Raw genomic sequence first — 57,671 nt, forward strand, 5'->3', positions numbered from 1 at the left:
CGGGGCATGCCTGATGACTAACCGAACTCTGCTAGCCTTCGATTTTGGCACCAAAAGCATTGGCGTTGCCATCGGCCAGGAGGTCACCGGCACCGCGCGAGCCCTTACCGCGTTCAAGGCGCAGGACGGCGTGCCTGACTGGAACCAGGTAGAAAAAATGCTCAACGAGTGGCAGCCTGATTTACTGGTGGTGGGATTGCCGCTGAACATGGATGGCACAGAGCAGGAATTGACCGCAAGAGCGCGTAAATTCGCCAACCGCTTACACGGGCGTTTCGGTAAACCGGTAGAACTACAGGATGAACGTCTGAGCACCGTAGAAGCACGGGCAGATCTGTTTGAACGCGGTGGGTTTCGCGCATTGAATAAAGGCCAAGTGGATGCCACCTCGGCCGTCATTATTCTGGAAAGCTGGCTTAGTCGTCAAACGCCGGGGCAGTAATTTGCCAGCGGCGTTCGTGCAAACCGTCGCTATTCGTCCGGGAACTCAGCAATGAAACGTTCCACGTCGTTCACCATGGATTCGGTGCCGACAAAGAATGGGCAGCGCTGGTGCAATTTCTCTGGCTCAATATCAAGAATACGGCGTGCGCCATCGCTGGCTTTACCGCCTGCCTGTTCAGCCAGGAATGCCATCGGGTTGCATTCGTACAGCAAGCGCAGTTTTCCTTTCGGATAGCTTGCGGTGCTCGGATACAAGTAGATGCCGCCTTTTAGCAGGTTACGGTGAAAATCCGCCACCAGTGAGCCGATATAGCGCGAGGTATAAGGACGCTGCGTTGCTTCATCCTGTTCCTGACAATACTTGATGTATTTCTTCACGCCCTGCGGGAATTTGATGTAGTTCCCTTCGTTAATCGAGTACATGTTCCCTTTTTCCGGGAAATGCACACGCTCGTGCGACAGACAGAAAACGCCCAGAGAAGGATCGTAGGTAAAGGCATGCACGCCGTGACCGGTGGTGTACACCAGCATGGTCGAGGAGCCGTACACGATATACCCTGCCGCAACCTGCTTGTTACCCGGTTGCAGGAAATCGGCTTCCGTGACCGGCGTACCCAACGGGGTAATACGACGGTAAATGGAGAAGATGGTACCAACAGATACGTTAACATCAATGTTGGAAGACCCATCCAGCGGATCCATTAACACCACATATTTGGCGTTTAGACCGCGGTCGCCTTCAAAAACGACGATCTCATCTTCTTCTTCGGAGGCAATCCCCGCCACTTCACCACGCGCTTTCAGTGCCGCTTTCAGTTTTTCATTGGCATACAGATCCAGCTTCATCTGCACTTCGCCCTGAACGTTCGACACGCCGCTGGTTCCCAGGATATCAACCAAACCAGCTTTGTTGATATCACGGTGAATAATTTTGGCGCCCAGTTTGAGTGCGGACAACAGCGCGGTCAGTTCACCGGTTGCGTGAGAGAAATCGTGCTGTTTTTCGACGATAAATTCGCCTAACGTTTTCATAACACTATTCCAGAATCTACGAATGAAAAGCGGTTTCAGTTTTCACCGCTCATGTTTGCGCATGCAGTGTAGCCCAAACAGAAAGCCGCACCTAGTCAAATCCATTTCTTATGCGTAATCCAGGCGCTAGAATACGCGAAGACTTTCAGGAACTGATGGAAAATATATGCGTATTCATATTTTGGGCATCTGCGGCACCTTTATGGGCGGTTTAGCACTGCTCGCGCGTTCACTGGGACATGAGGTCACCGGTTCGGATGCCAACGTTTATCCTCCGATGAGCACGTTGCTGGAAGAACAAGGCATCAGCCTTATTCAGGGATATGACCCGGCACAGTTAGACCCCGCGCCAGACCTGGTGATTATTGGCAACGCCATGAGTCGCGGTAACCCTTGCGTTGAGGCAGTACTGGAAAAAAGCATTCCCTACGTCTCCGGACCACAGTGGCTGCATGACGCCGTTCTGCGTGAACGCTGGGTGATTGCCGTTGCGGGCACACACGGTAAAACCACCACCGCCGGGATGGTAACCTGGATTCTTGAAGCCTGCGGCTACCAGCCCGGCTTCGTCATCGGCGGGGTTCCCGGCAATTTCACCGTTTCAGCCCGCTTGGGCGGTGGCACCTTTATGGTAGTGGAAGCCGACGAATATGACTGTGCGTTCTTCGACAAACGTTCAAAATTCGTGCACTACGCACCGCGCACGCTGATCCTGAACAACCTCGAATTCGATCATGCCGATATTTTTGACGATCTGAAAGCCATTCAGAAACAGTTCCATCATCTGGTTCGCCTGGTGCCGGGAACCGGTAAAATCATCCTTCCAGGCAGTGACTTACACCTTAAACAGGTGATGGGTATGGGCTGTTGGAGCGAGCAGGAACTGGTGGGCGATGACGGTGTCTGGAAAGCGAAAAAAGTCACGACCGATGCCAGCGAATTTCAGGTTTATCTGAACGATGAGTTGGTCGGGGAAGTACGCTGGAAGCTGGTGGGCGAGCACAACATGCATAACGCCCTGATGGCCATCGCGGCGGCGCGCCATGTCGGCGTACCCGCTGCCGAAGCCTGCCGTGCGCTGGGCGGATTTATCAACGCCCGCCGCCGCCTTGAACTGCGCGGCACCGTCAATAATATCAGCGTCTACGACGATTTTGCGCACCATCCGACGGCAATTCTTGCCACGCTGGCGGCCTTACGCAGCAAAGTGGGTGGAACGGCACGCATTCTGGCCGTGCTGGAACCGCGCTCAAACACCATGAAAATGGGCGTTATCAAGAATGAGCTGGCCCCGTCATTAGGCCGCGCAGATGAGGTGTTTCTGTTCCAACCGCAGCACATTCCGTGGCAGGTGGTGGAAGTAGCTGATGCCTGTGTACAGCCAGCACACTGGAGCGCGGACATCGACACGTTGGTCGAGATGATCGCCAAAACCGCTCAGCCGGGTGACCATATTCTGGTGATGAGTAACGGTGGGTTCGGGAATATTCACAACGCCTTATTGACGGCGTTGGAGAAGAAAGCAGCATCTGCGCAGGATGAAAGCACTACGTTGTAAAGCAAAACGAAAAGACAAAAAAGGACGGTTTCCCGTCCTTTTTTCGTTTATGCGCTTAGTGCGGTTTACGCATTACGCATCAAACGGATCGCGCAGGATCATGGTTTCGCTACGGTCAGGACCGGTGGAGATAATATCCACCGGCACGCCGGTGACTTCTTCCACGCGCTTGATGTAGTCCAGCGCAGCCTGCGGCAGTTTGCTGTGATCTTGCACACCGAAGGTGCTTTCCGTCCAGCCTGGCAGGGTTTCATAGATAGGCTCGATGCCTTCCCAACCTTCAGCCGCCAGCGGCGTCACATCCACTTCGTCGCCGTTCGGCATACGATAGCCAATGCAGATCTTCACTTCTTTCAGTCCGTCCAGCACGTCCAGTTTGGTCATGCAGAAACCGGACAGGGAGTTGATCTGTACGGCACGGCGCACGGCAACCGCATCCAGCCAACCAGTACGGCGACGACGGCCTGTGGTTGCACCAAACTCGTTACCTTTCTGCGACAGGTGTTCGCCAACATCATCAAACAGTTCGGTAGGGAACGGACCAGCGCCCACGCGGGTAGAGTAAGCTTTGACGATACCCAGCACGTAATCCACGTAACGCGGCCCCAGACCAGAACCGGTAGCAACGCCACCCGCCGTGGTGTTAGAGGAGGTCACGTACGGATAGGTACCGTGGTCGATATCCAGCAGCGTGCCTTGCGCGCCCTCGAACATCACCAGATCGCCGCGCTGATGCGCTTTGAACAGCAGATCGGAAACATCAACCACCATGGCGGTGAGAATGTCGGCAATCGCCAGCACATCATCCAGCACTTTCTGGTAGTCCACGGCTTCCACTTTGTAATAGTTAACCAATTGGAAGTTGTGGTACTCGACGATCTCTTTCAGTTTGGCGGCAAACGTCTGCTTATCGAACAGATCGCCCACACGCAAACCACGACGTGCCACTTTATCTTCATACGCCGGGCCGATACCACGACCGGTGGTGCCGATAGCTTTCTCGCCACGTGCTTTTTCGCGCGCGTTATCCAACGCGACGTGATAAGGAAGAATCAGCGGACACGCTTCAGAAAGCAGCAGACGTTCGCGTACCGGAACACCGCGCGCTTCCAATGCGGTCATCTCTTTCATCAACGCATCAGGTGCCAGCACAACACCGTTGCCGATGATGCTAACCACGTTTTCACGCAGGATGCCAGAGGGGATTAAGTGGAGGACGGTTTTTTCACCGTTGATAACCAGAGTGTGACCAGCATTGTGACCACCCTGGTAGCGCACAACATACTTAGCCCGTTCAGTCAGCAGGTCAACGACCTTGCCTTTACCTTCGTCACCCCATTGGGTGCCCAGTACGACGACGTTCTTACCCATTTCAAGAATCACCAGGTTGCTTAAAAATGGATTCTATCATCCTACTTGGATGCTTTCAGTACTTTTAGCACACGTTTGCGCACATTTTTTGATGCCATTCAGCTTCCCGCGCGATGACGCAACATGTAGTAGATCACGATGCCGGCAACCACTAATCCACCGCCAAAACGGCGTAAAATTGTGTCAGGCTGCTGCGCCATCGCCAGGATCATGCGCCGCCAAATCCGGGGAAACAGCAGCGGCCCCAACCCTTCAACAATCAAGACCAGGCCCAGTGCCAGCCAAATGGTGATACTCATACTCACTCCAATGGAAAATTTTGCCATTAAAAAAGCCCGTATAACCATACGGGCTTTTGGTGAAAACGGTGAGACTACTTAGCGTGCGAGCGACGTCGCTGGCGAACGCATATAGCGGAAGAAATCGCTATCCGGGCTCAACACCATCACGTCCTGATTGTCGTTGAAGCTGGCTTCATAGGCACGCAGACTACGGATAAAGGCATAGAAGTTCGGATCTTCGCTAAACGCGTTGGCAAACAGCTTGGCGGCTTCCGCATCCCCTTCACCACGCATGATCAGTGCTTCACGTTCCGCTTCAGCCAAGGTGCGCGTCACCAAATAATCTGCCGCCGCTTTCAGTTTTTCCGCCTGCTCCTGACCTTGAGAACGGTGACGACGAGCAACCGCTTCACGTTCTGCACGCATACGGGCGAAGATCGCATCCGACACTTCCGTCGGCAGGTTGATCTGCTTGATACGCACATCGATCACTTCGATACCGAGCGCCGCCATACTGTTCGGGTTAATGTGCGGCTGCGCACCCTTGGTCTCTTGCTCCACGCGTGCGGCAGCAGAGGCAATGGCGCTATCCGCTTCGGTGGTTTCACCGGTACCGGTGTTCAGCGCATCACGCACGTCCAACATCAATCGGCCGCGGGAATCGGTAACAATACCGCGCACGTCCAAACGGCCAATTTCAGAACGCAAGCGGTCACTGAACTTACGTTTGAGCAGCACTTCTGCCTGAGAAATATCACCACCCCCCGTTGCCAGGTAGTAACGGCTAAAATCACTGATACGCCACTTGATGTAAGAGTCCACGATCAGGTCTTTCTGCTCCGAGGTGATGAAGCGATCGGCCTGGTTTTCCATGGTCTGAATGCGCGCATCCAGCATCTTCACGGTATCAATAAACGGTACTTTAAACTGCAAACCTGGTACGTAGATAACAGGCTTGTTCTCATCATCGCGCAATACTTTGCCGAAGCGCATCACAATGCCGCGCTGGCCTTCCTGCACCACAAACACTGAGGCATACAACGCCATCAGCACCAGGACGAGGATAAAAACGATAGGCTTACGCATTATTATTCTCTCCCAAAATCACGCTGCGCGTTTGCACGGCGCTGGTCCATGACGGTTCCACCCGTGCTGGTACGGGTTTGTCCGGTGGTTGCTCCGGTGTTGTTCGGTGCAGAGGGCAAACGCATCGGTGCAGCCGTGGTGTTACTGGTCGCGTTACCGCTGGTATTGCCTGTCTGACCGCGCATCAGTTGATCCAACGGCAGCACCATCAGGCTATTGCCTTTGTCATTAACCAACACTTTCCGGGTATGTCCCAGTACACGCTCCATGCTTTCGATATAGAGACGTTCGCGGGTAATTTCTGGCGCGGCTTTGTATTCCGGCAGAATCTTAGCGAAACGCGCCACTTCACCTTGCGCTTCCAGCGTGATACGAGCGCGATAAGCGCGCGCCTCTTCCAGCACACGCTGTGCCTGACCGTTTGCACGCGGCTGCACTTCGTTGGCATAGGCTTCGGCTTCACGAATGTATTGCTGTTCGTTCTCACGTGCCGCGATAGCGTCATCAAACGCCGCTTTCACTTCCTCTGGCGGACGCGCCGCCTGGAAGTTAACGTCCAACAGGGTTAACCCCATGTTGTACGGACGAATGGTCTCTTCCAATACACGTTGCGTGTCAGTACGCACGATGGAACGTCCCTCAGTGAGGATTTTGTCCATGGTGTATTTACCGATAACACCGCGCAGGGCACTGTCGGTCGCCTGACGCAGGCTGTCGTCGGCATTGGTCACGCTAAACAGATAGCGCTCAGGCTCCGTAACACGGTACTGAACGTTCATCTCCACGCGCACCACGTTTTCATCCGACGTCAACATCACGCCTGAGGTCGCCAATTCACGCACAGATTCCACGTTTACCGCACGAACCGAGTCGATAAATGTCGGTTTCCAGTTCAGGCCCGGCCCTACCAGGTGACTGAACTTGCCAAAGCGAGTCACGACGCCGCGCTCGGCTTCTCGGATGGTGTAAAAGCCGCTCGCGGCCCAAATCACCACAGCCGCTACCGCGACGATGCCCACGACCCGACCACCCAGGCCGCTGCCAGAGGTGCCGCCGCCGTTGCCTGAATTCTTGCTTCCGCCCAGTTCGCCCAGCTTTTTGCTCAGCTTGCGGAAGATATCATCCAGATCGGGAGGACCTTGATCCCGGCCGCCTTTATTATTGTTTCCGCCAGAGTTGCCGCCTTGATTATTGCTGCTCCCCCACGGGTCGCGGTCCTGTCCGTTATTACCGGGCTGATTCCACGCCATGTTTTAGCTCCATTCTTTTATGATTGGTGTTCTTCAGGTTCAATATCCCAGAGTCCGCAGAGCAATGCCGAGATCGACCGACATATCAGTCTAAAACCACATAATCCGCGAGTTCTTGCTCTTGTTTGCAAAGACGACGCCAGTCCACCATCGGCATACGCACGATAAGTCCTATGCGACCGTCTTCCTCAATCCATTCTTTTTCTATTGCCTGAAGCTGGTAAAAACGACTACGAAGGCGTCCTGCCTGCGGAGGAAGGCTCAGAGAATAATGTGCGATGTCCCCTGATAGCCGCTCCGTCAATGCCTGAAATAACAACGAAATCCCGTCACCCGTCTGGGCAGAAAGCCATACCCTGACCGGCACATTCTCTTCGTTGCGATCGATACGCGGAACGAAACCGTCCAGCATGTCGATTTTGTTCATCACGAGCAGCACAGGAATCTCATCAGCCTCGATTTCCGCCAGCACCTCGTTTACCGCTGCGATATTCTCATCAATACGAGGATCGGCAGCGTCCACTAAGTGCAATAGCAACGATGCCTGACGCGTTTCCTGTAATGTCGCTTTAAACGCCGCCACTAAATCGTGCGGCAAGTGACGAATAAACCCTACCGTGTCGGCCAACACCGTATCCCCGACATCCACAACATTAATGCGTCGCAGCGTCGGGTCCAGTGTGGCAAACAGCTGATCGGCAGCATAAACGCCTGCCGCTGTCATTTCGTTAAACAGGGTGGATTTTCCGGCGTTGGTGTAGCCCACCAGCGCAACCGTAGGTACATCCGCACGCGTTCTGGCACGGCGCCCTTGTTCACGCTGCTTCTCCACACGCTCAAGGCGAGAGAGGATCTGGCTGATACGGTTACGCAACAAGCGACGGTCGGTTTCGAGCTGGGTTTCACCCGGCCCACGCAGGCCAATCCCCCCTTTCTGACGCTCAAGGTGCGTCCATCCCCTTACCAGACGTGTGGCAAGGTGACGCAACTGCGCCAGTTCAACCTGCAATTTCCCCTCGTGAGTACGCGCACGCTGGGCAAAAATATCCAGAATCAATCCGGTTCTGTCGATAACACGGCATTCGCACAAACGCTCAAGGTTACGCTCCTGAGCTGGCGTCAGCGCATGATTGAACAGCACAACAAAGGCATCGGTGGCTTTCACCGCCTGTGCAATTTCTTCTGCCTTTCCTTCACCCACAAAATATTTGGAGTGCGGTGCCTTGCGGCTACCGGTGATCACCTGCAATGACTCGATACCGGCGGAGGAAACCAGAGATTCAAACTCCAGCAAATCGTCCGTATCTCGGTCTTGCGAAAAATAAATATGAACCAATACGGCCCGTTCACCGGCTTCATAACGGTCAAACAAACGTGCGACCTCTCAAACAAACGAAAAACACCCTGGTGGAAAGCGTTAGCGATGTGTACAAGCTCCCCACCGGGGTGAAAGCGCAATACGCGTTATTCCGCGTCATCACTTTCCTGCGCCGACGACTGCTGATTTGCAGACGAACCACCATGGTAGTTGCTGGTGCCAGGGTTATTGCTGTGATGAGAAACCGGACGTGACGGCACCACGGTGGAGATAGCGTGCTTATACACCATCTGGCTAACCGTGTTTTTCAACAAGATAACGAACTGATCGAAAGACTCGATCTGGCCCTGCAACTTGATACCATTCACCAAATAAATAGAAACCGGAACACGTTCGCGACGCAGCGCGTTCAGGAACGGGTCTTGCAAAGATTGCCCCTTAGCCATTCTATATTTTCCTTATTTGCTTGTTGTTTGTAACAAAGAACCCCAAGGCTCTAAAATAATGATGTAAAAAAATTGTGCGCTGAGACTCGCCAATTGTACACAATCGGCCACCCTATGCACTAACTATGCGCGTATAATAAACCCGCACATCAAGGTGCCTGTACCACCGCCATCACACGTTCAAACGCATCCTGCGGTTTTTCACTGTCCAACCAATGAACGCCGTCCCAACCGCGCAGCCAGGTCATTTGACGTTTCGCCAACTGACGTGTCGCACAAATACCTCGGAACACCATCTCATCGTAATCACACTCGCCGGATAAATATGACCACATCTGGCGATAACCAACGCAACGAACAGACGGCAAATCCTGATGTAAATCGCCCCGGGCAAAGAGCGAACGGACTTCCATCTCAAATCCTGCCGTCAGCATCTGCTGAAAACGCAGCGCAATGCGCTCGTGCAACAGTTCGCGCGTCACCGGTGCAATGGCAAACTGATGCACACGGTAAGGCAGCGCCTCACCCGCTGTTTTTGTCAGCTCTGTTAAAGTGTTACCTGAAACGAAAAAAACTTCCAGTGCCCGGCACAGTCTCTGCGGATCATTTGGATGAATCCGAGCCGCTGCAACGGGATCAATCTCACACAATTGGCGGTGAAGCGCTTCCCACCCTTGCTCACGCGCCTGCGCTTCGATGCGCTGACGCACGGCCATGTCGGCTGACGGCAACGGTGACAACCCCTCCAGCAGCGCCTTGAAGTACAGCATGGTTCCCCCGACTAACAGGGGAATACGCCCGGCGGCGGTAATGTCCGCCATCTCCCGCAACGCATCGCGGCGGAAATCCGCGGCGGAATACGCCTGCGTCGGATCGAGAATATCAATCAGACGGTGTGGGGCCTGAGCCAACTCTTCAGCGCTGGGTTTGGCGCTGCCAATATCCATGCCTTTATAGATAAGGGCGGAGTCCACACTAATCAACTCAACGGGCAACGATTGTCGCAACGCCATCGCCAGCGCGGTTTTTCCTGACGCTGTCGGCCCCATGATAAAAATCGCGGGGGGAAGGGTTGCGCTCGATAATTCAGTCATACTTTCAAAGCCTTAATGGCATCTTCCACGCTAACCCGCTGCAACAGCGACGCGGGCGGCTGTTTCGGCAGTTCCGGACAAAGCCGCTCTATTTCCGTCAACAGTTGTATCGCCTGCGCCTGGCTCCAACGCTCGTGGTCACTGTGCAGTTGTTCCGACAACCAGGTCGCCAGTTGCTCAGGCGTGCACGCAGGTTGCAGCGCAAGATAGCCTAACAGTTCAGAGATCAAGTTTTGTAAATTTTGTTGGCGTAATGGTAAAGGTACAGCGCGCAGTAGCGCTCTCTGGGACTCCAGCGCGATATCAATGCCAAACTGCGCCAATAGTGCCTGATGATGAAGCAGCGCTTCGCGTTCATTTTTTTCCACGGTCAAACGTTGTGGAATCAATAATGGCTGAGGACGTAACCCTTGTTCCGGCGGCAACAGCTGCGCGCGCTTAAGGTAACGCTCAGCGTACGTCAGTGACACTATCGCCAACCCGTGCTGATACTCTACCAACGCAAAACTGGGCGGAAACACGGTTAACAGGCGGCCAAAACCTTGCGTCACGCTGACCGGTTCAACATCCGGCACAGACACGGGCACGGCGGTGCCGCTGGGTTCTTGAACCGCCTCCACTGCAGATGCAGGTTTCAATAAAGTCTGGTAAAGCTCACCCTGTTTTTTCTGGTAGGGTGCGCCAGCGAGGGGCATAGGGCCCCGTCCTTGCGGTTGAGAAGCGCGTGGCTGATAGGCAGGGGCACGCTCCTGCATCTGGCGTGCCGGAACCTCTGCCGCTTTCGGGGGCGCATGCTCCACCAGACGTGCGGGCTGCGCAAACTGGTTTTCCCCTGCGGCGACGCGATTTTCCGGCTGCCACGCGATGGCTTCGCCTGCCACATCGGAGGCCACGGCCGTCAACGGCAGTTCAGACGCCTGCTGTAATACGCTCACCACCGCTTGATAGATAAAATCGTGCACCAAGCGCGACTCATGGAAACGCACTTCGTGCTTCGCCGGGTGCACGTTGACATCAACCTGATGCGGATCCACGTCAAGAAACAGCAGGTAGGCAGGCTGCTGCTCACCGTGCAAACTGTCTTGGTAAGCCTGACGGATAGCGTGATTAATCAGTCGATCGCGCATCATGCGTTGATTGACGTAGCAATACTGCATGTCGGTTAGTTGCTTTGCACCCTCAGGATCGACCACCCAGCCGTGGATGGACAAATCGCCGTGCTGCCACGAAATACGCAGCGCATGTTGCAAAAACAGCGGCCCGCAAATGCTGCCAACGCGACGTTCATGCTGTGAGGCATCCGGCGCGGCGCGGTATTGGCGGATGGTTTTACCATTATGGTTAAGGGTTATCGCCACATCGAAGCGCGCCAGCGCGATGCGGCGTACTACTTCATCTATATGCGCGAATTCTGTCTTTTCTGTGCGCATGAATTTGCGCCGCGCGGGAGTGTTGTAAAACAGATCGAGCACTTCCAGCGTGGTGCCGACAGGATGCGCCGCCGGTTTTACCGTCACCGCCATATCACGGCCTTCCGCATAGGCCTGCCACGCTTCATTCTGCTCCGCCGTGCGGGACGTCAGCATTAAGCGTGAAACGGAACTGATACTCGCCAGCGCCTCGCCGCGAAAACCCAGGCTGATGATCGCTTCGAGATCGTCCAGCGTGGCAATTTTGCTGGTTGCATGGCGCGCCAGCGCTAAGGCCAGATCGTCTTTTCCGATGCCTGTACCGTTATCACGAATCCGAATACGTTTTGCTCCGCCGCGATCGATATCGATATCAATTCGGGTCGCCCCGGCATCGAGACTGTTCTCCACCAGTTCCTTCACCACGGAAGCGGGGCGTTCCACCACTTCTCCGGCGGCAATCTGGTTAGCCAGTTGGGGAGGCAAAACCTGAATCGGCATGCGAGTTCCTCTGTTATTGACGCACGCGCGTCGCGAACGGCATCAGGCTGACGGGATAATCAGCGTCTGCCCAAGTTGTACCGTGCCGGACGTCATGTCATTGGCACGTTGGATCTCCTTCATACTTACACCATATCGCATGGCAATGGCACTCAGGCTATCTCCTTTTACCACTTTATGTTTGACCGGAACGGCGGTACGCGGTACCGGGGCCGAGGCTGTCGATGTGCGGGCCCCCGCAGGAATACGCAATTTCTGCCCCACCCAGACGCTGTCTTTTTTCAGATTATTCTCACTGCGCAACGCCGCCATACTGACGCCATAACGCGCCGCAATACCGGAAAGCGACTCACCGCGCGCCACCGTATGGTGCGTGGTCGCTGCACTACTGGATGCCGAAGTTATGGGCGTTGCAGCCTTACGGTTGACCGGCTGTACGACCGGTCGGTTTTCCTGCTTTGGGACGGATTGTACTGGATGCGCCTGGAAATAGCTGCGCAACCCCCGGTAGATCGCCGTGGCGATTTTATCCTGATAATCGCTGCTTCCCAGCAGACGCTCTTCGGTCAGGTTGCTGATAAAACCCGTTTCCACCAGCAACGAGGGAATATCCGGCGATCGCAGCACGCCCAGACTGGCGTGTTCCGGGCGGCGTTTGTGCAACGACCCGACGCGCTGCATTTCCTGCAACACTTTGACCGCCACGTCATAACCGACGCGCTGAGAGTGACCAAACTGCAAATCCAGCACCGCCTGGCTCAGGTAAGGATCGGCACTGTTGTTTGCCAGCAGATCCCCTGCGCCACCCAACAGTTCCGACTGCTTCTCGTGCTGTTCCAGCCAGTTGGCCATTTCACTGTTGGCACGCCGATTTGACAGCACCCATACGGAAGCACCAGAAGCCCCGCGGTTTGGTGCGGCATCCGCATGAATGGAAACCAGCAGGTTGGCACCTTGCTTACGTGCCACATCGGAGCGCCCCATGACAGAGATAAAGTAATCACCGTCACGCGTCATCACGCCTTTAAAATTAGGATCGCTATTGAGCAAAGTGTGCAATTTACGCCCAATCGCCAGCGTCACGTTTTTCTCACGCAAGCCAGAAGGTCCAATCGCACCGGGATCCTGCCCACCGTGTCCGGCATCAATGGCAACGACCACCGGTTCGCTGGCACCACCAGAGCGCGGCGTTGCTGCGCGCGCTGAGGCATTGCTGTTCACCACCACGGTAGATTTGTTGTTAAACGGATTGCCACCCGATTCAACCGGTGCCGTGTTACGGGTTTCGCGCGTAACGGGAGCCGCTGAGGGCGCTTTTGTTAGCTTCGCTTTCTGCTGCCCGGCAACGGTAAACACCACGTTAAACCCCGCGCCGGCCTTCTGTGTCGAGGCGCGCGTTTTGGCCGGTTGGGTCAAATCCAGTACCAGTCGCAGGCTCTGTGCATCCTTCGCCTGACTGGTACGAATACGTTTGATAATGTTTTGCCCGCTGAACTCCAGCGGCAGCCCTTGAACCACCCCCGTCTGCCGGATGTCGATCACCACCCGATCCGGGTTGTTTAGCGGGAAAAAAGCATAGATCGGCTGTCCGCTGAAATTCAGGCTGACCGTCGCCTGATTATCGCCGTTTTCCACCTTGATATCAGAGAGGTTGGCGGCCCAACCCGTACTGGCCAGCAGCAGCCCAGCCCACATCACCAGAGCGAGCACGCGTTTCATCATGGCGTTTCACTCTCCGGCAGAGGAGATATCTGCGCCAGAATACGTTCACCCAGCGCCGATAGGGCAATCAACTGCGCATGCCGCCCTTGCGTTTCATAGTTCAGATGCACTTCAAGATCGGCACTGGGGAGAATACCTTCTCCCTGCTGTGGCCACTCAATCAGGCAGATAGCATCCTGCGTCACGTAGTCGCGGATCCCCATAAACTCCAGCTCTTCAGGATCGGCCAGACGGTACAGGTCAAAATGATACACCGCCAGCGGTGACAGCGCGTAGGGTTCCACCAGCGTATACGTGGGGCTTTTCACGTTACCCTGATGACCACGCGCCTGAAGGAAGCCGCGGCTGAACGTGGTTTTACCGGCACCCAGATCGCCAAAAAGATAAATACTGCATGCGCTGTCGCAGGCCTGCGCCAACGATGCCCCTAATGCGATGGTAGCTGCCTCATCGGGCAGCGGAAAATCTACTTTTTTCATTCTGTCTTTTCTAAGGGTATCCACTCAGGATTAACATAGCGGGACAATACTGGCATCAGGTCGGTTGCCAACATCCCTCGCGTGCCGCGCTGTTCGGCCAACGCGTCGGCCGCCGCACCGTGCACCACACAGCCTGCGCAAGCCGCCGCATAGCGTGACAATTTTTGGCCAAGCAATGCGCCAATAATACCAGACAACACGTCGCCCATACCGCCACTCGCCATGCCAGGATTGCCGACATCAACCAGCGCCAGTGCATCAGACTCATCGGCAATCACGGTACCCGCCCCTTTTAGCACGACCGTGCCGCCATAGCGTTGTACCAGTTTCTGGGCAGCAAGTAAGCGATCACTTTCAATCTCAGCCACTCGGCAATTCAGCAGGCGGGCTGCTTCCCCCGGATGTGGGGTTAAAATACGATTTTGACGTTTAAAAGGGCTCATTGCCAGCAGGTTTAGCGCATCCGCATCCCACAGCATGGGTTTGTTACAATTTTCCACGGCGCGCAGTGCGCTTTTCGCCCAACCATCCTGCCCCAGTCCCGGACCAATCACCACCACGTCAGCCCAGTCAAGCCCTTCACGAAGGGTGGCATCACTCAGCGCTTGCACCATCAATTCCGGGCGCACCATCAGTAACGCCGCTGAGTATTGGGTGTGAGTGAGTACTCGCACCAACCCTGCACCACTGCGCAATGCGGCTTCTCCCGCCATCGCGATAGCGCCCCCCATGCCGGCATTGCCCCCCACCAGCAGCAATCGGCCATGATCGCCTTTGTGCGCCAGTGGCGAACGCGGCGTCAGCCAGCCCGGTAAATGCTCACGGGATAAACGCCGCATCGGCGCCGGATGCTGCTGCAACCAGCCTGAAAGCGCCAAATCCGCATAATGTAACGCGCCGACACAAGCGCGCGCCCTACCCGTCAGCAGTCCCGGTTTGAGCGCAATAAAGGTGACGGTACAGGCAGCGACGATCGCTTCTCCTGCACAGGCACCGGTTTGCGCATTCAGCCCTGAGGGAATATCCAGCGCCAGCACCGGCGCAGCGTGGGCATTAGCGCGTGCGATCAGCGCCTCATACGGGGCACGTGGCGCGGAGGATAACCCAGTCCCCAGCAGGCCGTCGATAATCAAATCGATTCCGTCAGGCCAGGGGGAATCAGGAGCCAATGCCACATCCCCCAGCGCCTGCCATGCCGCGTAAGCGCACTGCGCCTCCTCTGGCAGAGGGTGCGCAGCCTTACATGCGACCACGGTGGTTTCAACCCCTGCGGCGCGCGCAAGCGTAGCCACCACATAGCCATCGCCGCCGTTGTTACCCTGTCCGCACAATACCAGCCAACGGCGCGCATTCGGGTAGCAGCGACGGGCATGTTGGTAAGCCGCCTCTCCGGCACGTTGCATCAACGCATAGAGCGTGGTTCCCGTTTGCTGCGCGGCGTCAGGCTCTGCACGACGCAGCCAGTCGGGTGAATAAACGCGGTCTGGTAGCCTTCGCTGATAAGCAGGTAGGGTATGGGGCATGGGTTCCTCCCGGGCAATATAAGCGCTTGTAGATAAAACGGATAACGCATGGTTATCTTTATGTCTCAACTTAGCAAGGTCTGAAACCGGCTGCCAGAAACCTCTCGGGTAAATGTTGCATGGCACAGATGTCCTCCGCGCGCAGACGTCCGTCAGACGATGTGATAAAATAAGGACGTTTATCTCTCCCAAATGGTTCCTCATGACTTATCCCTACGACCTTAACCAACTCGCCCAACACATCAAACGGTGGGGACTCGAGTTGGGCTTTCAGCAGGTAGGGATCTGCGATACCGATCTTTCCCATGAAGAACCACGGCTCCAGGCGTGGCTGGATAAGCAATATCACGGTGAAATGGCGTGGATGGCGCGTCACGGTATGCTGCGCGCGCGCCCGCATGAACTGTTGCCCGGCACGCTGCGCGTTATTAGCGTACGCATGAACTATCTGCCCGCTAAAGCGGCTTTCGCAAAAACCCTGAATAACCCGACGCTCGGTTACGTCAGCCGTTACGCGCTGGGGCGTGATTACCACAAACTGTTGCGCCAGCGGCTGAAAAAGTTGGGTGACCGGATACAGGAACATTGCGGCAGCCTGCAATTCCGCCCTTTCGTCGATTCCGCACCGATTATGGAGCGCCCGCTGGCGGCCAAGGCTGGGTTAGGTTGGGTGGGCAAACACTCGCTGATCCTCAATCGGGAAGCGGGCTCCTGGTTTTTCCTCGGGGAACTGCTTATCGACCTGCCGTTACCGGTCGATCAACCGCTGGAAGAACAGTGCGGGCGCTGTGTCGCCTGCATGACAACCTGTCCGACCGGGGCCATCGTTGCACCTTACACTGTGGATGCCAGGCGCTGCATCTCCTACCTGACCATTGAGCTGGAAGGGGTCATTCCCGAAGCTTTTCGTCCGTTGATGGGCAACCGTATTTACGGCTGTGATGATTGCCAACTGATCTGCCCCTGGAACCGTTTTTCTCAGCTCACCGATGAAGATGATTTCAGCCCGCGCGCCGCGCTGCATACGCCTGCGCTGCTGGACCTGTTTCAGTGGGATGAAGCAAAATTTCTGCGTATCACGGAAGGTTCAGCCATCCGCCGCATCGGCCACGAGCGCTGGTTGCGCAACATCGCCGTGGCGCTGGGGAATGCCCCCTATGAGGAAAATGTTGTGTTAGCCTTACAAGCGCGACTCGGGCAGAGCGCGTTGATCGATGAGCATATTCACTGGGCCATTGAGCAGCAATTGGCACGCCGTGCCGCTCAGGCTATCGACGTGCAGTTGCCGCAGAAAAAACGGCTTATTCGTGCTATTGAAAAAGGATTACCGCGCGATGCCTGAGGTGTTTTCCACCGGTCATATCATCCTGGCCCGCCCTGTGCATAAAAATAAAATTCCTTGCCAATCAATCCGTGAAGAAAGTGCAAGTGATCGCCTTAACATTTTAATAAGTTATTTTTATCAATAAATATCAGTAAGATATAAATATAATTTTGACAATCTTGTCAGGGATCATTTTACGCAAGCAATGCGAAGCCTGTGGATAAGTCTGTTAAGAAAATTATGAGATTTTATATTACATGAAACGCAAAAGAGAGGAGTAAACACGTTGACGCTCGAAAATACACTGCACAAAAAATAACCTACTACGCGAGCGGGACGCAATTGTGGACTGGTTAGTCTCGGAGCACAAGCAATTTATCTTTCATCTGCGATCGAACGCCTAAAATATAATCACAGAATCGATCTTTCGCCACACTAACGATCGGATCATCGTCGATGAGCCAACGCACGAACCAGCCGATCGCCGACCGATTGTACGCCCTGAACTAAAATCACCAGAACCACCACCGTGCCCGCCATCACTTGATCGTTAAAACGCTGATAGCCGTAGCGGATCGCCAGATCGCCCAACCCACCGCCACCGATCACGCCCGCCATGGAAGAGAATCCGATCAACAACACCACCGTTAACGTCACGCCGGCCAGGATCGTTGGCAACGCTTCTGGCAGCAACACTTTGCCGATCACGTGCCAGAGCGATCCGCCCATTGACTGGATCGCCTCGATACGCCCGCGCTCAACCTCATCCAACGCATTCTCCACTACGCGGGCAAAAAAGGGAAAAGCCCCGATGGTGATCGGTACGATCGCCGCCGTACTTCCCAGCGTGGTGCCCACGATCAGGCGGGTCAACGGAATCAGCGCAATCAACAACACCACAAATGGTAACGATCGGCCAACGTTGATCACCGCGCCCAGCGCCCGGTTTAGCCAGGGCAAGGGCGCAACCCCGTCAGATCGCGTGATAAACAACACCACGCCCAACGGCAGGCCAATCAGCACGGTAAACAACGCTGCCAGCCCCACCATATACCCCGTCTCTAACGTGGCATTCCACATCAGCGCAATAAACTCATCCCAGCTCAGGCGACCTTGCATAAAGTACTCCCCTCAATGACGCCGTGACGGCGAAGGAACGCCTGCTCTGCCGCATAATCGGGCAACAACGCTCTGCGCAGTTGGGAATCAGGCGTTGCAAGCAGCGTCGACAGCGCCCCGCTTTCCACGATCTGGCCTTGCTCCATCAGCGCCGCATGATCGCAAATGGCTTTTACCACCGCCAGTTCGTGCGTGATCAACACGATCGTCACACCCAACTGACGGTTGATATCTGCCAGCAGCGCCAACACCGATGCCGTGGTTTCTGGATCGAGCGCGCTGGTCGCCTCATCGCACAGCAAATAGCTCGGCTTTGCCGCCAACGCACGCGCAATACCGACACGCTGTTGCTGCCCACCGGATAACTGCGAGGGAAAGGCGCGCGCTTTGTCACTGAGCCCTACCCATTCCAGCAACGCGCTGACTCGCGCTTCGCGCTCGTGACGCGCAACCCCGGCTATCTCAAGCGGAACAGCGACATTGTCCTGCACATTACGCGCATGCAGTAAGTTGAAGTGCTGAAAAATCATGCTGGTGCGCAGTCGGTGCTGGCGCAGCGCCCGTGAAGAGAGTGACGTAATCTCTTTGCCATCTACCACAATCCGGCCCGATGAGGGCCGTTCCAGCAGGTTAAGACAGCGCAGTAGCGAGCTTTTGCCCGCACCGCTGCGCCCCAAAATGCCATAAACAGAACCCTCGGGGATCGTCAGCGAGACGTCATCCAATGCCGGACGATCGCACCCTGGGTAACGTTTTCCCACGTGTTCAATGGCGATCATGGCTGCTGGCTCGCCACCGGGATCACCGAACCGTTATAGCGCTGCGTAATAAAATCAGCGACCGCCTTGGATTCCAGATCGGCGGCCAGCTTTTTAATGCGCGGATCGTTTTGCAGGGCGGGCGTTGTCACCAATATGTTGGCATACGGGTTATGCTCTGCGCGTTCTAACCCCAGCGCATCTTTGGCCGGAACCAACCCCGCTTCCAACGCATAATTGCCGTTGATCACCGCCAGATCGACATCATCCAACGAGCGCGGGATCTGCGCTGCCTCCACTTCTTTGATCTTCAGTTTCTTCGGGTTTTCCGCGATATCTTTGGGCGTTGCCTGATCTTTGGCTGGATCGCTGTAGCCCGGTTTCAGTTTCACCAGCCCCTGGCTCTGTAATAAGTACAGCGCGCGACTGAGGTTGGTGACATTGTTTGGCACAGCCACCGTGCCGCCTTCCGGCACCTCGCTAAAGCTTTTGTGCTTACGTGAGTAGATGCCCAGCGGCTCCACGTGCACGGTCGCGGCGACCACAAACTGTTTCCCCAACGCTTTTTCCTGATCGCGCAGGTAGGGCACGTGTTGGAAATAGTTGGCATCCACATCACCATGCGCCAGCAGCTCGTTGGCGTTTACACCGCTGGTCAGTTCGATCACTTTCAAGGCGTTCTGTGGATCAATTTTCTGCACCTGCGCCAGGATCTCACTGTGGGGCACGGGGTCGGCAGCCACGCGCAGCGCTTGCGATGCGGAGGCAGAGAAGGTCACGCTAACGGCCAATGCAACACTGCTGACAAAAAATACGACACGCTTATTCATATTGGCTTCCTTTTATCGTTTCGTTTTAAGTATTTGGATTGATGCCTGCCGCAAGGACAGAGACAGAAAAGCGTCAGTAAGCGGCGTGTTCCGCTTTCGCTACCACATCGGCGTAATAACGCTGGGCAACATCAGGGTGCGAGCGCAGTCGCCCTTTCAGGTAGTTCCAGCCCACATCACGCAACAAGGGATTGTGCGGATCGCTGGTAGGCCCCTGCGCCAGACGCGCCACCTGTGCAGGCAGTTGATAGACGGGCACCACTGCATCCAACTGTGCACCGAGGAAAAAGGCGATGGAGAGTCGCTCCTGCCCGGCAGGCGGTGAGACCACACGGTGCACCGTGGCACGCAAATAGCCATTAGTCGCCAATTCCAGCAGTTCACCGATATTCACGACAAAGGAGCCCGGCAGCGGCGGCGCATCAATCCAGCGATCGGGTGCCACCTCAACCTGTAAACCAGCCTGTTCATCCTGCAACAGGAAGCTCAGGAAACCTGAATCCTTGTGCGCGCCCACGCCTTGTTGATTGCCCTGCGCCGATTGCCCCGGATAACGAATCAGCTTGATATGTTCGTTAGGCTTTTCACCGTACAGCGCATCAAAGGTGTGTGGCGCTAACGCCAGCGCCTCAGCAAAAGCACGCAGCAGTTGCTGGGCCATGGCGGTCATCGCTTGTTGCCAGGCCAGCAGCGTGGTTTTCAGTGCAGGCTGCGCTTCCGGCCACAAATTGGGGCCTTGTAACTGCCACCAGCGCGGATCCTGTGGTGTCAATTGCAGAGCGGCACGTTCAGCGCCAATGTCAAACTGCTCACGCCAGTCGGGCTGGTTGCGCGTCAATTCAGCCCCGGCACGGTTGTAACCGCGAAAATGGGGAGAATGGATCATGGCTACGCGCTGTTTTTCAGCATCAGGCAAGGCAAAGAAAGCGTGCGCCTGCTGCTGCAACTGCTGCTGTAGCGTTTCGGGAATACCGTGGTGAGTAAGATAAAAGAAACCGACATCGCGGGCGGCTTCATTGAGCGAGGTTAAAAACGCCCGCCGCTGCTCGGGGTTGCCGTGCAGATGTGATAAATCAAGGAGAGGTAGTCTGTTTATGGTACTCATTGCGTACTCCATCAATTATTCCATGCTCAACCGGAAAATAAATGCAGGAGTCGCAACAACAACGATAGCCCGTCATGGTTCACCTCATCAGGAAGCGGAGTGATTTCAGAGCGTTCACCTTTATCAGCGCAAACCCCCTACCGGCACAAAGTAAAGAAACCGATGTTTTTCGACATCTGGTGCTATTAACCCTGAATTACCGCGACGGGTAAAATACAAAGAGTGGCAAAGTTAAGCAGCGCTTTAGCTATGCGACCAACCTTGCCATGGTGGAGAGTGTGATAACCACATGTCACCAGGCATTATCGGGAGACAACGCCCGGTCTCGTACAGGGCTACACCTGTTCCGACGGCGTAGCTAGCGCCGTCAACAATCGCTGGATATCCTGCGGCGTAGGCGTCTCACAGGTGAATAAAATGCGGTACATTAGGGGGGCAATAATGCGCTCAATGATCTGTTGCGCACTGGCAGGCGCTTCCTGTCGCGCCAGTGCACGCTCACGAATCACCTCCAACTGCTGTGCGGTGAAACCGGCACATTTGCCCGAGCTTTCATGCCCCGGCGTGCCCAACACATCGCGCAGCATTGCACGGCCCGGCGCTGAGGCCATCTCTTCGATATAGGTATTCAGCCAGATCTCAAGATCGCCGGTGAAAGAGCCGGTGTCCTGCGGCTCGGCATCTGGACGCAACTTTTCCACCGCCACATCGGCCAGCAACTGGGGTAGATCTCCCCAACGCCGATAGAGCGTAGACGGCGTTACCCCCGCGCGTGCCGCAATGGCGGGAATGGTGAGCGCCTGGCGCCCCATTTCCTGTTCCAATTCGCGTACCGCCCGGTGAATCGCCGCCTGTACTCGCGCACTGCGCCCCCCCGGCCGCACACCTTGTGTGATCGCCATCTGATACTCCCTGGTCGAACAAAAACGTTTACCGACGCCACTAAAGCAGAATATTTGCTTTAGTGGCGAAATCGCTGTAGCGTTGTTAACGCATAATCTTAGCTTTTATACCACAGGACACACCATGACGGTTATCAGCAATACCGTGATACGCACCACACCCCGGCGCGATGCACTCACACTCGCATTACATAGCCTCACGCTGATAGCCTTTATGGCAGCCTCCAGCGTGCCGACGCCGCTCTATCGGCTGTATCAGCACGATTGGGGATTTTCCGCGACGCTGCTTACTGTCATCTTCGCCGCCTATGCCTTTGCCCTGCTGTGTGCCCTGTTGGTCGCTGGCCGGCTTTCCGACCACGTGGGACGACGTCCAGTGATTGCCGCAGCGCTACTGCTTAATATCGCCGCCATGCTCTGTTTTCTCTTTGCATCGCATCCTTATGGGCTTGTCGTTGCACGCATCGTGCAGGGTTTTGCAACCGGACTGGCAACCGCTGCGGTGGGTGCCGCTCTGCTGGATGTGCATCCCGAACGCGGATCGCTGGTCAACAGCATTGCGCCATTGACCGGTATGGCCGCCGGTGCGATGTTGAGCTGCGCCCTGCTGGCGTATCAACTCGCACCGCTCCACAGCGGCTATCTGCTGCTGCTCGGCGTCTTTGTGCTGCTGTTGGCAGGTCTGGCGTGTACGCCGGAAACCGGCCTGCGCCGCAACGGAGCCTGGGCCAGCCTGCGTCCTAGTGTTGCCGTACCACCGCAGGCCAGAACGGCTTTTTGGCGTGTGATGCCGGGCAACGTTGCGGTGTGGATGGTGGGCGGTTTCTATCTCTCGCTGATGCCCTCGTTGCTGGCGCAAAATACGCCGACGGTTTCCCCCTGGCTAAGCGGCATATCCGTCGCAGCCCTGACGCTAAGCGGTGCCGTGGCGATTCTGCTGGCACGCCGCACTGCCGCAACACCAACGCTGCGCGCGGGCGCACTCAGCCTGATCATCGGCATGACGCTGATGCTGTTCGCGGTCCATCGCACCAGCACCGGTTGGTTGCTGGCAGGGGCATGTATTACCGGGCTGGGGTTTGGCATGGCATTCCTCGGTGCGTTACGCAGCGTACTTCCGCTGGCAAAACCACATGAACGCGCGGGCCTCACCGCCGTGTTCTACATCGAAAGCTATTTGGCCAACAGCGTGCCCGCCATCATCGCTGGCTATCTGACGCAGCAGTTGGGGTTGATCGACACCACGTATGTATACGGTAGCGTAATCCTTACGCTGGCGACGTTGTCCATCGTGCTGACGTTCATCCCACGGTTAACCAAAGCGAAATAAAATTAACAAAATCATAATACTAAACAACCTGTCAGCATAAGATATAAAGAATTCGTCTTGCGGTTTATCCCTGTAAAGCGAATGGTTATGGTCTACCTCTTTTGCGGAGAACATCCATGACCACATTATCCATATTCCAAGTACCGCACACGGCACAACCCGCAGAGCAACTGGCCGCCTTTGGCGATATCGCCACGCTGCTGGCGGGTGCCGGAATCCAGCTCGAACGCTGGGAGATTGGCTCGCTGCCCGCAACGGCGGACAGCGACACGCTGCTCGGTCATTTTCAGCAGAATATCGAGCGCCTTAAACAGCAAGAGGGTTACACCGCCGCCGATGTGATTCGCATTACACCGGATCACCCCGACAAACAGGCGCTGCGTGAGAAGTTTTTACAAGAACACACTCACAGCGAAGATGAGGTCCGCTTTTTTGTCACGGGTAGCGGCACGTTCTTCGTTCCGCTGGGCGATAAGGTGTTCCGTTTAACCTGCGAAGCGGGTGACCTGCTGCGTGTTCCGGCCAACACCCGCCACTGGTTTGACTGCGGCGCACAGCCGGATTTCACCGCCATCCGTATTTTCACCAATCCGGCAGGGTGGGTGGGGCATTTTACTGGGCGGGAAACTTTTTATTAAGACACGCACCTATACTCGCAAAAAAGCATTCTCATGATTAAGACTAGCGCCACGCCTCTCTCTCGTGGCGTTACCCGATAGCCGGACCCTGCCATTCCACCTGTTACCCAGCAAAACCCACGCAATGAATTTGCTAAGCGCTTCACAATAATCGCTCAGTTGTTTTAGCACCGTTGATATTACTTGCTTGAGCACATTCTATACTGATTCAAGATTCGTCAAGTGGGTTAGCTATAATGAAATGTACTGTGGTGGGTACCGGTTACGTAGGCCTGTCGAATGCTGTGCTATTGGCCCAACACAATCAGGTTATTGCTTTCGATATCGTTGAACAGAGAGTGGCGCTTTTGAATCAGAAAGTGTCGCCGATTGCGGATAAGGATATTGACCTATTTCTTAAAGAAAAACCGCTCCGTCTGGTAGCCACTACGGACAAGCAATTAGCCTATCAGGGTGCGGATATTGTCATTATAGCCACCCCCACTGACTACGATCTCGTCACCAATGCATTCGATACCCAGTCGATTGAATCCGTCGTGCAGGATATATTGTCCATTAACCCCGGTGTGCTTATCGTGATTAAATCCACCGTCCCCGTAGGCTATACCCTAGAGATACGACGCAGATTTGCCACGAAAAACATTATCTTTTCGCCTGAGTTTCTGCGCGAAGGAAAAGCGCTACATGACAATCTCTATCCTTCACGTATTGTGATTGGGGAACGCTCGCCGCGCGCTGAGCGTTTTGCCGCCTTGCTGCTACAAGGGGCAATAAAAAAGACGGTGCCTGTACTTTACACCGATGCCACGGAAGCTGAGGCCATTAAGCTATTCGCCAATACCTATCTCGCGATGCGCGTCGCCTATTTTAACGAGCTGGACAGCTATGCGCTGATGAACGGGTTAGATAGCAGACAAATTATTGAGGGCGTTGGGCTGGATCCGCGTATCGGCTCACATTACAACAACCCGTCATTTGGTTATGGCGGCTACTGTTTGCCCAAAGATACCAAGCAGCTGTTAGCCAATTATGCCAGCGTTCCTAACCGGCTGATTTGTGCCATCGTGGAGGCTAACCGCACGCGTAAAGATTTTATTGCCGATGACATTCTCAAACATAATCCCAGTGTGGTAGGGGTTTATCGTCTGGTGATGAAAACAGGCTCCGATAACTACCGCGCTTCAGCAATTCAAGGCATCATGAAACGAATCAAGGCCAAAGGCATTGAGGTGGTGGTCTATGAGCCAGTGCTGACCGAAGCCACTTTTTTCCGCTCACCGGTAATAAACGATCTGGCGGCGTTCAAAAACAAAGCCGATTTGATCATTTCAAACCGCATGGCACCAGAGTTAGAAGATGTCGCGGATAAAGTCTATACCCGCGACCTGTTTGGCTTGGATTAAACCGGTTGATCAGCCTGCTGCGCCCGGCGGCTACGCGCGTAATATCGGCCCCAGAGTAAGCCCAGCGTGGCAGCAATCACCGAGCCCAGCAGCACCCCTAGCTTGGCAGCGCCCAGCAGTTGCGCATCGTCGAAGGCCAACATGGCGATAAAGATGGACATGGTAAAACCGATACCGGCGAGCAGCCCAATCAAAAACACACCACGCCAGGAAACATCGGGCGGCAATTGGCAACCGCCAAAACGCACCATCAGCCAGCTGACACTGACCACACCCAGCAATTTTCCAGCCACCAGCGCCAGAGTAACGCCCATTATCACGCCGAGTGGCCCCGCGCCCGACAAATCGATACCATTCACGCTCACTCCCGCGTTCGCCAGGGCGAACAGCGGCATCACGCCATAAGCCACCCAGGGATGCAACGCCATCTGCACGCGAGTGACAGGCGGCAGCACTTCACGCTGAGCATGGCGTAACTGCTTAAGCGGCGCAGCCAACTGTTCCGCCGCGTGCGTATCCTGCTTGTGCATCAGATCGCGCACAATGTGGGAAAGGCGTTCCAAGGGACGCTCCTTCATCACCCGCACAGAGGCCACGGGGGTGATCAGTCCCAAAACCACGCCAGCCAGTGTCGGATGCGCTCCCGTGAGCAGAAAACCCAACCAGACGATGATGCCGGGAATGACGTAGGCCCACGCCGATCCGATGCCAATCTTCTGTAGCCCAAACACCAGCAACACGCCCACTAGCACGGGAATCAAGCCATTGTATTCAAGCCCACCGGAGTAGAAGAACGCGATAATCAAAACGGCGATAATGTCATCAATAATGGCTAACGCCAGCAAAAACACCCGCACATTGCCGGGAATGCCTTTGCCCAACAGTGCCAGCACCCCCACGGCAAATGCGATATCCGTTGCCGTCGGCACCGCCCAGCCTTGTTGCTGCAACGGCGCGCTGTTCACGCTCAGATAAATCAACGCAGGTACTATCACGCCGCCCACGGCGGCAGCGATCGGAAGAATAGCTTGCCGCAGGCTGCTCAACGCACCTTCGTGAATTTCACGACGGATCTCCATACCGACCACTAAGAAGAACAGTGTCATAAAGGCGTCGTTGATCCAAAAGTGCAGTGAGTACTCGATTTCCGTGTCGCCAATGCTAAACGAGAGCGGTAGGTGCCACAGCGCATGGTAGCTTTCCGCCCACGGCGAATTGGCCCATATCAATGCCACAGCCGCAGCCACAAGCAGCACAATGCCGCTTACCGCTTCAATATGAAGAAAACGTTCAAGGGTGGCGAAAGCGCGTTCCGCCAAACGCTGAGCACGAGGAATGCCCTGCGGGGACAGGTGTCGATTCATGGTTGTTATCACTCCGCGTGGCGGCCCGACCAACGCACAAACCTGTCTCACCACAACATGTGGCTAACACCCGCCACCTTTTTACCGACAATGTTGGATGAGTTCAAGTATTTTACATTGATTTACAAGCGATTTATTAGGAAGATTCCACTATTTCCGGCACTGGCGACAGCGGGAGCTGTACCGTAAAACAGGCTCCCCCTTCTGGCCGATTGGCGGCACTGATCTCCCCGTGGTGAAGCCTCACGATCGCACGACAAATCGCTAATCCCATCCCAACACCCGGAATCGAAGACTCCTCATTACCACGGGTGAATTTCTCAAAAATATGCTGTTCGCTGCCCAAGGTAATTCCGGGGCCGTCGTCCCATACCTCGATCCTGATTTTCTCCGGCAACGCACGAGCCCGAATGCCTATCGCCCGCGCTCTGCCCGCGTATTTCAATGCGTTTTCCAGCAAGTTGGCAAATACACGTTCCAGTAGCGCGCCATCGGCCTGAAGCAGCACCATCTCCTGCGGTAGATCCACCTGCACCGCCTCGGCGGGCAACAGCGCCTCGAGGGATTTCAGCGCGCCGCCAATCACCTCATCCAGCGCGACCCAGTCGGTATGCAGGCGGAAGCCTTCTCCTTCAATACGCGCCATATCCAGCATGTTGTTCACCAGGCGAATGGTACTCAACGTTTGCAGGCGAAGCGCACTGGCTTGCGACGCGTGCGGCGATCCTTCCGTGGAAAGATCGAGCAGCAGAATCTCCGCCTGACCAAACAGCACCGTCAGCGGTGTGCGCAGATCGTGAGACAGCGCAGCCAGCAAGGAATTACGCAGCTCTTCCCGCTCCGCCGCCAAACGTGACTGTTGCTCACGCCGCGTCAGCGCCAAACGCAGCAACGCACCGGAAATCAGCATGACAAACGTCTCCAGCAGCCGCTGCTGTTCGGGTATCAGCAGGTGGCGCAGGTTGCTTGGCTCAATAATCAGTAATCCTAACGTGTCCTCGGAAGAGATTAACGGCAGCACTTTATAAGGCACGCCGGGCAGCGTATCCGTTCCTGCACCCGCCACATGCCCTTTCTCAAAGCTCCATTTGACAATCGCAGGGTCGGGAATGGTATGCAACAAACGCTCGGCGGGCGCAATCAGCTTTCCCTGCGCGTCTGGCAGCCAGATTTCACAGCGGGCAAACAGTGCACTGCCCATCACCCGCTGGCAAATCGGCGCAATGTCATTCGGGGCTCGCACCCGGCTCAGCCCATCGGCCATTTCGTACAGGTAACGCGCGCGCTGCTCACGATGTCGGGCAACCCGCGCCTGATAGCGTACCCCCGCCGTCAGGTTGCCGGTGATCGCGCCGACGGTTAGCATCACCGCAAAGGTCACCAGATACTGCGCATCGCTGACGGCAAAGGTGCCTTCCGGCGCGACAAAAAACAGGTCGAACGCCACGATATTGAGGATTGCCGCCACCACCGAGGGCAAACGGCCAAAACCAATGGCAATCAGCACCACGCCCAATAAATAGACCATCACCAGATTGATCGGTGAAAAGTCGGGCAAAATCCACTTGCTCACCAGCGTAATCAACGCGCACAGCGCCGTCGCAGCCAGACAGCCGCGCGCTTTCTGGCGCAACTTTTCCGGGCTGAGGTGTGTGTCTATACGCGGTGCCGCATGCACGTCAGGCGCATCATCCAGAGCGACAATCATCAGGTCGAGATCCGGCCCCAGGCGGCTTAGCCGCCGCGCAAAGCGATTAGGCAACGCCCAACGCCGCTGCGGCGGTCTTCCCACAATGATCTTACCGAGGTTATGCTCACGCGCGTAGCGCAGTACCGCTTTTGCTTCATCCGGCTCCGACAGCGTGGCGGTAACCGCACCCAGCTTTTGCGCCAACTGCAAGGTGCGCAGAATTCCACGTCGACGCGCTTCTCCCTGCCGATGCAGCGTAGGCGTCTCGACCGTCACTGCATGCCATTCGCTCCCAAGCTTGGCGGCCAGCCGTGCGGCAATGCGCACCAGCTTTTCACTGCCAGTATTAGCGCCAATGCACAGCAGGATCGCATCGCGGGTGTGCCAGACACGCTCCTCTTGCCCGCTGGCATCGCGCCAGGCGCGCATCTGATCGTCAACGCGATCCGCCGTGCGGCGCAGCGCCAGTTCCCGCAACGCAAACAGATTTCCTTTACGAAAAAAGTTCTCAATGGCGCGCTCTGCCCGGTCGCCCACGTACACCTTGCCTTCTTTCAACCGCTGCCGCAGGTCATCCGGCGGCAAATCCACCAGAACCACTTCGGTGGCCGAGTCAAAAAAAGGATCGGGGACGGTTTCCTGCACCCGAATCCCCGTGACGCCGCTGACCACATCATTGAGGCTTTCCAGATGCTGCACGTTCACCGTGGTCAGCACATCAATGCCCGCATCCAACAGTTCATCGATGTCTTGCCAGCGCTTGGGATGGCGTGAACCCGGTGCGTTGGAATGCGCCAGCTCATCCATCAGAATCACGGCAGGGCGCCGCGCCAAGGCGGCATCCAGATCGAACTCCAGATGACGGCGTCGTCCCGTTGCGCGTCGAGCAAGGGTTTCCAACCCTTCCAGCAGCGCAGCGGTCTCCTGTCGGCCATGGGTTTCCACCACGCCCACCAGCACATCCAACCCCTGCGCGCGCAATCGTCGCGCTTCTTGCAGCATGGCCCAGGTTTTCCCGACGCCCGCACAGGCGCCAAAGTAGATTTTCAGTTTGCCGCGCCCTTCGCGGTCAGACTGAGCCAGCAGCGCATCCGGATCGGGACGCAGGGGTTCTTCCGTCATCACATTACCTTTCAAGTCATCCTCAGTTCAGGATAGCGAAGCCTCACTGTTTCGGCACGGCATCCAGCGCCATGTTTAACGCCAGTACATTCACCACCGGTTCTCCGATAAAGGGCAACAGCGGACGGCGCGTGTTCGAAAGCACCAGTTGACGCACCGTGGTTTCTGGCAGATGGCGCGCTTGTGCCACACGCGGAATTTGCCACGCCGCCGCAGCAGGAGAAATGTGCGGATCCAATCCGCTGGCGGAGGCCGTCACCAATTCTACCGGGACGAACGCATTGGCCTGGGGATTGGCCTTACGCCATTCGCCAACGCGCTGCGTGATGGCTTCATCCAATGCCGGATTGCTGGGTGCCAGGTTACTGCCAGAGGAGGCCAACGCATTATAGGGTGAGTCAGCCGTTGCCGAGGGCCGTCCCTGAAAATAATCAGGGCGGGAAAAAGACTGACCGATCAGAGCCGAACCGCGCACCTTGCCTTCTGGCATCACTAGCGAGCCGTTAGCTTGTACGGGAAACCACCACCGCGCCAATCCGGTGGTCAACAACGGATAGCCTGCCCCGACAATCAGTGTCAGCAGGATAAAAAGTGAAATTGCAGGACGTAACAGGTTCATTGATATTCTCCTTAAACCCAACCCAGCGCGGTCAATATCAGGTCAATCGCTTTGATGCCAATAAAAGGCACCACCAGCCCCCCCACGCCATAAATCCACAGGTTGCGACGCAACAGCGCAGCCGCTGGCATCGGGCGGTAGCTCACCCCTTTCAATGCCAGTGGAATCAGCAGCACGATAATCAAGGCATTAAAAATCACGGCTGACAAAATAGCCGAAGCGGGCGAATGCAGCCCCATCACGTTGAGGGCATTCAGCGATGGATAGGTCACCGCAAAGGCGGCGGGAATAATGGCAAAATATTTAGCCACATCGTTGGCAATACTGAACGTGGTTAACGAGCCACGCGTCATCAGCATCTGCTTACCGATATGCACCACTTCGAGCAGTTTGGTCGGGTTGGAGTCCAGATCCACCATGTTGCCCGCCTCTTTCGCCGCTTGCGTACCGGAATTCATCGCCACCGCCACATCCGCCTGCGCCAACGCGGGGGCGTCGTTAGTACCATCCCCCGTCATCGCCACCATGCGTCCTTCCGCCTGATATTGACGAATCAGCGCCAGCTTGGCTTCGGGCGTGGCCTCCGACAAAAAGTCATCGACACCCGCTTCGGCAGCGATGGCAGCAGCGGTCAGTGGGTTATCGCCCGTGACCATCACTGTCTTGATCCCCATGCGACGCAGTTCCGCAAAGCGCTCTTTGATACCGCCTTTGACAATATCCTTGAGTGCCACCACGCCCATGACAGTATTATCTTCCGCCACCACCAGCGGTGTACCGCCTTTGCGCGCCACCGATTCCACCAGCGCAACCACATCCGCAGGGAAGCGCCCGCCGTTGCTCTCAACGTGCCGACGAATCGCGTCCGCCGCGCCCTTACGTAACATTTTTGGCCCGACATTGACGCCGCTCATGCGCGTTTGCGCCGAAAACGGGATAAAAGTGGCGTTCAGACTCTGCAAATCACGCTCGCGCAGATTGAATTTTTGCTTCGCCAATACCACGATACTGCGCCCTTCCGGCGTTTCATCGGCCAGTGAGGCCAACTGTGCGGCGTTCGCCAACGCGGATTCACTGATGCCGCTGGCAGGCAGGAACGCACTGGCCTGACGGTTACCCAGCGTAATGGTGCCGGTTTTATCCAGCAGCAGCACATCCACATCGCCAGCCGCTTCCACCGCGCGGCCACTGGTGGCGATCACATTCGCCCCCAGCATACGGCTCATGCCCGCAATACCAATCGCCGAAAGCAATGCGCCAATGGTGGTAGGAATCAAACAGACCAACAGCGCCACCAGCACCGTTATGCTGACAGGTGTACCGCCCCAGGCAGAGAACGGATACAGCGTCGCCGTCGCCAACAGAAACACAATCGTGAGTGAAATCAGCAAAATAGTCAGTGCCACTTCATTCGGCGTTTTACGCCGTTTGGCCCCTTCCACCATGGCGATCATGCGATCCAAAAAAGTTTCACCGGGATTGACGCTGCACCGAATCACCAGCCAGTCTGAGAGAATGCGCGTGCCCCCGGTGACCGAGGCGAAATCGCCGCCAGCCTCACGAATCACTGGCGCAGACTCACCGGTGATCGCGCTTTCATCCACGGAAGCGCCCCCGGCCAGCACTTCGCCGTCACACGGGATAATGTCACCCGCGTCCACCCGCACATAATCGCCTTTACGCAGGCTGTCTGCGGCAACCTTTTGCTGGGTAGACTCCGGCTCAGGACCAGACAGTTTTTTCGCCCAATTGGTGCGCGTAATGCCTTTTAAACTCTCAGCCTGCGCCTTACTGCGCCCTTCCGCCAGCGCTTCGGCAACATTCGCAAACAGCACGGTGAACCACAGCCACAGGCTAATGGCCGCCGTGAAACCCAGTTGTCCCTCACTCCACCCCAGCGCCATGCCCACGGCCAACAACGTGGTGAGAATGCTGCCCAGATACACCACAAACATCACCGGGTTACGGTATTGCACGCGGGGGCTAAGCTTGGTCAATGATTCAGCCAGCGCAGCACGCCACAGTGTGCCGCGTTGTGAAGACGCGATTTGATGTGTCATAGAATTCTCCGGCGATTAGCGCGCCAGTAACTGCAAATGTTCGATAACAGGCCCCAACGCCAGCGCAGGGATAAACGTCAGTGCGCCAACCAGCAACACGGTGCCGATAATCAGTGCGACAAACAGTGCGCCGTGCGTCGGCAAGGTGCCGGGGCTGGCAGGTTGGATCTTGCGCGCCGCCAGTGAACCGGCAATCGCCAGCAACGGGATAAAGGGCGCAAAGCGTCCAATCAACATCGCCGCGCCCAGCAGCAGGTTCCAAAACGGTGTATTGGCAGAGAGTCCGGCAAAGGCGCTGCCGTTGTTGTTGGCCGCAGAAGAGAGCGCATAGAGCACTTCGCTAAAACCGTGCGGCCCCGGGTTGAACATTCCCGCGCGCCCGGCATCGGTCATCATCGCCAGCGCCGTACCCAACAGCACCAGTGACGGGGTGATCAGGATATAAACCGCCGCCATCTTCATTTCCGGTACGCCAATTTTCTTTCCCAGGTATTCCGGCGTGCGACCAATCATCAACCCGGCAATAAACACCGCCAGCAGCACGTTCATCAACATGCCGTACAGCCCCGAGCCAACACCGCCAAACACCACTTCGCCCAGTTGCATCAACCACAGCGGAATCATTCCCCCCAGCGCGGTAAAGGAGTCATGCATGGCGTTGACCGCACCGCACGATGCCGCTGTGGTGATCACGGCAAACAGGCTGGAATTGAGAATACCGAAGCGGCTCTCCTTCCCTTCCCAGTTCATCGCGCTGTCCGCGCCAAGCAGCGTCAAATTCGGGTTGCCCTTCACTTCCGCCATCATGACCAACACTGCCGCCACCACAAACATCAGCGTCATGGCCCACAGCAAGGTTCGTCCCTGCGCCCGGCTGCGCACCGTTTCGCCAAAGGTGAAACACAGCGCGGCCGGAATCAGGAAAATCGCCAGCATCTGTACAAAATTGGTTAACGCGGTGGGGTTTTCGAACGGGTGAGCGGAGTTGGCATTGAAAAAGCCGCCGCCGTTGGTGCCGAGCATTTTGATCGCTTCCTGCGACGCCACTGGCCCCATCGGCAGCGTCTGCTGTGCGCCTTCAAGCGTGGTGAGCGTCAGGTAGGGGTTAACATTCTGAATCACCCCCTGACTGACCAGAAACAGCGCCATCAGCAGCGACAGCGGCAACAACACAAACAGCGTGATGCGCGTCAGATCGCGCCAGACGTTGCCAAGTGCGTCGGTGCTCTGACGGGAAAAGCCACGCATCAGGGCAAACAGCACCGCGATCCCGGTAGCAGCCGATAAGAAATTCTGTACCGCAAGCCCCACCATCTGGCTGAAATAGCTCAGGGTGGATTCTCCGGCGTAGGATTGCCAGTTGGTGTTACTGACAAAACTGATGGCGGTGTTCAGCGCCAAATGCCAGGACAAACCGGGCAACTGCTGTGGGTTATAGGGTAAGCTCCCCTGCGCCATCAACAGTACCATCAGAAAGCACAGCCCAAGGGCGTTAAACAGTAAAACGGCGCACAGATACTGACGCCAGTTCATCTCGCCATCTGACACGCCGCACACGCGCCAAATCCCCTGTTCGAACGCCGCCACGCCGGGTAAAGCGCGATCGAGCACCATCCCCGCCATCAAACGACCTAACGGCTGGGCCAGCACCAATAACACGGCCAGAAAGCTGGCCAGAAGTAAAAACGCATTGGCCGCCATCAGAATTCCTCCGCCCGAAACAGGGCGTAAAACAGATAGCCCAGTAACAGAAATACCAGCACGATGCCGGTCATCAGTCCCACATTCACGGTTTATCTCCCCGCGTGTATTGAATGTGGATCGAGTGTAAGAATCAGGGCGTAAAAATGTCGTTAATATCGCAGGCGGGGGTGTAAAAAAGGTATAAAAATGCCGAGGGTATAACCAGCTCAATCAGCATCGATAAGCTGGCCGTGTTAACACGAAGGGATCACAGCAGGCCTTGCAGCACAGGTGCCGTCATACTGGCATCAAACGGAATGATGTCTGCATGGGCCAGCCCCAGTTTCTGAAACGGATCCTGACTCAGGCGCGCCTGCAACGGTTCGAGGCTGTCGCTTTTCGCCAAAATGACGCCGCCAGTGCGCGGGATGCGGCGGCCCGATGCGAGAAAAACACCGTCAGCATAGCCTTGTTTTAACCATTCCACATGGGCAGGAATCTGTTCATCAATCGCTTCAAGCGGCTGCACATACGTCAATACCACCACATAAACCACACTCATTGTAATTTCCATGTATTACGTAAGGGATAGTGTAAGGCTACGCCTCGACAGGGAAGCCATGAAGCGCTTTTTTGTTAGAGAATCTCAGGCATATGTCAGTGGATGGCTGATGTCAGGATCGCGGGCAAAAAAAAAGACCTTTCGGTCTATTTTTTAATGTGCTGTAGAATTATTGAGCATTCCACACATCACATTTTGGAGCGGGAAACGAGACTCGAACTCGCGACCCCGACCTTGGCAAGGTCGTGCTCTACCAACTGAGCTATTCCCGCTTAGGAAGTGTATTTCAAACAACCGTAACACATTGAATATACTAAATTTATTCAATATTTCGTGTCAGCGGTGAGCATTATGTACCAATCATTTCAGGCTGGCAAGCCCTTTTCTGTGAAAATGCGCGCAAGTGGTCATTCCCTGCGCGCTGGTGCTCAATACCTTGCGAACTCAGTACTCGCGTGAAAAATCAACTTCACCGCGCAACGCTGCGCCCTGAGAGTAGCGCTGCAAATTATCCAGGAACAGGTCTGCCATCAGCGATGGCACCATCGGACCAGCAATGTGCGGCGTCAACGTCAACTGGGGCGTGAGCCAGAAAGGGTGTTCTGGCGGCAGCGGCTCCTGACGAAAAACATCCAGCACTGCTCTCGCCAGTTTTCCTGCACGCAGTGCCGCCACCAGATCGTCATCTACCACGGATGTGCCGCGACCCACGTTGATAAATACCGCGGAGGGCTTCATGCATGCGAACAGGTCTGCGTTATACAGGTTCTGCGTTTTCGGCGTATCCGGCAGCAGATTCACCACATAATCTGCCTGCGCCACGTCGTACGCCAGCGCATCAATCCCCGATACGCGCGCAAAACCAGGCAATGCCCGCGGTGTATTGACGATCCCATGTAGCGTTACGCCAAATGACCGCAGCATGGCAGCCACCTCAGCGCCAATATCGCCAGCGCCAACGATCAATAAGGTTTTACCTGTCAACAGCCCGGACAGGTGGCGATCCCACTCCTGACGTTGCTGCTGTGCCTGTAATGCAAACAAACGCTGCTCATGGGCCAACAGATGCGCCAGGATGTATTGTGCAATCGGCTGACCAAACACACCAACGGCACGACTCAAACGGTAATCTTGCGGGAGATCCGCTGCAAGCAGTGGCTTGAAGCCAGCCCAGGTAGATTGCAGCCATGCAGGGCGGTGCCCTGCGGCCAGCAACGATACCGCCCGGTCCGGCTCACCAAGCCAAATGTTACAACGCGCGACGGCGTCGTCTCCGTCATCAGGAAGGCAATAGGCCAACCCCGACGCTTTTGTACTTAACAGCGCACGCAGCTCCTCTGCCCGAGATTCCAATAAAAGAATCGCCTCCATTTCTCCCCCTCGCGTTATCAACGGTAGCCGTAAAAAAATCACAGCTACCCTACCCGTAGCGAGAAGCCTGTGGCAACCCTTTCAGCATGCAGGCCTGTTTTCTGATAGACGTTACTCTTCTTCTTCTTGTGATTCGCCAATGTGGTTCACCATGTCCAACAACATAGTAGTGATATGGTGATCCGCCACGGTATAAAAAATCTGGCGTGACCGGCGTTCCCGCTTCACCAAGCGCGCGCCGCGTAGCAGGCGTAAATGGTGGCTCACCAATGACGGTGAAAGCGCCAGATTTTGCGCAATGTCACCGACGGCATGTGGCCCCGTCAGGCAGAAATGCAAAATGCGCAAACGGGTAGGATCCCCCATCAGACGAAACGTTTCTGACAGGATGGTTGTTTCATGCAGAGAAAGCATGGCATGACGACTCAATGTGCGTGCCCTCGCGTAACAGATATGTCCGTATCATGATGATGAGAATGATCGTCATGATGTTGATGTGTTTCCTTCAAGGGTGACAGGCTGCACCTACAGGCCGCCTCATCTTCATCCCCCCAGTCAATGGCAACCGTTGCGTGTTCTACGTGAAAACGGTCATAAAGCTCGCGCTCTACCTGCCGAACCACCTGACGCACGTCCGCCCCCTCGTTGGCGCGTACATGCAATGTGGCCAGGGTGCGCCCCGACGTGATCATCCACACGTGCACATGGTGGATGTCTGCCACTCCCGTTACGCTGTCTTTAAGGTAGCGTTCAATCTCTTGCGGCATGGCATTGGCGGGAGCCCCTTCCAAGAGTATGTGCAGCGATTTTGTCAATAACACCCATGCGCTGCGCAAAATCAGCACGGACACCACCAGCGACAAGATAGGGTCGATGGGGGTCCAGCCGGTAAAATAGACGACAATAGCCGCCGCGATAGCACCGATGGAACCGAGCAGATCGCCCATCACATGCAGTGCAGCGCCTTTGATATTGACATGCTCGCTGTCGCCGCGCGTCAATATCCAGAACACCACAATATTCACCAGCAGCCCGATCGCTGCCACGACCAGCATCGGCCCCGCCAACACCTCGTGCGGCTGGCGAAAACGCAGCCACGCTTCGTAGGCTATCCAGATGACGATAGCAAACAGCGTCAGCGCATTGATAAACCCGGCAATGACTTCGAAGCGCAAATAGCCAAAGGTGCGCTTGGTGTCAGCATGACGACGACCAAAACGAAAGGCGGCATAGGACAACGCCAGTGCCGCGGCATCCGTCAGCATATGTCCCGCATCCGCCAGCAGCGCCAACGAACCGGAAAGCACACCACCCACGACTTCTACCAGCATAAAGGTAAAAGTAATCACAAAAGCGATCAGGACCTTGCGCTCATTCGACCGCGTTACCGTCGGTGAATGGTCGTGAGCATGATCGTGCTGAGAATGGGACATTGAACCTCTCCTGCCTTTAGATAATTTAATATATGAATATACATTCATATATTAAAAGTCAAGCAATGCAAACAGGTGATCGGCCGCGACGATCGCCGTACTCAACCGTATTATTCTCATGCCAGGCAGGCATCAAGATCTCATTTCAAGTCATGCATCTGTTGATGAATCTCCGCCAACACGCCGTTAGCACGCTGATACTCTGCCCGTTTTTTACTGGCAACATCGTCGAGCCTTTTGCGTGCGATGCGCAGCGGCAACTGGCACACGCCATCAGGTCGCAATTGCCCTCCCACGGAGAGCCAAAAGCTTTCATAATCGGCATGAAAACTGGTTTTCTTTTTACGCCAGTAGCGCCAATTCTGATAAACATGGGTATGATTTCCCACTGCTACCATGCACTCAATGCCTAATAACTCGCCCAGTACACAGGCCGTTTCCAGTACCAGCCGCTTAGGGAACAATCCATGGCAATCGCGCGTCACCTGCGAGATGCGTGCCTTCTGCTGTTGCAAGTGCCGCGTCGGCCCTTGTAATCCGCCGATAAACAACGCTCTGCGTCCTTCGAACTGCACCACCGTCATGGTCATGCGCGCCAGCGGCATCCCTTCAGTACACAGTTGGAGCGTTATCTCTCCCTCTTTATCCAGTGACGAGTGGGAACCCAAGAGCAACGCGTAAGCCGCACCGCTTTTGCCCTGAAAATTCACGATCGGGACCCCACCGGGGGTCAGCATCAGGCGACGTAACCTTGGATTGGCGCAGGCAACGGTATCATAGTGGTAACAAAGTGCGGCCAAGGCGTTGCGGGCAGAAAAACGGCTGGAGAGATACGGCCGTTGAAGTTTATCGGGCAGCGCCATTTGGGCATACAGCATCTGCGCCCGCTGCGGGTGACTGGCAATGTAGTGCAGCCAGTTCAGCGTCAAAACAGGGTGAAGGAGCGAGCGCGCCAGAAATTTAAGACGGTAGGCGGGCTTTAGCCAAACGCTCTTCTCATCAGGGTGAATATCCCCGCGCAGCAGGTGGCTCAGTAACTGCCAGCGGCTCATCGGGGATGGTATTTCATCAAAGGTTGCAAATGCCATAAGCGATAATAGTGTTGATTCGGAAACAGACCCCTATCTCTATCAGCCGTTGGCTAAACCGTTATGAAATCATCTTTCAGGAAGCAACCCAACCCCAGCCTTGTTTATGATTGGTTTATGAGAATGCATCACATCGACCAGTCACTGCCAATGTGATGCTCCCCACGTATCAGGACAAGCGCGGATAAATCCCGGGACCAATAGGCAATCCCAACACATACCAGACGACCAGCAAAATCAGCCACACGGTAAAGAACACGATGGGGTAAGGAATCACCAATGAATAATAAGTCCCCAGCTTGGCATCCTTGACGTAGCGCTGTAAAAAGGCCAGAAACAGCGGGAGGAAGGGGGATACCGGCGCCAGCGGAATCACCGATGAGTCTGCGACGCGAAACACCATTTGCGCGAAAGCCGGATGAAAGCCCAGCAGCATAAACATCGGTACAAAAATAGGTGCCAGTATCGACCAGATGGCAGAGCCGCTGGCGATAAACATGCACAAGAACGCAGACAGGAAAATCAAGCCGACGAAAGCGGGAATGCCGGTCATGCCTAATGACTCCAGCAGGTCGGTAAGTCCGATGGCAATAAATTTTCCCATGTTGCTCCAGTTAAAGAAGGCAACAAACTGTGAAAGGGGAAACACCATCACGATAAAACCAGCCATCCCTTTCATCGGATCCACCATCAGTTGCGGTAGATCGTTTTGCGATTTTATCTGGCCAGTGGCGATGCCATAAGGAATGGAGACGACGAAAAAGAACAAGATAATCAAGGGAACAATCCCCTGAATAAACGGAGATGGCATCACGGTGTGTTTCACCGGGTCGCGCAGTGGCCCCCATTCCGGCACCACCAGCAAAGCCACCAGCGCCAGAAATACCAGCGCCGCAATCCCACTGGCGCGCAGCCCTCGGTTTTGCTCCGGCGTTAACCGCGCCAGATGTTCGTGACGTTCACCTTGATAAGGTGGTAAGCGCGGCTCAACAAACTTGTCAGTGACCAATGCGCCAACGATGGTTAACACCACCACGGAGGCGGACATAAAGAACCAGTTGTCCACCACGCTAACGTGAATCGCCGGGTTGATCGCCTTTGCCGCTTCGGTGCTGAGACCGGAGAGCAGTACATCGGTGGTAACAATCAGCATATTCGCGGTAAAACCAGAGCCAACGCCGGCAATGGCGGCCAACAATCCGGCAACCGGGTGCCTGCCCACGGCCAGAAAGATTAACGCGCCCAGCGGTGGCATCACCACCAGCGCCGCATCGGATGAGATATGACTAAAGAACGCGATAAACAACACCATGTAACTGGCATACCGCGCGCTGACACGCGCCGCCATCTTGTACATCAGCGTTTGCAGCAACCCCACCCGCTCTGCCAACCCTGCGCCCAACACCAGCGCCAGAATCGCCCCCAGCGGAGCAAAACCGCTAAAATTCTTGATAACGTTGGGCAATATCCACTGCAACGCGTCGACGCTGAGCAAGTTCTTGACCTGTACGGTTTCACCGTTGGCAGGGTTCACTGCCGTCAGCCCCAGCCAGGAAAACAACGCGCTCGCGACCATCAACGCGACAATCAAATACACAAACAACAGAAAGGGATTGGGGATCTTATTACCGATCCGTTCAACCCACTTAAACAATCCTCCTGGCGGCATCTGCTCGCTTTGCGCTGCAACACTCATGGTGCTTCCCCCGTACTCGATGTGTGATGTGATGTTGTAGATAGGTGTTTTTTGTTATGTCGTTTTCGTTGTGTCTATGGCCGGGTACAGCCGGTGCGCGGCGGGAACGGCGCAGCGCAACCGGTTGCTACCCAGCAAATCTGAAGCGTGCTAGCCCTGTAAAGGCGCGGGCTGGATACCCGCAGGGATCGGGCAGTGATAAGGTCTCTCCTGCCGTGCTGCCAGCCACTCCTCACGGCAGGTTTGCAATAGCGCAGCGTCGCCAAACAGTGCCAGCGCCGTGGCAGACATCACCTTCGCCGCTTGCACCATGCCTTTGTGCGCCAGCGATGTCTGGCCCTGCGCCACTGCTTGCCAGGTGTGCAGAGGCGTACCGATGGCATAGCAGGGGCTAAAACATTGTGCGGTGGGCACCAGCCAACTGACGTCACCCACATCCGTTGAACCCGGCAGTACCGCTTCGGTAGGGGCATAAGGGGCGACACGCTCTGTCAGCGTTTTATCGCGCAAGGTGCGGGTAAAGACGACACCCTCGGCGCCTCCTGTGCGCGCTATCGTCGATAAGTTGCTGGCGATATCCTCATCGCTCAGCGTGCGGGCGATGTCAGCCGCATAGGCCCACTCATCAGCATCGTATTCTGGGATGCCAAACGCCTTCACAAAGCCATACATCGCCTGTTCCAGGGTGCGGTTAGGGGCATAGTTGGAACAGGCTTTATCAAATCGCACCGTGAGCGTGGTTTCTGTCATCAGCGCGGCACCTTGCGCGATTTTCACCACGCGTTCATAAATCGCTTGAGCGTCATCCATCTGAGGCGCACGTACCAGATAAAGCACTTCGGCATCCGCCTGAACCACGTTGGGGGCATGACCGCCGGTGTCTGTCACGGCGTAGTGCAACCGGGCTTCCGGGATAATATGTTCTCGCAGGAAATTGGCGCCGGTGTTCATTAACGTCAGCGCGTCCAGTGCGCTACGACCAAGGTGAGGGGCCGCCGCCGCATGCGCAGCTTTGCCTTTAAAACGAAATGCCGCCTGAATATTTGCCAGCGTCGGCGTGCAGAACATGCCACCGAAGGTTTCTGGATGCCAGGTCAGGGCGGCATCGACATCATCAAATACCCCTTCACGCGCCATAAAGGTTTTGCCTGAACCGCCCTCTTCCCCTGGGCAGCCATAAAAGCGAACAGTGCCCGACTGCGGATACTGCTCCAGCCAGGCTTTAACCGCCAGCACCCCGCCCAGCCCTGCGGTTCCCAGTAAGTGGTGACCGCAGCCGTGGCCGTTACCGCCCGCCGTCACCGGTGATGCAACCGCACACCCCGCCTGTTGGCTAAGCCCGGCCAAGGCATCGAACTCACCGAGCAGCGCGACAATCGGTTGACCGCTGCCAAAGCTTGCGACAAAAGCGGTATCGATATTGGCAATACCACGCTGCACCTGAAACCCTTGTGCTTCCAATTCCCCCGCCAGCCGCTCTGCGGCGTAGTGCTCGGTAAAGCGGGTTTCAGGGTGATCCCAGATATCATCCGAAATCGCCGCCAGTTGCGCGGTGCGCGGCGTGAGGAACTGATTGATGAAATCCACGATGAATGCCGTCATTTCAGCCGCCAAAGTCGTTAATGTTAAGTGCCAGCAACGCCAACGTGGTGACGGCTACCGTCATTACGCTCTCATCAAAATCAAATTTTTCGTTGTGATGCCCGGCGCTGAGGTCCGTACCAAACACCACATAAGAGGCCAGACCGCCGTGGGCTTTTACCCGCTCCATCAGGTAAGTGGCATCTTCCGATCCTGCGGCGTCGGTTTGACTGTCGATGATGTGCGTCAACGCTGGCACCTGTTCGGCCTGCTGGTGGATGAACGCTACCCATGCCGGGCTGGGTTTGCTGCTTTGCGCGGCCCCCATTAGAGCAACATCCACCTCAACGCCGTGCATGTGGGCAGCGCCCTCAATCACTTTCAGCGCGTGTTGGTAGACGAAGTCGTTAACCTCATTGGTTGAACCTCGCGTTTCCACTTTCAGGGTGGCGCGAGACGGCACCACGTTACGCCCCGTCCCCGCCTGAAGCACACCGACATTAATACGCGAACTGCCTGCGCTGTGGCGCGGAATGGCGTGTAACCCCAGTGTCGCCTGCGCGGCTGCCAACAGTGCATTGCGTCCTTCTTCCGGTCGCCCGCCCGCGTGTGATGCAATGCCACGGTACGTCACGTCCAGTTTGGTGGTCGCCATAAAGGTATCGTTGCCGCACACCACGTGACCACGCGGCACGCCGGTGCCAATATGAATCGCAGTAAAATAGTCGACATCATCAACCACGCCAGCGTCTGCCATCGATTTCCCCCCGCGCGTGCCCTCTTCAGCAGGTTGAAATACAATCTTGATGGTGCCGCACAGTTGCTCACGCATCGCCATCAAGACCTGAGCCAGCCCCAGGCCAATGGTGGTATGTCCATCATGCCCGCAGGCATGCATCATGCCCGCGTTGCATGAGGCAAAGCCTTCACGGAAAGGACGATGGTCATCCGTCAGCTGTTCGTTAAGATCCAACGCATCCATATCTACGCGATAGCCGATAACCGGACCGGGACGCCCGGTATCCAGCGTGGCGACCAGACCGGTAAAACCGCCGGAGAAATGAGGCAGCCATTGCGGCAACGCGCCTTGCTCCAGCGCGCGCTGTTCTTGTTCGCGCAATACGTTTTCCGGCGGTAATCCCATACGCGATTCGGCACGGATCGCGTCACGCCCCAGCGTCAGGTGGTATCCCAGATGGTGCAACATCTCCGCGACCAGCGTGGACGTACGAAACTCCAGCCAGCCGGATTCCGCATACTTATGCAAATCACGACGTAAGGCGCGCCACTGCGGCGCAAGCGTTTCCACATGATTTTTAAGGCTGGAATAGCGTATTTCTGATGACATTGGCTGACCTCTGCGACTGAATTGAACAATGTGACGCAATAGTCATTGCTGAAAATCCTCATCAACAATGACTAAAAATTCATAATAAAAAATGTACACAACCCCATTGCCGTGAATAAGATGACAAGATGTTTGCCGTGATAAACAGTGGTTATCACCAGAGGATGGAGAATAGGCATGGCGCTGAACGTGAAGTTGCATCAATTACAGTCATTTGTAGAGGTAGCGCGCCATGGCAGCATTCGCGCCGCCGCGCGCCAGCTCGCGCTGTCACAGCCTGCGCTGACCAAAGCGATTCAGGAATTAGAAAATAATCTGGGTGCGCGGCTATTTCTGCGCCATCGGCAAGGCATGGTATTGACCGATTGCGGCGAAGCCTATTTTCGTCATGCCAGTCTGATCATGGAAGAGTTGCGCGTGGCGCGAGAAGATATCCAGCAGCGACTCGGGCAAGCCTCAGGCCGCGTCAACATTGGTATTGGTGCCAGCGTTGCCCACACGGTCATGCCCGAGATCATCAAGCGCTTCCATCGTCTTTACCCTCAGGTCAAACTGCGTATCACTGAGGGGCAATTGGTCGCCATGATCCATGAATTGCGCCAGGGAGAGCTGGATTTCACCATCAATACCTATTCGGGCTCATCCTATGATAACGAGCTGTTATACGAAAAACTGATGGAAAAAGAGTATTGCGTGGTAGTTAGGCGCGATCACCCGTTGGTGCACGTCAATAGCCTGGAGGATCTGATGGAGTATGAATGGACGATGCCCACGCCGCGCGGCAGTTATTACACACAGTTGTATGAGCTGTTTGCCACTTTGCCCAAGCAGCCGCGCGTGAGCGTCACCTGCGAGACACTGCTTTCCAACATCAGCCTGGTTACCCAGACTGATTTTATCAGCATTCTGTCACGCGACATCACGCGAGACCCTATTCTGGGTGAGCGGCTACGCGTACTGGAGTTGGACCAGCCGCTTCCCAAGGCGACGTTCTATTTGATACAGCGCAAAGATACCATGCTCTCCCCGATGGGGGCACAGCTGGCAAAGCTGTTTCGCCGCTACTGTCAGCAATAGTGCATACGACAGCCACGGCGGGCTCGGTTAATCCAGATTCTGGCCGTTGCTGGCGATCACTTTCTGGTACCAGGCAAAGGATTTTTTCTTGCGCCGCTCCAGCGTGCCGTTACCAAGATCGTCGCGATCGACATACACAAAACCGTAACGCTTGCTCATTTCCCCGGTCGATGCCGCGACCAAGTCGATACAGCCCCAGGTGGTGTAGCCGATAACCGGGATACCGTCATCGATCGCATCGCCCATGGCGCGAATGTGTTCACGCAAATAGCTGATGCGGTAATCGTCTTCGATCTCACCGTTGGCATTGATCTCATCGCGTGCCCCCAACCCGTTTTCCACCAGAAACAGCGGCTTCTGGTAACGGTCATACATCATGTTCATGGTGATGCGCAGGCCGAGCGGGTCGATGCCCCAGCCCCATTCACTGCGGGTAATATGCGGATTGGTAAGGGATTTAACAATATTGGCTGCGCTGCTGTTGTGCTCATTCATCTCCGCTGAGGCACAGCGTGAGGCGTAGTAACTGAATGAGACAAAATCGACGGTGTTTTTCAGGATGTCAGCATCGCCATCCTGCATCTCGATGTGGACACCTTTCTCACGGAACACCCGCGCGGAATAGGACGGGTAAGCGCCACGTGCCTGAACATCAATAAAGAACAGGTTTTCCCGATCCTTTTCCAGTGCCGCCCACACATCTTCTGGCTTACACGACCACGGATAAAAGTTTCCCCCTGCCAGCATGCAGCCTACCTGATTTTCAGGGTTGACCTCGTGCGCGATCCGGGTCGCCAGCGCGCTAGCAATCAACTCATGGTGCGTGGCTTGATACTTCACCTGATCCTGATTTTCACCCGGTTCGAACACCAGACCGGCACCGGAGAACGGGCTGTGCAGCAGGATATTGATCTCGTTGAAGGTCAGCCAGTATTTCACCAGTCCGTCGAACGCTTCGAAGCAGGTGCGCGCATAGCGGGTGAAAAACTCCACCATCTTGCGGTTGCGCCACGAACCATACTCGGTGACCAGATGCATCGGTACATCAAAATGGCACAGCGTCACCAGCGGTTCGATACCGTATTTGCGGCATTCGCTGAATACCGCGTGATAAAAGGCGATACCTTCCGGGTTCGGCGTCAGTTCGTCGCCCTTCGGGTAGAGGCGGCTCCAGGCGATGGACGTGCGGAACACGGTAAACCCCATCTCCGCCATCAACGCGATGTCTTCCTTATAGCGATGATAGAAATCGATCGCCTGATGGCTGGGGTAGAACTCGTCGTCTCGCAGCGTAAAACGCTTCTCCTGCCCCAGCTTTACCGGCAAACGGGCGGGGCCGTGCGGGATCATATCCACGGTGGTCAACCCTTTTCCACCTTCCCGATAAGCGCCTTCTGACTGGTTTGCCGCCAGGGCGCCCCCCCATAAAAATCCGTCTGGAAATATCGCTGCTGACATGAATCACCTTCTTTTTGTAACAATATCAATTAACTGACGCTGGTGGCCTGCACAGGTTCACTGGTTTTGGCCTGGGTTGGTTGTGATTCCTCTTCGGTTTCAGGAATATCCTCAAAGCCGAGAATAAGTGTCAGTACAAACGACAACACCACCGCCAAAATCATCACAGCCACCACCCAGACAATGCTCATCGGGTTGGCCGGATCGAAAAATTGCACGCTGGTAAACAGCCCGGGTGACGCCATGGAGTGGCTGGCAAGACCGCCAATTCCGGCGACCGCACCGCAAATAAAACCACTGATCAGGCTGGCAATCAGCGGACGTTTCAACCGCACCGCCACGCCGTACAACGCAGGTTCGGAGATCCCCGCCACAATGGCGGATGCCGCTGCCGCCAACGCAGTCTGACGCAACTCACGGTTTTTGGTACGGAACGCCACCGCCAGCGAGGAACCGCCGAGCGACAGGTTGGCACCGATTTCTGAAGGCATTACCATGCCTTCTTTACCGGTTTCCGCAATGGTTTGAATAATGGTCGGGGTAAATACGCGGTGCATACCGGTCATGACCAACAGCGGCCACAGCGCCCCCATGATCGCCACCGATAACCAGCCCAGATAGCCGTGGATGGTGTAAACGATGGAAGAGATGCCGCTACCGATCCAGATCCCCAACGGGCCGATAATCACAATGGCGATCGGCGCAGAGACCAGCACGATCAGCATCGGTTTCAGGAAGTTTTTCGTCACTGCCGGCGTTATGCGATCGATACCTTTTTCGATGTACGACAGGATCCAGGTCATGCACAGCGCCGGGATAACCGTATAGGTATATTTCACCGCCGTGACCGGAATAAACGCCAGCTCGACCACCTGCCCTTGTGCCGCTTTTGCCATCAGGTCGATAAAGTTGGGATGCACCAGCACACCCGCAATGGCTATAGCCAGCGACATGTTGGTTTTAAATTTAAGCGCCGCTGAGGCCGCCACCATGATAGGCAGGAAGAAGAACGCGCCGTCACCGATCACGTTCAGGATCACCAGCGTTGAGGAGCCCTTCTCGAACACGCCGAACATGTCGAGGATCATCGCCAGCAGTTTCACCATCGAACCGCCGATAATCGCTGGGATCAGCGGCGACATGGTGCCAATCAGCGCATCCAGAATGCCTGCACCAATGCTTTTTAACGTAATTTTTCGTTTGGCATCAGGCAGCGTGCCCGTTGCACCCGCCGGGCCGAGCTTCAACACTTCCTGATAGGCTTTCGCCACGTTGTTGCCAATAATCACCTGACACTGCGTTTCGGTGTTTACCACCCCCATCACGCCGCTGATGGCTTTGAGTGTGGGGTTGTCTACCTGCGTTTTATCTTTTACCACGAAGCGCAAACGCGTCATGCAGTGCGTCACTGCTTCGATGTTTTCCAGTCCCCCCAGCGCATCCACAATAGCGCGAGAGACAGTTTCATAATTCTTGGACATAAGTAGGTTATCTCTTGGTGTCGGTGCGGAAAAAATCGCCATAGGGAACCGGTTCCACAAAATCATGAAACGTTTCACAGCGCCAAACAAGAGAGGAAAACCATTAATTTTCCTTTTCGTGATAACGATCACCTACCGTTAACATGACCGCTTCAACGAAGCTACTGAAAAGCAACGGCAAAATGGGTAGACTGTCGCAAGATGACTTTTTAGCGGGTAACAGTACATGACAACCATTCTTGAGGTGGCAAAGAAGGCCGGGGTCGCCAAATCGACGGTATCGCGCGTGTTGTCAGGTAACGGTTACGTCAGTCAGGAAACAAAAGATCGTGTATTCAAAGCGATAGAAGAGAGCGGCTATCGCCCCAATCTGTTGGCGCGTAACCTCGCTGCGCAGAAATCACAAACCATTGGATTGGTGATCACCAATACCCTGTATCACGGCACTTACTTTAGCGAGTTGCTGTTTCAAGCGGCAAAAATGACCGAAGCGCACGGCCGCCAATTGCTACTGGTGGATGGCAAACACAGCGCGGAAGAAGAGCGCGCCGCGATTCAATTCCTGATCGATTTACGCTGCGATGCCATCATCATCTACCCGCGTTTTCTCACCATTGATGAAATGGATCAGATCATCAGCCAGCATAAACAGCCCATCATGGTGCTGAACCGCCGGTTACGGGTAAATGACAGCTACTGTATTTACTCCGATCAGCATGAATCCAGCCGCCATGCCGTCAACCACCTGATCGAGCAGGGGCATCGTGAAATTGCTTTTATCACCGGCGCGCTGGATTCGCCCACGGGGGTGGAACGCCTCGCTGGCTACAAAGCCGCACTGGAACAGCACGCGATTCCTGTGGATGAACGCCGTATCGTTCCCGGTAAGTGGGCACTCACCAATGGTGTTGAGGCCGTCAACACCCTACTCGACAATCAGGTCAGCTTCTCCGCGTTGGTCGCCAGTAATGACGATATGGCCATTGGCGCGCTCAAACAGCTCTATACGCGCGGCGTTCGTGTGCCCGAGCAGGTGTCGGTCATTGGTTTTGATGACTTGCCGACGGCGGCGTTTACCATCCCTTCGCTCTCCAGTGTGAAAATGCCGTTGGGCGAGATGATTCAAGAGATCATCAACCAACTGCTGTCCATGCTGGATGGTGGGACATTGCGCCAACGCAAGGCCTATCCTGCATCATTGATCCTGCGCGATTCGGTGACGACGGGACCGTTTTATCGCTAGTTTTTTCACCGATGCGACGTCAACGATGTCGTGATATCATACGGTTACGTAAGGATACGCGAACTCAAACCGATGTTTTTCAGCCGCCCCAAGACCCTCGGCGACCTGATCAAATCAGGCAGCCTCAAAAAGATCCAGCAGCGCATCGACGCTGCCAACTGCAATCAACCTGATGAGCACGGCTACGCGCCGCTGCACTATGCCGTCATCTACCGCGAAGCGAAGATTGCACGCTACCTGCTGTCGCAAGGAAGCGAGCCGCTGATCGGTGAACAGGGCAGACACCTTCCCGCGATAAACGAGGTCGTCAATTCACTCTGTTTGCCGCTGATTGAAGCGTTTCTCGATTCCGGTATCTTCCTGCCGGAATATATCGATGGCTTACCGCTGTTGCACCATCTGGTGCGACGTAAAGATCTGAAAGAGAAACACGTCGCATTCTTTCTGCAACAGGGGTTGGATCTGAACGCGATCGATACCCGAGCCAGCGGTAAAACGGTGCTTGCCTACTACCTGAGCCAGGAATACATCACCATTGATACCCTGCGTCTGCGTTGGCTTATCAGCCTGGGCGCGGACGTCAACCGGGCAGAACAGCCGTGGGCAACGCCGCTCTATTGCGCGCTGACCAACGGTACGCTGTACAACACCCAGGACAAACTCAGCATTACCACCTTCACCAGCGTACTGGATGAGCTGGAGAAAGGCGGGCTGCAACACGATCTGGATTTGGACAGTTGCCATTATTTCGGTATCGGGCTTGAAGCGCTCAAACGCGGGCACTTCGCTGGTTTTATCCGGCTGCTGCAAGCCGGGATCAGTATTCCTGATGATGAGAAAGGGGAGATCGTTAATTTTCTCACCAGCGAAAACTTCCGCCCAAAACAGGTAAAACTGATTTTCGAGTTGAACCAAAGTCAAGGGTATGAGCTTCCTCTCAGTATCCTGATCCATGATTCGCGTACCATCCGGCAGATCATTGACGAATTGCCGCACGATGCCCCCAATATCAACACCCTGTTTATCGATATCGCCACCGCAACCGGTCTTCGGCGGGATGAAAAGCTCTCCCTGTTGAGCACCCTGCTGGACAAAGGCGCTGACATCAATACGCCGGGTGCCTGGTCTCATTTCAAGATCAGCATCCTGCACACCGTCGTCGGTTGGCCCGACGATGTGGAACACAGTCAGGCTCTGCTGCCCTGGCTGCTTGAACGCGGTGCAGCCATTGAGTGTCATGGCCTGTCCGCGTTTTATCTGGCGGTGTGGTTTGGCCACATGGAGACTGCCAATTTGCTGGCAACGCGCGGTGCCAATCTCACCTGGATCGATTGTAAACAGGGTACGGTGTTCTCTTACCTTTTCACCCAGAACCCCCACGGAGAACGGATGCGCCTGAGCAAGGTATCCGCCGTGTTGCGCCGTTTGCAGGGGATCTACCGCAGTAAAGGGCAGTCCTTGCCCCTCGCTGAGCCATTTAATTATAACTCGCATGACTACGCGCCACTGAGCACCACCCATACGCTTGCGGCGTGCATTGCGCTGTACGATGCAGAGTATTTTATTCCCTTGGCTCGCACCCTGCTGGATATCGGTTGGCCGCTGAATGCCGCGATTAATGACGAGCATTTCAACGGCAACATGATCGCCTATTATCTGGAGTACGCCAAAGCCGGTGAGGATATCAGCCTGCTGCTCGATACCCTGCCGGAACCCCTCGATGTCACCAGTGAGATATCTGGCGATCCGCTACAGCGCGCCATCGGTTCCCGCGTGTCGCTGGAAACTGTCCAACGTCTGATCGTCGGTAACGATCCGAATCGGAGTATTGGCAGGAAGATCAAAGGCGATAGCGTCGTCTATGTTGAACAACCGCTGCTGATCTACACCATGGATCATGTGAGTGGGGACCGTGATAAAATTACGCCAGAGTATGCGTATGCCGTGTGCAACATGCTGTTGAGCGCGGGGGCCGATCCCAACTGCACCTCGACGCGCCGCTTCACGCCTGAGTTCGATCATCGCAACGGGGTGACGCGGTTAGAAAACAGCGCGCTAGAGTGGGCCATCATGCAGGAGTACTTCGACATCTTTACTCTGCTGCTGGATCACGGTGCCGATCCGGCTCGCCGCGCCTGTATCAAACAAGAGCAGTTTGTCCATTTTGCCTGCACCCGCCTGAGCAGCAAACCCGAATCAACCATTATCCTGTACTTGGATGAGTTGGAACGGCGTGGGCTGCTAGACATTGAAGCAAGGAGCGGCACCGAGGCCACGCCGCTGCTGATGGCGGTGTCCAAATGCCAAACGCCATTGGTGCGCTATTTCCTCGATCGTGGCGCAAACCCTAACGCCGTCGGCGGGTTCGATAACTCCGCCGCCTTGCACCGCGCCCTGAGCAATTGGGGGTGGGTCGATAAAGTCTCGCGCCGCGAAACCGTAGAACTGCTGTTAGCGGCCGGAGCCGACTGTCACTGGATCGATCCCGATGGCGACTATCCCTTGATGTGCGCCGCCGGGTACGGGAGTCTGGCCGGGCTAGAGGCGCTGTTGGCACACGGTGCTGACCCCCGTCAGGCCAATGCGCAAGGGCGCACCGCCCTGCATGAGGCGATAGCACGCGCCTACAGCTATGACACCTACCCCGATGATGAAGAAACAGAGGCAGAGCACAGCTTCGATCCGGTACTAAAAAGCGAGATCGTCAAACGCCTGCTCGATCATGGCGCGGATATCAATGCCGCCGATGAGGATGGCGATACGCCGCTGATCTTTGCTCTGCGCGCCAACCGGGAATCCATTGTCCACCTGTTGCTGGAGCGCGGTGCCGACGCGCAGCAGCCTGATAAGCTTGGCCGAACGCCGTTGATGCTGGCCGCACAATATTGTGCCGCACCCTATTTCGACCTGCTGTGGGCGCGCCAATCCACGTCAAACATCCGCCACCAGTGTGCCAACAACGGCGACAACCTGCTGCACGCCATCTGCCTGCGGCGCCATAGCGACACGGCGGAAGCCCAGTTCAGAACAGCGCTACTACACGGAGAGATTGCCTATCAGGCTAACGATCGGCGCATCACACCGCTGCACTATGCCTGCTATCTCGGACATCCGGCGATTGTGACACTCTGCTGTGAGCAGGGATTTGACGTCAATACACCAGATGACGGTGAGAATACGCCGCTGCATACCGCGTTATTTTTCGACGAGGACGAGGTTGAAGAGGATGACATCATCCAGATGGTCACCAGCCTGCTCACCGCTGGCGCGGACCCAAACCGGGCCAATGCCGCCGGGGAAACGCCGCTGATGGTCGCCTCACGGCGCAATCTGACCGATTGCGTCTCGCTGATGAGCATGATAACGGCAACCGCTCACGGGTTTGGCGCGGCTGGACAGAGGTTATCGTGACCTCAAAAGTTGGCAGATAATAGAATAACGGCAATATCAGTACTAATGCGCGCTGATATTGCCGGTGAAAATATTATTTCAACCACTATCGAAATATTATATATTTACAAATGAAATTACATTTAAAATAACAAGCGCTTCATCAAAAAAGCAAAACAATACATAAATAGAACCTAAAATAAAACAAACCGGGGTTGACGAAAATCAAATCAACTTTAAAGTGGAGATTGCACGTTGCGGTGATAGGCAATTTGTCATATCTACTTTAATCATGCCGTATGAAAAAGCCGGAGGTTTTATGCATGCAATCGCTGATGAAAGAGTAATAACGCCATCCATACAGTTACATGAAAATCTAATGGCGTTAAGCAAAAGTGTAAAAGGAATAATTCCTGACATCTCAACCACACACGTCAATGATATATTACAGTTAACGATTTCCCCCATGGCACTTGCGTGGAATTGGTCGAAAGGATTCAACTACAAGCCACAATGATAGAGCGAATCGTTATTCCCTACTAGAACATCGTTGAAACGTATTTTTAGACCTACACAGTGAACCTCACGGATGAGGTTCACTCATTTTAATGAATATATCATAGTCAATGACTTGATGAATAACTATACCGGATAACGCTTCAATCCTCGCTTGCAGTAGCTTTATGTTCGATACAACAACACCTTAATATGCCAATTTAACGCTGGAACCCGTTGCCGATGTTCTTAAATACGTTCACCAACGATATAAAACAAAAACCAGCAGCGGCTCTGTTAGCCATTATTATTACGGCTATGAGCTTGGTGACGACATTTCTTATCGTTATGCTCTATATTACAGACCGTGATATTGAACGGTGGTTGCCGGAGCATCAGCGTTTATATCGCATTGAAAGTCAATTCAACCTCCCTAATGGCGATAGTGTTCGCTCAGCGCAGATCCCTTTTCCGCTGGTGGAGGCATTACAGAAACATCCCCATATCGAAAACGTCGGATACGCTTACCGGTTGCATACTCACCTGCGCCGTCAGGGCAGCGTGATTCCCCGCGTTACCGTATTTGCCGTCACCCCAACGTTCATGGCACAACTGCACCCTTTTCGTGAAGATTTGCCAGCACCCGGCCCCCATGACATCTACATCACGGCCGATTTTAACCGCCACTATCTTGGATTAGCTGACCCACTGGGCAAAATAGTGGATTTGGGGGAGAGCGGCCAGTTCACCATCAAGGCTATCGTGGAGCCTCACCCTGACAGCAGTCTGCACCTGCCCGCCGCGATCGCCTTCACCCCAGAGCGGATAGCCGGATACCCCGATAAACGCCTGGACTGGTATGACAGCCATGTCTATGCCTTCGCTCGCCTCACCCCCTCCCACCCGCATTTTGATCAACAACTGCTGGCTAGCATCGTCGCCAATAATGCACCACAGATACCCGGAGCACCTTTTACACCCTCCTCGTTTCTGACGTTCAGCGCTAAAAACATCCTTGATATGCACTACGGCGATGGCTATGCCGATGAATTCGTCAAAACACGTGAAAAATCATTGCTTAATACGCTGTACACCGCAGCACTGTTTGTTCTCTTCACCACCGTGGCCAATTTTTTCAACATCAACGGTATTCTCAATGCCGCCAGACGCCCCAGCCTGCATATCAAGCGCAGTCTCGGTGCTTCAAGTGCGCAAATCCTGGCAGAATCGCTGAGCCTATTCTTGCCGCAGTTCCTGGCAACGGTAACGTTGGCAACCTTACTGCTTTGCGCCCTATTCCCTTTGTCGGCGGACGTGAGCGAATTGCTTCTCCGACAACCCATGACACGCCTGCTGACGGTATTTGTTGGCGTCACCCTGTCTATGGGCTTGATGATGCTACTCTCTCACCTGCTGAGTCTCGCTCTCTTCTTGTTTGGCAATCCGGCCTCACAGACCCCCAATCGCTATGAAAAGCAGCGTGTTTATTACCTCAACCGTATGATGATGGTGGTGCACCTGCTGGTCGCTGGCACGACTGTTTATCTGTGGGCGGGTGTGATGACGCAACACCACAGTGCGATGCATGCAGATGTGGGTTACCAGAAAGCGCACCGCCTGACATTTGCGCTCGATGAAGGATTTTACACACTCAGCAGCGTGCGCGAATTACAACATCGGCTCCAGGAAACCGCAGGCACGTCGGCTTTCAGTTTGAGCAGTTGGCAACCGTTTGACATGTCACGTCACATCCTCAACGTGCAGCACGCGCAACAGCAGGTGCAAGACCAATTTACCGCTATCAACACCCTTTCTGCCGACAAATACTTTGCGCAGGTTTGGGGATTAAAAACCCTGGCGGGCCAGGAGAATACGCTGAGAGCCAGCACCGATGATGACGTATGCCACGCTATCGTCACCCGCGCCTTCATGGATGCCATGGGGCAGAAAACCGTCGATGAGGTGCTGAATACCCGCTACTACATCCCCTTTCCGGAAGGACAAAAAGCACTCCGGGTGTTACGGATAGTGGAAAACTTCGACCTTGGAGAACACCTCTCTGCCCCCCAACCTTTGATCATCTTTATCAATGACCGCCTGGAAAAATTCGCGACAGTCGCGTATTCGAACGATCAACAGGAAGCCTCTATTGCCGCACAGATTAAACGTCATGGTCCACCTGACTTATCGCTGCAAACGGTACAGGCGCTTCATAACCGTCATTTTCATAACGATTCGCAGATGCTCAACGTCATTACCTTCACCGCGAGCATGGCGTTGATATTAATGGTTATCAGCACCTTGGTGATCAGTCTGTCAGACGCTCAGCGGTTAGACAGCACACTGAAAATCATGGAAGCAGTGGGGGGGTCTCTTGCAACAAACGTGGTGTTTTTTCTGCAACAACATGTGCTACCCATGTTGTTCTCTTTACTGGCGTCACTGGCCCTGGGAGGTTTGCTGTTAAGGCGCTGGTTACAACAGTATGACACCGTTGCCGAACGGGTTTATGTCAATGCGTTTGCGGCACTGCTGTTGCTGGGGCTGATAGTGGTAGCCATTATGGCACTGTCACTGGTGTTGCACGATGGCAGGGTAGCTCGCCCGCGGTTAAGGCGAGGGTAAGCCGCTATGGACATTCAATTAGACCCGAAATCCACGCGACATCGCGTTGCCCAATGGACAGTCGGCCTGGCACTGGTGATTTTCGGCCTGTTGTGTCTGTGGCTTATCAACGTGGTCACCGCAGAAAAAGTCACACGAATACCGTTTACCCAGGTGACGTTGCACGTTGCCCAGCGCGGCACATTTACCGATACGCTGGTGACACGTGCGGTGGCTATCCCGAGTGAAAGCGTGATTATCGCCTCTGAACGCGGCGGAACGGTCATTGAAGTGCGCCAGAATGCATCCAACGATGTGAAAAAGGGCGATGTCATTGCCCGATTGTCGAACGACGACTTCGTTTTGCAGGTCACCTCGCGGATTGCCGATGTGACTGAACAGACCAACAACCTGCGCAACATGCGCAGATTACTCGAGAAGGATGATCTCGATACGCGTCTGTCACGGCAAGATTCACGTTTTCATCTGGAGAAAATCGATAAAGAAGCGGCGCGTAAAAAGACATTATACGAGCGCGGTATTCTGGAAAAAGCCACCTATGAACAGTTGCTGGATGAATTGGCGCATTGGAAAACACGCTACGCGATTTTAACCACGTATCAGGAACGGCAAGACCATATGCTACCGACAGAGCTTGCTGAAATCGCGGCGTCGGCCAAGCATCTGGATACCTTAACCCGGTTAATTGAGAGCGGTCTGGATAAGCTGGTTATTACTGCCCCGATTGACGGCATTCTGTCACCGCTAACGATCAAGATGGGCCAACAAATTAAACCCGGCGAAAAAGTTGCCAACGTAGACAACCCGCATACCTACTATTTTGAAGCCTCCTTCAGCGAATATTATCTGGATAAAATCCGGCCGCACGATCGTGTCACGGCACACTATGCGGGCATGGATATCCCACTGCTCATCACCTCCGTCTCTTCCGTGGTGGAAAACGGTAAGTTTCTTGCCAAATTAACACTCGCTCAGCCACAACAACTCTCGTTGAAACGCGGACAATCTCTCGATCTGCGCGTTTCACTTGGAATCCAACCGGATGCATTACTGATTCCCACCAAAGCGGTCTTTTTCGAAACCGATGAGTCGTGGGTATACCGCTACGATGAAAAACACCATCGCGCGGTTAAAACACCCGTGGTGATTAAACGTCAAGGGGAAACGCAATCGCAAGTACTGAGTGGGTTGTCTGCCGGGCAACAGGTTGTGGTGCTTACAGGCGGCAACGTTGAAAAATCCAACATTATCGAGTTTGAATAAGATGATACAACTGGAAAGCGCAGAAAAATTTTACACCACTCGAACCCTGAAAACGCTGGCGCTGCGTGACGTCAATCTTCATATCACGGCGGGGGAGTTTGTCTCCATTATGGGGCCATCGGGTTCGGGAAAAACCACGCTGCTCAACGTACTCGGCATGTTTGAAACGCTTGATGCCGGTCGATTGCAGCTGGCGCAGCACGACATTACACGGATGCACCACGGCCAAAAAATCGCGCTGCGCCGCCAACTGATCGGTTACATCTTTCAGTCATTCAATCTGATCGATTTTATGTCGGTCTATGAAAATATCGAGCTTCCGCTCAAGTACCGCAATGTCCCCAAATCTGAACGAAAAGCGCGCGTTAAACAAACCCTTGAGCAGTTTGGCTTATCAGGCAGAAGCGCGCACTACCCCGCCCAGCTGTCAGGCGGTCAGCAACAGCGGGTTGCCATCGCTCGCGCCATGATCTCACGACCAGCATTGATTTTGGCCGATGAACCAACGGGCAATCTGGACAGTAATAACAGCAAAACCGTATTGACGCAGCTAGCAGACATTAATCAGGCCGGTACCACCGTTGTCATGGTTACGCACTCCCCCGAGGCCTCAGCGTATGCCAAACGACACGTAATGATGAAGGACGGTTATCTCACATGACATAGTAAGGAGAGAAATCATGAATGGAATCATACCCATTGTTCAGATTGATACGGATATAACATCAGCACTTAGCACCAACGATCTCGAAAAAATCGCCACGCAAGACTACCGACAGATGAGCGCCTATCTGATTGGCAAAATTCCGGCACAAACGTTGCTCAGTACCGAAGAGCTACATACTTTCCACACCGAGCAACAGCAAGCCGTCACCGCCCAACCCGTGGCAGCCAAAAAGTTGGTGGTGGTATTGAAAGCCACTCGCCTGTGTAACTTACGTTGCACTTATTGCCATTCCTGGGCTGAGGGGCCAAACCAAACGATGCAGTTTGATATCTTGGTTCGCACTATCCGTAAAATATTAGCTATCCCCAACATTAAACGCTTTGAGTTCGTTTGGCACGGTGGTGAGGTGACGCTACTTAAGCCTCTTTTTTTTCAGAAGCTACTTTGGTTACAACAACAATTCAAACAACCAGAACAGCATATTACCAACTCAATGCAATCAAACGCGGTGAATATCTCGGATGAATGGTTAGCCTTTATGAAAGGGATCGGAATGCATGTTGGTATTAGTCTGGACGGCATTCCTGCCGTTCATGACTCACGTCGCGTCGATTACCGAGGTCGGGGAACAGCGCAACGCGTCGCTGAGGGACTCAAAAGGCTTAAACAACATTCCATCCCCTATGGGGCTCTCATCGTTGTTGACCGCCACGTCTATCAAACGGACCTCCGAGAAATGTTCGATTATTTCGGTAAGATAGGTCTCAATGACATCGAATTTCTCAACATTGTTCCTGATAATCGCATCCCTGCCGGAGGAACGGTCGACGGAAATTACATCACTTATGCCGAGTTTATCGCGTTTCTGAATCGGGCATTCATGCTGTGGTGGGACGAATATCGGGCTGTTTTACATATTCCACAATTCAGCGATTTTATTCGGGCCATCAACAACCCAGGCACTCGTCTGGCCGCCTGCTATTGGTCAGAAAACTGTTCCCAAGAGGTCATTACCCTTGAACCCAATGGAGACGTTTCACCGTGCGACAAATATGTAGGCGATGCGGGTAGTCATTACGGCTCGTTGATGAAAACGGATTTGGCAGAGCTATTGGCCTACTCGGCACATAACCAGGCGGCAAAGCGTGAGGAGCAGGAAGCCTTCGATAAAATGCGCCAGTGTCGTTGGTTTTCGCTCTGTCATGGGGGATGCCCGCACGATCGTGTGATCAATCGCCGACACGTGGCGGGTTATCAGGATAATTGCTGCGGTACGGGTAAACTGTTGGCGACCATCGAAGGCTGCCTGAAGAAAGAACATCGTGCTACCCCGACAACAGGGGATAACCCGCCCTCACAGTAGGGCTGTCTCCTCAGCGAATGGCGGAAGGCAAGCAGCCAAAACGGGAGCGAAAGCGTTCAGAAAAGCGCG

General features: G+C 55.0%; 48 protein-coding genes and 1 tRNA gene (2 of these 49 running past the window's edge). 14 read left to right on the top strand and 35 right to left on the bottom strand.

Annotated elements, in window-relative coordinates:
• Positions 1 to 14 carry the 3' end of a YqgE/AlgH family protein gene (locus tag J5224_RS02280; RefSeq protein WP_264623808.1) on the top strand. 550 nt of this gene lie to the left of the window's left edge, so only the last 14 of its 564 coding nucleotides appear in the window; its start codon lies off the left edge, out of view; the stop codon is at positions 12 to 14.
• Positions 14 to 442, top strand: a complete 429-nt coding sequence (ruvX, locus tag J5224_RS02285) for a Holliday junction resolvase RuvX (RefSeq protein WP_264623809.1) — start codon at positions 14 to 16, stop codon at positions 440 to 442. The genes J5224_RS02280 and ruvX overlap by 1 nt, the downstream gene beginning before the upstream one ends.
• Positions 443 to 471: 29 nt before the next feature.
• On the opposite strand, the gene fbp is transcribed toward ruvX, so the two are convergent.
• On the bottom strand, positions 472 to 1,476 hold the full coding sequence (gene fbp, locus J5224_RS02290) for a class 1 fructose-bisphosphatase (RefSeq protein WP_264623810.1): 1,005 nt from the start codon (positions 1,474 to 1,476) through the stop codon (positions 472 to 474).
• Positions 1,477 to 1,642: 166 nt separating this feature from the next.
• Between fbp and mpl the strand changes: the two genes are divergently transcribed.
• Entirely contained in the window at positions 1,643 to 3,034 is a 1,392-nt protein-coding gene (mpl, locus tag J5224_RS02295; protein WP_264623811.1) for a UDP-N-acetylmuramate:L-alanyl-gamma-D-glutamyl-meso-diaminopimelate ligase, read from the top strand.
• 72 nt (positions 3,035 to 3,106) lie between these two features.
• On the opposite strand, the gene J5224_RS02300 is transcribed toward mpl, so the two are convergent.
• From J5224_RS02300 to nnr, 11 genes are all read right to left on the bottom strand, one after another.
• Complete coding sequence (locus J5224_RS02300) at positions 3,107 to 4,405, bottom strand: adenylosuccinate synthase (RefSeq protein ID WP_264623812.1); 1,299 nt, start codon at positions 4,403 to 4,405, stop codon at positions 3,107 to 3,109.
• A 98-nt stretch (positions 4,406 to 4,503) separates the two neighbouring features.
• Positions 4,504 to 4,704: a DUF2065 domain-containing protein gene (locus tag J5224_RS02305; protein ID WP_264623813.1), complete on the bottom strand. Its 201-nt coding sequence runs from the start codon at positions 4,702 to 4,704 to the stop codon at positions 4,504 to 4,506.
• 78 nt (positions 4,705 to 4,782) lie between these two features.
• On the bottom strand, positions 4,783 to 5,772 hold the full coding sequence (gene hflC, locus J5224_RS02310) for a protease modulator HflC (RefSeq protein WP_264623814.1): 990 nt from the start codon (positions 5,770 to 5,772) through the stop codon (positions 4,783 to 4,785).
• Between the two features lie 2 nt (positions 5,773 to 5,774).
• Positions 5,775 to 7,022, bottom strand: coding sequence for an FtsH protease activity modulator HflK (hflK, locus tag J5224_RS02315; protein WP_264623815.1), 1,248 nt, complete (start codon positions 7,020 to 7,022; stop codon positions 5,775 to 5,777).
• An 85-nt stretch (positions 7,023 to 7,107) separates the two neighbouring features.
• Positions 7,108 to 8,394 (bottom strand): ribosome rescue GTPase HflX, encoded by a 1,287-nt coding sequence (hflX, locus tag J5224_RS02320; RefSeq protein ID WP_264623816.1) that lies wholly within the window; start codon positions 8,392 to 8,394, stop codon positions 7,108 to 7,110.
• 92 nt (positions 8,395 to 8,486) lie between these two features.
• Positions 8,487 to 8,786: an RNA chaperone Hfq gene (hfq, locus tag J5224_RS02325; protein ID WP_252321358.1), complete on the bottom strand. Its 300-nt coding sequence runs from the start codon at positions 8,784 to 8,786 to the stop codon at positions 8,487 to 8,489.
• Positions 8,787 to 8,935: 149 nt separating this feature from the next.
• Positions 8,936 to 9,880, bottom strand: a complete 945-nt coding sequence (miaA, locus tag J5224_RS02330; RefSeq protein WP_264623817.1) for a tRNA (adenosine(37)-N6)-dimethylallyltransferase MiaA — start codon at positions 9,878 to 9,880, stop codon at positions 8,936 to 8,938.
• Positions 9,877 to 11,790 carry a DNA mismatch repair endonuclease MutL gene (gene mutL / locus J5224_RS02335; protein WP_264623818.1) on the bottom strand — a complete coding sequence of 638 codons (1,914 nt, stop codon included), beginning with the start codon at positions 11,788 to 11,790 and terminating at the stop codon, positions 9,877 to 9,879. The genes miaA and mutL overlap by 4 nt, the downstream gene beginning before the upstream one ends.
• A gap of 42 nt (positions 11,791 to 11,832) precedes the next feature.
• Positions 11,833 to 13,512: an N-acetylmuramoyl-L-alanine amidase AmiB gene (gene amiB / locus J5224_RS02340; RefSeq protein WP_264623819.1), complete on the bottom strand. Its 1,680-nt coding sequence runs from the start codon at positions 13,510 to 13,512 to the stop codon at positions 11,833 to 11,835.
• Positions 13,509 to 13,991 carry a tRNA (adenosine(37)-N6)-threonylcarbamoyltransferase complex ATPase subunit type 1 TsaE gene (tsaE, locus tag J5224_RS02345; RefSeq protein WP_264623820.1) on the bottom strand — a complete coding sequence of 161 codons (483 nt, stop codon included), beginning with the start codon at positions 13,989 to 13,991 and terminating at the stop codon, positions 13,509 to 13,511. Before tsaE ends, amiB begins: the two co-directional genes overlap by 4 nt.
• Positions 13,988 to 15,514: a bifunctional ADP-dependent NAD(P)H-hydrate dehydratase/NAD(P)H-hydrate epimerase gene (gene nnr, locus J5224_RS02350; protein ID WP_264623821.1), complete on the bottom strand. Its 1,527-nt coding sequence runs from the start codon at positions 15,512 to 15,514 to the stop codon at positions 13,988 to 13,990. The genes tsaE and nnr overlap by 4 nt, the downstream gene beginning before the upstream one ends.
• Positions 15,515 to 15,716: 202 nt before the next feature.
• On the opposite strand from nnr, the gene queG reads away from it, so the two are divergent.
• Positions 15,717 to 16,856 (top strand): tRNA epoxyqueuosine(34) reductase QueG, encoded by a 1,140-nt coding sequence (gene queG / locus J5224_RS02355; RefSeq protein ID WP_264623822.1) that lies wholly within the window; start codon positions 15,717 to 15,719, stop codon positions 16,854 to 16,856.
• 429 nt (positions 16,857 to 17,285) lie between these two features.
• On the opposite strand, the gene J5224_RS02360 is transcribed toward queG, so the two are convergent.
• The 5 genes from J5224_RS02360 to J5224_RS02380 all read right to left on the bottom strand — a co-directional run bounded on the left by J5224_RS02360 (position 17,286) and on the right by J5224_RS02380 (position 21,552).
• On the bottom strand, positions 17,286 to 17,957 hold the full coding sequence (locus tag J5224_RS02360; RefSeq protein WP_264623823.1) for a methionine ABC transporter permease: 672 nt from the start codon (positions 17,955 to 17,957) through the stop codon (positions 17,286 to 17,288).
• Positions 17,942 to 18,736 (bottom strand): methionine ABC transporter ATP-binding protein, encoded by a 795-nt coding sequence (locus J5224_RS02365; protein ID WP_264623824.1) that lies wholly within the window; start codon positions 18,734 to 18,736, stop codon positions 17,942 to 17,944. Before J5224_RS02365 ends, J5224_RS02360 begins: the two co-directional genes overlap by 16 nt.
• The gene (locus tag J5224_RS02370; protein ID WP_264623825.1) at positions 18,733 to 19,545 is read right to left on the bottom strand and encodes a MetQ/NlpA family ABC transporter substrate-binding protein; all 813 of its coding nucleotides are present in this window, start codon (positions 19,543 to 19,545) and stop codon (positions 18,733 to 18,735) included. Before J5224_RS02370 ends, J5224_RS02365 begins: the two co-directional genes overlap by 4 nt.
• Before the next feature lie 73 nt (positions 19,546 to 19,618).
• On the bottom strand, positions 19,619 to 20,650 hold the full coding sequence (locus J5224_RS02375) for an isopenicillin N synthase family dioxygenase (RefSeq protein ID WP_264623826.1): 1,032 nt from the start codon (positions 20,648 to 20,650) through the stop codon (positions 19,619 to 19,621).
• Positions 20,651 to 20,985: 335 nt separating this feature from the next.
• Positions 20,986 to 21,552 (bottom strand): TetR/AcrR family transcriptional regulator, encoded by a 567-nt coding sequence (locus J5224_RS02380; RefSeq protein WP_264623827.1) that lies wholly within the window; start codon positions 21,550 to 21,552, stop codon positions 20,986 to 20,988.
• A gap of 124 nt (positions 21,553 to 21,676) precedes the next feature.
• On the opposite strand from J5224_RS02380, the gene J5224_RS02385 reads away from it, so the two are divergent.
• The 3 genes from J5224_RS02385 (at position 21,677) to J5224_RS02395 (ending at position 24,923) form a co-directional block, all read left to right on the top strand.
• Positions 21,677 to 22,882 (top strand): MFS transporter, encoded by a 1,206-nt coding sequence (locus J5224_RS02385; protein ID WP_264623828.1) that lies wholly within the window; start codon positions 21,677 to 21,679, stop codon positions 22,880 to 22,882.
• Positions 22,883 to 22,998: 116 nt separating this feature from the next.
• Positions 22,999 to 23,520, top strand: coding sequence for a 1,2-dihydroxy-3-keto-5-methylthiopentene dioxygenase (locus tag J5224_RS02390; protein WP_264623829.1), 522 nt, complete (start codon positions 22,999 to 23,001; stop codon positions 23,518 to 23,520).
• Between the two features lie 236 nt (positions 23,521 to 23,756).
• Positions 23,757 to 24,923 (top strand): nucleotide sugar dehydrogenase, encoded by a 1,167-nt coding sequence (locus J5224_RS02395; protein WP_264623830.1) that lies wholly within the window; start codon positions 23,757 to 23,759, stop codon positions 24,921 to 24,923.
• Here the strand turns inward: J5224_RS02395 and nhaA are convergent.
• The 15 genes from nhaA to J5224_RS02470 form a co-directional block, all read right to left on the bottom strand.
• Positions 24,920 to 26,287 (bottom strand): Na+/H+ antiporter NhaA, encoded by a 1,368-nt coding sequence (nhaA, locus tag J5224_RS02400; protein WP_264623831.1) that lies wholly within the window; start codon positions 26,285 to 26,287, stop codon positions 24,920 to 24,922. The genes J5224_RS02395 and nhaA overlap by 4 nt on opposite strands.
• Before the next feature lie 136 nt (positions 26,288 to 26,423).
• Entirely contained in the window at positions 26,424 to 29,099 is a 2,676-nt protein-coding gene (gene kdpD, locus J5224_RS02405) for a two-component system sensor histidine kinase KdpD (protein WP_264623832.1), read from the bottom strand.
• A gap of 43 nt (positions 29,100 to 29,142) precedes the next feature.
• On the bottom strand, positions 29,143 to 29,718 hold the full coding sequence (gene kdpC / locus J5224_RS02410; RefSeq protein WP_264623833.1) for a potassium-transporting ATPase subunit KdpC: 576 nt from the start codon (positions 29,716 to 29,718) through the stop codon (positions 29,143 to 29,145).
• An 11-nt stretch (positions 29,719 to 29,729) separates the two neighbouring features.
• Positions 29,730 to 31,778: a potassium-transporting ATPase subunit KdpB gene (gene kdpB, locus J5224_RS02415; RefSeq protein ID WP_264623834.1), complete on the bottom strand. Its 2,049-nt coding sequence runs from the start codon at positions 31,776 to 31,778 to the stop codon at positions 29,730 to 29,732.
• Between the two features lie 15 nt (positions 31,779 to 31,793).
• On the bottom strand, positions 31,794 to 33,479 hold the full coding sequence (gene kdpA / locus J5224_RS02420; RefSeq protein ID WP_264623835.1) for a potassium-transporting ATPase subunit KdpA: 1,686 nt from the start codon (positions 33,477 to 33,479) through the stop codon (positions 31,794 to 31,796).
• A complete protein-coding gene (gene kdpF, locus J5224_RS02425) occupies positions 33,479 to 33,568 on the bottom strand; it encodes a K(+)-transporting ATPase subunit F (RefSeq protein WP_196907966.1) in 90 nt (29 codons plus the stop codon). The genes kdpA and kdpF overlap by 1 nt, the downstream gene beginning before the upstream one ends.
• A gap of 161 nt (positions 33,569 to 33,729) precedes the next feature.
• The gene (locus J5224_RS02430; protein ID WP_264623836.1) at positions 33,730 to 34,023 is read right to left on the bottom strand and encodes a YciI family protein; all 294 of its coding nucleotides are present in this window, start codon (positions 34,021 to 34,023) and stop codon (positions 33,730 to 33,732) included.
• A 196-nt stretch (positions 34,024 to 34,219) separates the two neighbouring features.
• Positions 34,220 to 34,295 (bottom strand) — tRNA-Gly (locus J5224_RS02435).
• 172 nt (positions 34,296 to 34,467) lie between these two features.
• Positions 34,468 to 35,394, bottom strand: a complete 927-nt coding sequence (locus tag J5224_RS02440; RefSeq protein ID WP_264623837.1) for a D-2-hydroxyacid dehydrogenase — start codon at positions 35,392 to 35,394, stop codon at positions 34,468 to 34,470.
• Between the two features lie 111 nt (positions 35,395 to 35,505).
• Positions 35,506 to 35,808: an ArsR/SmtB family transcription factor gene (locus J5224_RS02445; RefSeq protein ID WP_264623875.1), complete on the bottom strand. Its 303-nt coding sequence runs from the start codon at positions 35,806 to 35,808 to the stop codon at positions 35,506 to 35,508.
• Between the two features lie 11 nt (positions 35,809 to 35,819).
• Complete coding sequence (locus tag J5224_RS02450; RefSeq protein WP_264623838.1) at positions 35,820 to 36,827, bottom strand: cation diffusion facilitator family transporter; 1,008 nt, start codon at positions 36,825 to 36,827, stop codon at positions 35,820 to 35,822.
• Between the two features lie 140 nt (positions 36,828 to 36,967).
• A complete protein-coding gene (locus J5224_RS02455; protein WP_264623839.1) occupies positions 36,968 to 37,879 on the bottom strand; it encodes a VirK/YbjX family protein in 912 nt (303 codons plus the stop codon).
• A 205-nt stretch (positions 37,880 to 38,084) separates the two neighbouring features.
• Entirely contained in the window at positions 38,085 to 39,611 is a 1,527-nt protein-coding gene (gene abgT / locus J5224_RS02460; RefSeq protein ID WP_264623840.1) for a p-aminobenzoyl-glutamate transporter, read from the bottom strand.
• Positions 39,612 to 39,761: 150 nt separating this feature from the next.
• The gene (locus tag J5224_RS02465; protein WP_264623841.1) at positions 39,762 to 41,213 is read right to left on the bottom strand and encodes a M20 family metallopeptidase; all 1,452 of its coding nucleotides are present in this window, start codon (positions 41,211 to 41,213) and stop codon (positions 39,762 to 39,764) included.
• A 1-nt stretch (position 41,214) separates the two neighbouring features.
• Complete coding sequence (locus J5224_RS02470; protein ID WP_264623842.1) at positions 41,215 to 42,540, bottom strand: M20 family metallo-hydrolase; 1,326 nt, start codon at positions 42,538 to 42,540, stop codon at positions 41,215 to 41,217.
• 177 nt (positions 42,541 to 42,717) lie between these two features.
• Here J5224_RS02470 and J5224_RS02475 point away from each other — a divergent pair, with 177 nt between their 5' ends.
• Positions 42,718 to 43,617 (top strand): LysR family transcriptional regulator, encoded by a 900-nt coding sequence (locus J5224_RS02475; protein WP_264623843.1) that lies wholly within the window; start codon positions 42,718 to 42,720, stop codon positions 43,615 to 43,617.
• 27 nt (positions 43,618 to 43,644) lie between these two features.
• On the opposite strand, the gene J5224_RS02480 is transcribed toward J5224_RS02475, so the two are convergent.
• A complete protein-coding gene (locus J5224_RS02480; protein WP_264623844.1) occupies positions 43,645 to 45,075 on the bottom strand; it encodes a 6-phospho-beta-glucosidase in 1,431 nt (476 codons plus the stop codon).
• Positions 45,076 to 45,104: 29 nt separating this feature from the next.
• A complete protein-coding gene (gene ascF, locus J5224_RS02485) occupies positions 45,105 to 46,556 on the bottom strand; it encodes a PTS cellobiose/arbutin/salicin transporter subunit IIBC (RefSeq protein ID WP_264623845.1) in 1,452 nt (483 codons plus the stop codon).
• A gap of 226 nt (positions 46,557 to 46,782) precedes the next feature.
• On the opposite strand from ascF, the gene J5224_RS02490 reads away from it, so the two are divergent.
• From J5224_RS02490 to darE, 6 genes are all read left to right on the top strand, one after another.
• Positions 46,783 to 47,799: a LacI family DNA-binding transcriptional regulator gene (locus J5224_RS02490; protein WP_264623846.1), complete on the top strand. Its 1,017-nt coding sequence runs from the start codon at positions 46,783 to 46,785 to the stop codon at positions 47,797 to 47,799.
• 72 nt (positions 47,800 to 47,871) lie between these two features.
• Complete coding sequence (locus J5224_RS02495) at positions 47,872 to 51,210, top strand: ankyrin repeat domain-containing protein (RefSeq protein WP_264623847.1); 3,339 nt, start codon at positions 47,872 to 47,874, stop codon at positions 51,208 to 51,210.
• A 717-nt stretch (positions 51,211 to 51,927) separates the two neighbouring features.
• Complete coding sequence (darB, locus tag J5224_RS02500; protein WP_264623848.1) at positions 51,928 to 54,309, top strand: darobactin export ABC transporter permease subunit; 2,382 nt, start codon at positions 51,928 to 51,930, stop codon at positions 54,307 to 54,309.
• 6 nt (positions 54,310 to 54,315) lie between these two features.
• Positions 54,316 to 55,572, top strand: a complete 1,257-nt coding sequence (gene darC / locus J5224_RS02505) for a darobactin export ABC transporter periplasmic adaptor subunit (protein ID WP_264623849.1) — start codon at positions 54,316 to 54,318, stop codon at positions 55,570 to 55,572.
• Between the two features lies 1 nt (position 55,573).
• The gene (locus J5224_RS02510; RefSeq protein ID WP_264623850.1) at positions 55,574 to 56,233 is read left to right on the top strand and encodes an ATP-binding cassette domain-containing protein; all 660 of its coding nucleotides are present in this window, start codon (positions 55,574 to 55,576) and stop codon (positions 56,231 to 56,233) included.
• A gap of 19 nt (positions 56,234 to 56,252) precedes the next feature.
• Positions 56,253 to 57,602, top strand: a complete 1,350-nt coding sequence (darE, locus tag J5224_RS02515; RefSeq protein WP_264623851.1) for a darobactin maturation radical SAM/SPASM protein DarE — start codon at positions 56,253 to 56,255, stop codon at positions 57,600 to 57,602.
• A gap of 10 nt (positions 57,603 to 57,612) precedes the next feature.
• Here darE and J5224_RS02520 read toward each other — a convergent pair whose 3' ends face one another.
• Positions 57,613 to 57,671, bottom strand: partial view of a helix-turn-helix transcriptional regulator gene (locus J5224_RS02520; protein WP_264623852.1) — the end only. It continues 820 nt past the right edge of the window; the window shows 59 of its 879 coding nt (coding positions 821–879); its start codon lies off the right edge, out of view; its stop codon occupies positions 57,613 to 57,615.

Source organism: Candidatus Symbiopectobacterium sp. NZEC135 (assembly GCF_025962695.1).

Excerpts from the sequence above, each read along its gene's own strand:
- ruvX (WP_264623809.1), top strand. The coding sequence starts at position 14 with ATGACTAACCGAACTCTGCTAGCCTTCGATTTTGGCACCAAAAGCATT.
- fbp (WP_264623810.1), bottom strand. The coding sequence starts at position 1,476 with ATGAAAACGTTAGGCGAATTTATCGTCGAAAAACAGCACGATTTCTCT.
- mpl (WP_264623811.1), top strand. The coding sequence starts at position 1,643 with ATGCGTATTCATATTTTGGGCATCTGCGGCACCTTTATGGGCGGTTTA.
- J5224_RS02300 (WP_264623812.1), bottom strand. The coding sequence starts at position 4,405 with ATGGGTAAGAACGTCGTCGTACTGGGCACCCAATGGGGTGACGAAGGT.
- J5224_RS02305 (WP_264623813.1), bottom strand. The coding sequence starts at position 4,704 with ATGAGTATCACCATTTGGCTGGCACTGGGCCTGGTCTTGATTGTTGAA.
- hflC (WP_264623814.1), bottom strand. The coding sequence starts at position 5,772 with ATGCGTAAGCCTATCGTTTTTATCCTCGTCCTGGTGCTGATGGCGTTG.
- hflK (WP_264623815.1), bottom strand. The coding sequence starts at position 7,022 with ATGGCGTGGAATCAGCCCGGTAATAACGGACAGGACCGCGACCCGTGG.
- hfq (WP_252321358.1), bottom strand. The coding sequence starts at position 8,786 with ATGGCTAAGGGGCAATCTTTGCAAGACCCGTTCCTGAACGCGCTGCGT.
- miaA (WP_264623817.1), bottom strand. The coding sequence starts at position 9,880 with ATGACTGAATTATCGAGCGCAACCCTTCCCCCCGCGATTTTTATCATG.
- mutL (WP_264623818.1), bottom strand. The coding sequence starts at position 11,790 with ATGCCGATTCAGGTTTTGCCTCCCCAACTGGCTAACCAGATTGCCGCC.
- amiB (WP_264623819.1), bottom strand. The coding sequence starts at position 13,512 with ATGATGAAACGCGTGCTCGCTCTGGTGATGTGGGCTGGGCTGCTGCTG.
- tsaE (WP_264623820.1), bottom strand. The coding sequence starts at position 13,991 with ATGAAAAAAGTAGATTTTCCGCTGCCCGATGAGGCAGCTACCATCGCA.
- nnr (WP_264623821.1), bottom strand. The coding sequence starts at position 15,514 with ATGCCCCATACCCTACCTGCTTATCAGCGAAGGCTACCAGACCGCGTT.
- queG (WP_264623822.1), top strand. The coding sequence starts at position 15,717 with ATGACTTATCCCTACGACCTTAACCAACTCGCCCAACACATCAAACGG.
- J5224_RS02360 (WP_264623823.1), bottom strand. The coding sequence starts at position 17,957 with ATGCAAGGTCGCCTGAGCTGGGATGAGTTTATTGCGCTGATGTGGAAT.
- J5224_RS02365 (WP_264623824.1), bottom strand. The coding sequence starts at position 18,736 with ATGATCGCCATTGAACACGTGGGAAAACGTTACCCAGGGTGCGATCGT.
- J5224_RS02370 (WP_264623825.1), bottom strand. The coding sequence starts at position 19,545 with ATGAATAAGCGTGTCGTATTTTTTGTCAGCAGTGTTGCATTGGCCGTT.
- J5224_RS02375 (WP_264623826.1), bottom strand. The coding sequence starts at position 20,650 with ATGAGTACCATAAACAGACTACCTCTCCTTGATTTATCACATCTGCAC.
- J5224_RS02380 (WP_264623827.1), bottom strand. The coding sequence starts at position 21,552 with ATGGCGATCACACAAGGTGTGCGGCCGGGGGGGCGCAGTGCGCGAGTA.
- J5224_RS02385 (WP_264623828.1), top strand. The coding sequence starts at position 21,677 with ATGACGGTTATCAGCAATACCGTGATACGCACCACACCCCGGCGCGAT.
- J5224_RS02390 (WP_264623829.1), top strand. The coding sequence starts at position 22,999 with ATGACCACATTATCCATATTCCAAGTACCGCACACGGCACAACCCGCA.
- J5224_RS02395 (WP_264623830.1), top strand. The coding sequence starts at position 23,757 with ATGAAATGTACTGTGGTGGGTACCGGTTACGTAGGCCTGTCGAATGCT.
- nhaA (WP_264623831.1), bottom strand. The coding sequence starts at position 26,287 with ATGAATCGACACCTGTCCCCGCAGGGCATTCCTCGTGCTCAGCGTTTG.
- kdpD (WP_264623832.1), bottom strand. The coding sequence starts at position 29,099 with ATGACGGAAGAACCCCTGCGTCCCGATCCGGATGCGCTGCTGGCTCAG.
- kdpC (WP_264623833.1), bottom strand. The coding sequence starts at position 29,718 with ATGAACCTGTTACGTCCTGCAATTTCACTTTTTATCCTGCTGACACTG.
- kdpB (WP_264623834.1), bottom strand. The coding sequence starts at position 31,778 with ATGACACATCAAATCGCGTCTTCACAACGCGGCACACTGTGGCGTGCT.
- kdpA (WP_264623835.1), bottom strand. The coding sequence starts at position 33,479 with ATGGCGGCCAATGCGTTTTTACTTCTGGCCAGCTTTCTGGCCGTGTTA.
- J5224_RS02430 (WP_264623836.1), bottom strand. The coding sequence starts at position 34,023 with ATGAGTGTGGTTTATGTGGTGGTATTGACGTATGTGCAGCCGCTTGAA.
- J5224_RS02440 (WP_264623837.1), bottom strand. The coding sequence starts at position 35,394 with ATGGAGGCGATTCTTTTATTGGAATCTCGGGCAGAGGAGCTGCGTGCG.
- J5224_RS02445 (WP_264623875.1), bottom strand. The coding sequence starts at position 35,808 with ATGCTTTCTCTGCATGAAACAACCATCCTGTCAGAAACGTTTCGTCTG.
- J5224_RS02450 (WP_264623838.1), bottom strand. The coding sequence starts at position 36,827 with ATGTCCCATTCTCAGCACGATCATGCTCACGACCATTCACCGACGGTA.
- J5224_RS02455 (WP_264623839.1), bottom strand. The coding sequence starts at position 37,879 with ATGAGCCGCTGGCAGTTACTGAGCCACCTGCTGCGCGGGGATATTCAC.
- abgT (WP_264623840.1), bottom strand. The coding sequence starts at position 39,611 with ATGAGTGTTGCAGCGCAAAGCGAGCAGATGCCGCCAGGAGGATTGTTT.
- J5224_RS02465 (WP_264623841.1), bottom strand. The coding sequence starts at position 41,213 with ATGACGGCATTCATCGTGGATTTCATCAATCAGTTCCTCACGCCGCGC.
- J5224_RS02470 (WP_264623842.1), bottom strand. The coding sequence starts at position 42,540 with ATGTCATCAGAAATACGCTATTCCAGCCTTAAAAATCATGTGGAAACG.
- J5224_RS02475 (WP_264623843.1), top strand. The coding sequence starts at position 42,718 with ATGGCGCTGAACGTGAAGTTGCATCAATTACAGTCATTTGTAGAGGTA.
- J5224_RS02480 (WP_264623844.1), bottom strand. The coding sequence starts at position 45,075 with ATGTCAGCAGCGATATTTCCAGACGGATTTTTATGGGGGGGCGCCCTG.
- ascF (WP_264623845.1), bottom strand. The coding sequence starts at position 46,556 with ATGTCCAAGAATTATGAAACTGTCTCTCGCGCTATTGTGGATGCGCTG.
- J5224_RS02490 (WP_264623846.1), top strand. The coding sequence starts at position 46,783 with ATGACAACCATTCTTGAGGTGGCAAAGAAGGCCGGGGTCGCCAAATCG.
- J5224_RS02495 (WP_264623847.1), top strand. The coding sequence starts at position 47,872 with ATGTTTTTCAGCCGCCCCAAGACCCTCGGCGACCTGATCAAATCAGGC.
- darB (WP_264623848.1), top strand. The coding sequence starts at position 51,928 with ATGTTCTTAAATACGTTCACCAACGATATAAAACAAAAACCAGCAGCG.
- darC (WP_264623849.1), top strand. The coding sequence starts at position 54,316 with ATGGACATTCAATTAGACCCGAAATCCACGCGACATCGCGTTGCCCAA.
- J5224_RS02510 (WP_264623850.1), top strand. The coding sequence starts at position 55,574 with ATGATACAACTGGAAAGCGCAGAAAAATTTTACACCACTCGAACCCTG.
- darE (WP_264623851.1), top strand. The coding sequence starts at position 56,253 with ATGAATGGAATCATACCCATTGTTCAGATTGATACGGATATAACATCA.